Origin of the sequence: Oceanobacillus sp. Castelsardo, from assembly GCF_001659985.1 — a bacterium.
Classification (GTDB): domain Bacteria; phylum Bacillota; class Bacilli; order Bacillales; family Amphibacillaceae; genus Oceanobacillus.
Genome location: NZ_LYCS01000008.1, coordinates 1 through 57671 on the forward strand (window position 1 = coordinate 1; position 57671 = coordinate 57671).

At 36.2% G+C, this 57671-nt stretch carries 55 protein-coding genes, 11 tRNA genes, 1 rRNA gene and 1 other annotated feature (1 of these 68 running past the window's edge); of the genes, 13 read left to right on the forward strand and 54 right to left on the reverse strand.

The annotated features are described in order from the left end of the window. From A9178_RS13330 to A9178_RS13390, 13 genes are all read right to left on the reverse strand, one after another. Positions 1-1503 (reverse strand): 16S ribosomal RNA (locus tag A9178_RS13330); the annotation flags it as partial. Between the two features lie 318 nt (positions 1504-1821). Continuing rightward, positions 1822-1895 (reverse strand) — tRNA-Ile (locus A9178_RS13335). Between the two features lie 13 nt (positions 1896-1908). Then, positions 1909-1982 (reverse strand) — tRNA-Gly (locus A9178_RS13340). Positions 1983-2168: 186 nt separating this feature from the next. Then, positions 2169-2245: transfer RNA gene (locus A9178_RS13345), tRNA-Pro, on the reverse strand. Between the two features lie 14 nt (positions 2246-2259). Continuing rightward, positions 2260-2336 (reverse strand) — tRNA-Arg (locus tag A9178_RS13350). 33 nt (positions 2337-2369) lie between these two features. Continuing rightward, a tRNA-Leu gene (locus A9178_RS13355) sits at positions 2370-2453 on the reverse strand. 12 nt (positions 2454-2465) lie between these two features. Next, positions 2466-2538 (reverse strand) — tRNA-Lys (locus tag A9178_RS13360). Positions 2539-2812: 274 nt separating this feature from the next. Further along, a tRNA-Gln gene (locus A9178_RS13365) sits at positions 2813-2887 on the reverse strand. A 6-nt stretch (positions 2888-2893) separates the two neighbouring features. Beyond that, a tRNA-Asp gene (locus tag A9178_RS13370) sits at positions 2894-2970 on the reverse strand. A gap of 12 nt (positions 2971-2982) precedes the next feature. Next, positions 2983-3054: transfer RNA gene (locus A9178_RS13375), tRNA-Glu, on the reverse strand. 11 nt (positions 3055-3065) lie between these two features. Beyond that, positions 3066-3156: transfer RNA gene (locus A9178_RS13380), tRNA-Ser, on the reverse strand. A 5-nt stretch (positions 3157-3161) separates the two neighbouring features. Beyond that, a tRNA-Asn gene (locus A9178_RS13385) sits at positions 3162-3236 on the reverse strand. Between the two features lie 376 nt (positions 3237-3612). After that, positions 3613-4071 carry a SprT family protein gene (locus A9178_RS13390; protein WP_068676111.1) on the reverse strand — a complete coding sequence of 153 codons (459 nt, stop codon included), beginning with the start codon at positions 4069-4071 and terminating at the stop codon, positions 3613-3615. Positions 4072-4401: 330 nt separating this feature from the next. Here A9178_RS13390 and A9178_RS13395 point away from each other — a divergent pair, with 330 nt between their 5' ends. Next, the gene (locus tag A9178_RS13395) at positions 4402-5886 is read left to right on the forward strand and encodes a catalase (protein WP_068676113.1); all 1485 of its coding nucleotides are present in this window, start codon (positions 4402-4404) and stop codon (positions 5884-5886) included. Between the two features lie 58 nt (positions 5887-5944). Here the strand turns inward: A9178_RS13395 and A9178_RS13400 are convergent, their stop codons facing one another. The 13 genes from A9178_RS13400 to acpS form a co-directional block, all read right to left on the reverse strand. Beyond that, positions 5945-8116, reverse strand: coding sequence for a Tex family protein (locus A9178_RS13400; protein ID WP_068676114.1), 2172 nt, complete (start codon positions 8114-8116; stop codon positions 5945-5947). 120 nt (positions 8117-8236) lie between these two features. Beyond that, entirely contained in the window at positions 8237-8839 is a 603-nt protein-coding gene (locus A9178_RS13405; protein WP_068676116.1) for a PP2C family serine/threonine-protein phosphatase, read from the reverse strand. After that, positions 8836-9627: an RNA polymerase sigma factor SigB gene (gene sigB, locus A9178_RS13410; protein ID WP_068676118.1), complete on the reverse strand. Its 792-nt coding sequence runs from the start codon at positions 9625-9627 to the stop codon at positions 8836-8838. Before sigB ends, A9178_RS13405 begins: the two co-directional genes overlap by 4 nt. Continuing rightward, a complete protein-coding gene (gene rsbW / locus A9178_RS13415; protein WP_068676120.1) occupies positions 9599-10078 on the reverse strand; it encodes an anti-sigma B factor RsbW in 480 nt (159 codons plus the stop codon). Before rsbW ends, sigB begins: the two co-directional genes overlap by 29 nt. 1 nt (position 10079) lies before the next feature. Continuing rightward, the gene (locus tag A9178_RS13420) at positions 10080-10409 is read right to left on the reverse strand and encodes an anti-sigma factor antagonist (RefSeq protein WP_068676122.1); all 330 of its coding nucleotides are present in this window, start codon (positions 10407-10409) and stop codon (positions 10080-10082) included. Positions 10410-10490: 81 nt separating this feature from the next. Beyond that, positions 10491-11504 (reverse strand): PP2C family protein-serine/threonine phosphatase, encoded by a 1014-nt coding sequence (locus tag A9178_RS13425; RefSeq protein WP_068676124.1) that lies wholly within the window; start codon positions 11502-11504, stop codon positions 10491-10493. A gap of 86 nt (positions 11505-11590) precedes the next feature. Continuing rightward, entirely contained in the window at positions 11591-11995 is a 405-nt protein-coding gene (locus A9178_RS13430; protein WP_068676126.1) for an anti-sigma regulatory factor, read from the reverse strand. 3 nt (positions 11996-11998) lie between these two features. Then, positions 11999-12355 (reverse strand): STAS domain-containing protein, encoded by a 357-nt coding sequence (locus A9178_RS13435; RefSeq protein ID WP_068676128.1) that lies wholly within the window; start codon positions 12353-12355, stop codon positions 11999-12001. Positions 12356-12359: 4 nt separating this feature from the next. Next, positions 12360-13229 (reverse strand): RsbT co-antagonist protein RsbRA, encoded by an 870-nt coding sequence (locus A9178_RS13440; protein ID WP_068676130.1) that lies wholly within the window; start codon positions 13227-13229, stop codon positions 12360-12362. 215 nt (positions 13230-13444) lie between these two features. Then, a complete protein-coding gene (locus A9178_RS13445) occupies positions 13445-13807 on the reverse strand; it encodes a type II toxin-antitoxin system PemK/MazF family toxin (protein WP_068676132.1) in 363 nt (120 codons plus the stop codon). Between the two features lie 5 nt (positions 13808-13812). Beyond that, positions 13813-14097 carry a CopG family ribbon-helix-helix protein gene (locus A9178_RS13450; protein WP_047183668.1) on the reverse strand — a complete coding sequence of 95 codons (285 nt, stop codon included), beginning with the start codon at positions 14095-14097 and terminating at the stop codon, positions 13813-13815. 323 nt (positions 14098-14420) lie between these two features. Then, entirely contained in the window at positions 14421-15452 is a 1032-nt protein-coding gene (locus A9178_RS13455; RefSeq protein WP_068676133.1) for a LolA family protein, read from the reverse strand. A gap of 818 nt (positions 15453-16270) precedes the next feature. Continuing rightward, complete coding sequence (gene acpS, locus A9178_RS13460) at positions 16271-16627, reverse strand: holo-ACP synthase (protein WP_068676135.1); 357 nt, start codon at positions 16625-16627, stop codon at positions 16271-16273. Positions 16628-16757: 130 nt separating this feature from the next. Here acpS and A9178_RS13465 point away from each other — a divergent pair, with 130 nt between their 5' ends. After that, complete coding sequence (locus tag A9178_RS13465) at positions 16758-17531, forward strand: rhomboid family intramembrane serine protease (protein WP_068676137.1); 774 nt, start codon at positions 16758-16760, stop codon at positions 17529-17531. Positions 17532-17585: 54 nt separating this feature from the next. On the opposite strand, the gene cshA is transcribed toward A9178_RS13465, so the two are convergent. Next, a complete protein-coding gene (cshA, locus tag A9178_RS13470; protein WP_068676139.1) occupies positions 17586-19061 on the reverse strand; it encodes a degradosome RNA helicase CshA in 1476 nt (491 codons plus the stop codon). A gap of 595 nt (positions 19062-19656) precedes the next feature. Between cshA and A9178_RS13475 the strand changes: the two genes are divergently transcribed. Then, positions 19657-20574, forward strand: a complete 918-nt coding sequence (locus tag A9178_RS13475; RefSeq protein WP_068676141.1) for a DMT family transporter — start codon at positions 19657-19659, stop codon at positions 20572-20574. Positions 20575-20600: 26 nt separating this feature from the next. Continuing rightward, a complete protein-coding gene (locus tag A9178_RS13480; protein WP_068676143.1) occupies positions 20601-21452 on the forward strand; it encodes a DegV family protein in 852 nt (283 codons plus the stop codon). 233 nt (positions 21453-21685) lie between these two features. Here A9178_RS13480 and A9178_RS13485 read toward each other — a convergent pair whose 3' ends face one another. Continuing rightward, the gene (locus tag A9178_RS13485; RefSeq protein WP_068676145.1) at positions 21686-22372 is read right to left on the reverse strand and encodes an alpha/beta hydrolase; all 687 of its coding nucleotides are present in this window, start codon (positions 22370-22372) and stop codon (positions 21686-21688) included. A gap of 146 nt (positions 22373-22518) precedes the next feature. After that, positions 22519-22875, reverse strand: a complete 357-nt coding sequence (locus tag A9178_RS19190; protein ID WP_197482197.1) for a YppG family protein — start codon at positions 22873-22875, stop codon at positions 22519-22521. Between A9178_RS19190 and A9178_RS19195 the strand changes: the two genes are divergently transcribed. After that, on the forward strand, positions 22863-23090 hold the full coding sequence (locus A9178_RS19195; RefSeq protein WP_197482198.1) for a hypothetical protein: 228 nt from the start codon (positions 22863-22865) through the stop codon (positions 23088-23090). The two genes, A9178_RS19190 and A9178_RS19195, sit on opposite strands and share 13 nt — an antisense overlap. Before the next feature lie 175 nt (positions 23091-23265). Here A9178_RS19195 and A9178_RS13500 read toward each other — a convergent pair whose 3' ends face one another. From A9178_RS13500 to A9178_RS13520, 5 genes are all read right to left on the reverse strand, one after another. Then, positions 23266-23874: a PepSY domain-containing protein gene (locus A9178_RS13500; RefSeq protein WP_068676151.1), complete on the reverse strand. Its 609-nt coding sequence runs from the start codon at positions 23872-23874 to the stop codon at positions 23266-23268. A 100-nt stretch (positions 23875-23974) separates the two neighbouring features. Further along, positions 23975-25327 (reverse strand): sensor histidine kinase, encoded by a 1353-nt coding sequence (locus tag A9178_RS13505; RefSeq protein WP_068676365.1) that lies wholly within the window; start codon positions 25325-25327, stop codon positions 23975-23977. Between the two features lie 5 nt (positions 25328-25332). After that, positions 25333-26016: a response regulator transcription factor gene (locus A9178_RS13510; RefSeq protein WP_068676153.1), complete on the reverse strand. Its 684-nt coding sequence runs from the start codon at positions 26014-26016 to the stop codon at positions 25333-25335. A 64-nt stretch (positions 26017-26080) separates the two neighbouring features. Next, a complete protein-coding gene (locus A9178_RS13515; protein ID WP_068676155.1) occupies positions 26081-26401 on the reverse strand; it encodes a thioredoxin family protein in 321 nt (106 codons plus the stop codon). A gap of 22 nt (positions 26402-26423) precedes the next feature. Next, the gene (locus A9178_RS13520) at positions 26424-27236 is read right to left on the reverse strand and encodes a DUF368 domain-containing protein (protein WP_068676157.1); all 813 of its coding nucleotides are present in this window, start codon (positions 27234-27236) and stop codon (positions 26424-26426) included. Positions 27237-27403: 167 nt separating this feature from the next. On the opposite strand from A9178_RS13520, the gene A9178_RS13525 reads away from it, so the two are divergent. Both A9178_RS13525 and A9178_RS13530 read left to right on the forward strand, forming a co-directional pair. Further along, the gene (locus A9178_RS13525) at positions 27404-27733 is read left to right on the forward strand and encodes a PadR family transcriptional regulator (RefSeq protein ID WP_068676159.1); all 330 of its coding nucleotides are present in this window, start codon (positions 27404-27406) and stop codon (positions 27731-27733) included. A gap of 1 nt (position 27734) precedes the next feature. Then, positions 27735-28424 (forward strand): DUF1129 family protein, encoded by a 690-nt coding sequence (locus tag A9178_RS13530; protein ID WP_068676161.1) that lies wholly within the window; start codon positions 27735-27737, stop codon positions 28422-28424. Between the two features lie 25 nt (positions 28425-28449). Here the strand turns inward: A9178_RS13530 and A9178_RS13535 are convergent, their stop codons facing one another. Further along, positions 28450-29595: a CapA family protein gene (locus A9178_RS13535; protein WP_068676163.1), complete on the reverse strand. Its 1146-nt coding sequence runs from the start codon at positions 29593-29595 to the stop codon at positions 28450-28452. A gap of 165 nt (positions 29596-29760) precedes the next feature. Here A9178_RS13535 and A9178_RS19200 point away from each other — a divergent pair, with 165 nt between their 5' ends. Continuing rightward, a complete protein-coding gene (locus A9178_RS19200; RefSeq protein WP_197482199.1) occupies positions 29761-29922 on the forward strand; it encodes a hypothetical protein in 162 nt (53 codons plus the stop codon). A 107-nt stretch (positions 29923-30029) separates the two neighbouring features. Further along, the gene (locus A9178_RS13540; protein ID WP_082918200.1) at positions 30030-30923 is read left to right on the forward strand and encodes a dimethylarginine dimethylaminohydrolase family protein; all 894 of its coding nucleotides are present in this window, start codon (positions 30030-30032) and stop codon (positions 30921-30923) included. Positions 30924-30958: 35 nt separating this feature from the next. Here A9178_RS13540 and typA read toward each other — a convergent pair whose 3' ends face one another. From typA to A9178_RS13555, 3 genes are all read right to left on the reverse strand, one after another. Next, on the reverse strand, positions 30959-32782 hold the full coding sequence (gene typA / locus A9178_RS13545; RefSeq protein ID WP_068676165.1) for a translational GTPase TypA: 1824 nt from the start codon (positions 32780-32782) through the stop codon (positions 30959-30961). A gap of 279 nt (positions 32783-33061) precedes the next feature. Then, a complete protein-coding gene (locus A9178_RS13550) occupies positions 33062-34393 on the reverse strand; it encodes a sensor histidine kinase (protein ID WP_068676167.1) in 1332 nt (443 codons plus the stop codon). A gap of 2 nt (positions 34394-34395) precedes the next feature. Beyond that, positions 34396-35082 (reverse strand): response regulator transcription factor, encoded by a 687-nt coding sequence (locus tag A9178_RS13555; RefSeq protein ID WP_068676369.1) that lies wholly within the window; start codon positions 35080-35082, stop codon positions 34396-34398. A gap of 196 nt (positions 35083-35278) precedes the next feature. Between A9178_RS13555 and A9178_RS13560 the strand changes: the two genes are divergently transcribed. Continuing rightward, the gene (locus tag A9178_RS13560; protein ID WP_068676169.1) at positions 35279-36652 is read left to right on the forward strand and encodes a S1C family serine protease; all 1374 of its coding nucleotides are present in this window, start codon (positions 35279-35281) and stop codon (positions 36650-36652) included. A 560-nt stretch (positions 36653-37212) separates the two neighbouring features. Here the strand turns inward: A9178_RS13560 and A9178_RS13565 are convergent. After that, positions 37213-37893 (reverse strand): TraR/DksA C4-type zinc finger protein, encoded by a 681-nt coding sequence (locus A9178_RS13565; protein WP_068676171.1) that lies wholly within the window; start codon positions 37891-37893, stop codon positions 37213-37215. Between the two features lie 236 nt (positions 37894-38129). Between A9178_RS13565 and A9178_RS13570 the strand changes: the two genes are divergently transcribed. Further along, complete coding sequence (locus A9178_RS13570; RefSeq protein ID WP_068676173.1) at positions 38130-39011, forward strand: NAD(P)-dependent oxidoreductase; 882 nt, start codon at positions 38130-38132, stop codon at positions 39009-39011. Between the two features lie 29 nt (positions 39012-39040). On the opposite strand, the gene A9178_RS13575 is transcribed toward A9178_RS13570, so the two are convergent. From A9178_RS13575 to A9178_RS13585, 3 genes are all read right to left on the reverse strand, one after another. After that, a complete protein-coding gene (locus tag A9178_RS13575) occupies positions 39041-39343 on the reverse strand; it encodes a hypothetical protein (RefSeq protein ID WP_068676175.1) in 303 nt (100 codons plus the stop codon). Positions 39344-39420: 77 nt separating this feature from the next. Continuing rightward, the gene (locus A9178_RS13580) at positions 39421-39618 is read right to left on the reverse strand and encodes a cold shock domain-containing protein (RefSeq protein WP_047183640.1); all 198 of its coding nucleotides are present in this window, start codon (positions 39616-39618) and stop codon (positions 39421-39423) included. Between the two features lie 234 nt (positions 39619-39852). Further along, a complete protein-coding gene (locus A9178_RS13585; RefSeq protein ID WP_068676177.1) occupies positions 39853-42690 on the reverse strand; it encodes a 2-oxoglutarate dehydrogenase E1 component in 2838 nt (945 codons plus the stop codon). Positions 42691-43024: 334 nt separating this feature from the next. On the opposite strand from A9178_RS13585, the gene trhO reads away from it, so the two are divergent. Then, entirely contained in the window at positions 43025-44002 is a 978-nt protein-coding gene (gene trhO, locus A9178_RS13590; RefSeq protein ID WP_068676179.1) for an oxygen-dependent tRNA uridine(34) hydroxylase TrhO, read from the forward strand. 94 nt (positions 44003-44096) lie between these two features. Next, positions 44097-44573, forward strand: coding sequence for a glutathione peroxidase (locus tag A9178_RS13595; RefSeq protein ID WP_068676181.1), 477 nt, complete (start codon positions 44097-44099; stop codon positions 44571-44573). 140 nt (positions 44574-44713) lie between these two features. On the opposite strand, the gene A9178_RS13600 is transcribed toward A9178_RS13595, so the two are convergent. From A9178_RS13600 to A9178_RS13660, 12 genes are all read right to left on the reverse strand, one after another. Beyond that, complete coding sequence (locus A9178_RS13600) at positions 44714-45436, reverse strand: amino acid ABC transporter ATP-binding protein (protein WP_068676183.1); 723 nt, start codon at positions 45434-45436, stop codon at positions 44714-44716. Further along, a complete protein-coding gene (locus tag A9178_RS13605; RefSeq protein ID WP_068676185.1) occupies positions 45429-46088 on the reverse strand; it encodes an amino acid ABC transporter permease in 660 nt (219 codons plus the stop codon). Before A9178_RS13605 ends, A9178_RS13600 begins: the two co-directional genes overlap by 8 nt. A gap of 29 nt (positions 46089-46117) precedes the next feature. Beyond that, positions 46118-46903, reverse strand: a complete 786-nt coding sequence (locus tag A9178_RS13610) for a transporter substrate-binding domain-containing protein (RefSeq protein WP_068676187.1) — start codon at positions 46901-46903, stop codon at positions 46118-46120. A gap of 120 nt (positions 46904-47023) precedes the next feature. Then, positions 47024-48184 carry a M20 family metallopeptidase gene (locus A9178_RS13615; protein WP_068676189.1) on the reverse strand — a complete coding sequence of 387 codons (1161 nt, stop codon included), beginning with the start codon at positions 48182-48184 and terminating at the stop codon, positions 47024-47026. Between the two features lie 292 nt (positions 48185-48476). Then, the gene (gene proS / locus A9178_RS13620; protein ID WP_068676191.1) at positions 48477-49916 is read right to left on the reverse strand and encodes a proline--tRNA ligase; all 1440 of its coding nucleotides are present in this window, start codon (positions 49914-49916) and stop codon (positions 48477-48479) included. Between the two features lie 171 nt (positions 49917-50087). After that, positions 50088-50312 (reverse strand) — a binding site (T-box leader). A 187-nt stretch (positions 50313-50499) separates the two neighbouring features. Next, a complete protein-coding gene (gene thiD, locus A9178_RS13630) occupies positions 50500-51333 on the reverse strand; it encodes a bifunctional hydroxymethylpyrimidine kinase/phosphomethylpyrimidine kinase (protein ID WP_068676195.1) in 834 nt (277 codons plus the stop codon). Positions 51334-51462: 129 nt separating this feature from the next. Further along, positions 51463-51948: a DUF456 domain-containing protein gene (locus A9178_RS13635; RefSeq protein WP_068676197.1), complete on the reverse strand. Its 486-nt coding sequence runs from the start codon at positions 51946-51948 to the stop codon at positions 51463-51465. A gap of 119 nt (positions 51949-52067) precedes the next feature. Beyond that, positions 52068-52691: a glycerol-3-phosphate acyltransferase gene (locus A9178_RS13640; RefSeq protein ID WP_068676199.1), complete on the reverse strand. Its 624-nt coding sequence runs from the start codon at positions 52689-52691 to the stop codon at positions 52068-52070. A gap of 58 nt (positions 52692-52749) precedes the next feature. Continuing rightward, entirely contained in the window at positions 52750-54195 is a 1446-nt protein-coding gene (locus A9178_RS13645; RefSeq protein WP_068676201.1) for an ABC transporter ATP-binding protein, read from the reverse strand. Positions 54196-54279: 84 nt separating this feature from the next. Beyond that, on the reverse strand, positions 54280-55098 hold the full coding sequence (locus A9178_RS19000; protein WP_231889853.1) for an ABC transporter permease: 819 nt from the start codon (positions 55096-55098) through the stop codon (positions 54280-54282). After that, positions 55099-56088: an ABC transporter permease gene (locus A9178_RS19005; protein ID WP_068676204.1), complete on the reverse strand. Its 990-nt coding sequence runs from the start codon at positions 56086-56088 to the stop codon at positions 55099-55101. It abuts the gene before it with no gap. Between the two features lie 12 nt (positions 56089-56100). Continuing rightward, positions 56101-57671 carry the 3' portion of an ABC transporter substrate-binding protein gene (locus A9178_RS13660; RefSeq protein ID WP_068676206.1) on the reverse strand. Its footprint extends 22 nt past the window's final position, so 1571 of the gene's 1593 nt are visible here — the last part of the coding sequence; its start codon lies beyond the right edge, outside the window — the gene reads right to left on this strand; its stop codon occupies positions 56101-56103.

Genomic DNA, 57671 nt, shown 5'->3' on the forward strand with positions numbered 1-57671 from the left:
GGTCCCACCTTCGGCGGCTGGCTCCAAAAGGTTACCTCACCGACTTCGGGTGTTACCAACTCTCGTGGTGTGACGGGCGGTGTGTACAAGACCCGGGAACGTATTCACCGCGGCATGCTGATCCGCGATTACTAGCGATTCCGGCTTCATGTAGGCGAGTTGCAGCCTACAATCCGAACTGAGAATGGTTTTATGGGATTTGCTTGACCTCACGGTTTCGCTGCCCTTTGTACCATCCATTGTAGCACGTGTGTAGCCCAGGTCATAAGGGGCATGATGATTTGACGTCATCCCCACCTTCCTCCGGTTTGTCACCGGCAGTCACCTTAGAGTGCCCAACTAAATGCTGGCAACTAAGATCAAGGGTTGCGCTCGTTGCGGGACTTAACCCAACATCTCACGACACGAGCTGACGACAACCATGCACCACCTGTCACTTTCGTCCCCGAAGGGAAATCCCTATCTCTAGGGAGGTCGAAAGGATGTCAAGACCTGGTAAGGTTCTTCGCGTTGCTTCGAATTAAACCACATGCTCCACCGCTTGTGCGGGTCCCCGTCAATTCTTTTGAGTTTCAGCCTTGCGGCCGTACTCCCCAGGCGGAGTGCTTAATGCGTTAACTTCAGCACTAAGGGGCGGAAACCCCCTAACACCTAGCACTCATCGTTTACGGCGTGGACTACCAGGGTATCTAATCCTGTTCGCTACCCACGCTTTCGCTCCTCAGCGTCAGTTACAGACCAGAGAGTCGCCTTCGCCACTGGTGTTCCTCCATATCTCTACGCATTTCACCGCTACACATGGAATTCCACTCTCCTCTTCTGCACTCAAGTCCTCCAGTTTCCAATGACCCTCCACGGTTAAGCCGTGGGCTTTCACATCAGACTTAAAAGACCGCCTGCGAGCGCTTTACGCCCAATAAATCCGGACAACGCTTGCCACCTACGTATTACCGCGGCTGCTGGCACGTAGTTAGCCGTGGCTTTCTGGTTAGGTACCGTCAAGGCATGATCAGTTACTATCATACTTGTTCTTCCCTAACAACAGAGTTTTACGATCCGAAAACCTTCTTCACTCACGCGGCGTTGCTCCGTCAGACTTTCGTCCATTGCGGAAGATTCCCTACTGCTGCCTCCCGTAGGAGTCTGGGCCGTGTCTCAGTCCCAGTGTGGCCGATCACCCTCTCAGGTCGGCTACGCATCGTCGCCTTGGTAGGCCTTTACCCCACCAACTAGCTAATGCGCCGCGGGCCCATCTGTAAGTGACAGCTTACGCCGCCTTTTAAACTTCTTATTATGCAATAAAAAATATTATCCGGTATTAGCTCACGTTTCCGCGAGTTATCCCAGTCTTACAGGTAGGTTGCCCACGTGTTACTCACCCGTCCGCCGCTCTTTCCACCACTTTCATCCCCGAAGGGTTGAAAGTAGTTTCCAGCGCTCGACTTGCATGTATTAGGCACGCCGCCAGCGTTCGTCCTGAGCCAAGATCAAACTCTCCAAAAAAGTTTGTTTAGAATTAACAAGTTAATTCTATGTCTTAGCTATAAGAAGTGTTACCTTCTATTTTAAAAGGAAAACTCGTTTTCCTTTTTTTCTTGACATACTGGTTGTTTTGTTCAGTTTTCAAAGAGCAAATTTCGCAGTCGTTTGTCAAAAGCGACTTTATTAATATACCATATCGCTAACATGTCGTCAACAACTTTTTTAAAATTTTAATCAACGTTTTTTGCGATAGAAATAAATTATACAATAACCACTTTTGAAAGTCAACATTTTTTTGGGTTATACCAAGAAAGATAAACCAACCTGAAATCTGTTGGATGGGCCTGAGTGGACTCGAACCACCGACCTCACGCTTATCAGGCGTGCGCTCTAACCAGCTGAGCTACAGGCCCCTCATATAAACAATGGAGCGGGTGATGGGAATCGAACCCACGACATCAGCTTGGAAGGCTGAGGTTATACCATTTAACTACACCCGCATTTAAAATGAAATTGTACTTTATTTTCAGTCTCGACCAACATGCCTCTCCATCTACAAGTTGATTCAAAGAAGTGAATACTTCGAGGCAACTCGCAGAATATTCGGTAGAAGTATCGCTCGTGGCTGAGGTTATACCATTTAACTACACCCGCATATATATAATAGATTCATAGTGAAACAATAATGGTCGGGAAGACAGGATTCGAACCTGCGACCCCATGGTCCCAAACCATGTGCTCTACCAAGCTGAGCTACTTCCCGTCAGTAATTATTAATGGCGCGCCCGAGAGGAGTCGAACCCCTAACCTTTTGATCCGTAGTCAAACGCTCTATCCAATTGAGCTACGGGCGCAAAAGCATAAATAGAATATATTAAAGTTCACAATGCGGTCGAGAGGACTTGAACCTCCACGGGATTAACTCCCACTAGGCCCTCAACCTAGCGCGTCTGCCATTCCGCCACGACCGCAAATAATGGAAGTGAGCCATGAAGGATTCGAACCTTCGACCCTCTGATTAAAAGTCAGATGCTCTACCGACTGAGCTAATGGCTCGTAATATCACACTTTTATCTTTAGTCTCATAACAGATAAAATAAATCCCTATATCTTCTTGCTTTTTCGAGAACATATAGTGCTTCGGGTTACTCGAAGCCTATTCGGCAGAAGTGATGTTCGTAACCAACCGACTGAGCTAGTGGCTCATATTATCGGGCAATCCCGAGTTCTTCTAACAAAAAAATACTATTGCATCAATAGTATTTTAACCCCCATTATTAAACTCAACATAAAATGTGAGATGGATTAATATAAGGAATTAACATAAAAATGGCTGGGCCACTAGGATTCGAACCTAGGGTACACGGGATCAAAACCCGATGCCTTACCGCTTGGCTATGGCCCAATTAAATGGCGGTCCGGACGGGACTCGAACCCGCGACCTCCTGCGTGACAGGCAGGCATTCTAACCAACTGAACTACCGGACCTATTTAAAATGATGACCCGTACGGGATTCGAACCCGTGTTACCGCCGTGAAAGGGCGGTGTCTTAACCGCTTGACCAACGGGCCACTGTTTGAAATGGCGGAGAAGGAGGGATTTGAACCCTCGCGCCGCTATCGCGACCTACACCCTTAGCAGGGGCGCCTCTTCAGCCTCTTGAGTACTTCTCCAATAATGGCTCCACAGGTAGGATTCGAACCTACGACCGATCGGTTAACAGCCGATTGCTCTACCACTGAGCTACTGTGGAATAAAATCAACATCACTCTATTTTACTGCTACGATATATTTAACCTCGTCATTTATTATTAGCAGCAACGTTTTATATAATAAACGATTTGAAAAAGATTGTCAACATTCTTTTAAGAGATTTTTATCATTTGAAACGAACAAAATCAAAATCTGAAACAACTTTTCTAATTTATCATGGATAAAAAGTTTCGTCAACATCTTTTTTTGCATTAAAGAAAACTAAAATGGCTTCGCTTTGTATAGATACCATCTATTATAGTAGCTTATTGCTTTCAAGTGGGGTTGTTTTCATATAAGAACACTTCTTCCCCATCTGCACAACTAAGACATGGGCAAATTCCTTTGGGCGAAATGCTAACTTTCCTAGATGTTTTTTATTCCTCACTTAATATAAGTCTTCCCCTACATTTACCACACCTATATTTAGTTATATCTACTTTACGCTTCCGCTTATATTGATAATGACAGTCTTTACATATATATAAGTACTTATACGCATTTACTTGCGATGGTAATGGACTACAATGTCTAGGAGATCCAGTCTTCTTTAATAACCTCTTAAAATCCTCATCTCCATGTTTATACCCTTTTCCTTCTATATGTAAATGATAATGGCATAATTCATGTTTAATGATACCGATAAATTCACTTGCTTCCATCTCTTCAACATATTTTGGATTTAACTCAATTACCCTTTCAGTAGGTAGATACCTACCACCAGTTGTGCGTAGACGATGATTAAATGTAACCTTGTCAGTATATGGTTTACCGAAAAATTTCAACGATATATCATTAACTAAATCAAATAGTGACTTCTCATTTACTGGATCCATTTGAAAACACCTCCTTGTACTTCTATTTCTAATCATATCATACCTGTAGCAACATAATCATTATAATAGTTAATATATTAAATAACGTTTAAACCTTATTTAATATCTCTTTGTTTAAAATCATTATAATTAAATATTGATTTTTATTTGATTTGCTTTATAATGTTGTTTAGAAGTGATTTTAATCTATTCTCGATTATCGCGTTAGAGTGATAATCCATCTTCTCATTTCATAAGTTTTAAATAATTATTCTAAATAGATTTAAAGTAGGTTAAATCTATTAAAATAGTAATATTTATGAAAATAATTATTCGGAAGGGGTTAATATAATGAGTGAAGAAAAGAAAAGACTAACTACCGCATTTGGTGCTCCGGTACCTAATGATGATGATGTCAAAACTGCTGGTAAACGTGGTCCGCTATTAATGGAGGACTTTTGGTTTATTGAAAAGCTTGCACACTTTGATAGAGAAGTAATTCCTGAACGACGTATGCATGCAAAAGGTTCTGGTGCGTATGGTACTTTCACAGTAACTAATGACATTACTAAATACACAAAAGCTGATATCTTCTCAGAAGTTGGCAAAAAAACAGATATGTTCATTCGTTATTCTACAGTTGCTGGTGAACGTGGCGCTCCTGATGCTGATCGTGATATTCGTGGTACAGCAATGAAGTTCTACACAGAAGAAGGTAACTGGGACTTAGTAGGAAACAACACTCCAGTATTCTTTATGAGAGATCCTAAGAGATTCCCAGATTTAAACCATGTTGTTAAACGTAATCCTAAAACAAATATGCATAGCCCACAAGCAAACTGGGATTTCTGGACCGCACTACCTGAAGCACTTCACCAAGTAACGGTTGTCATGAGTGACCGCGGAATTCCAGCAAGTTACCGAAATATGAATATGTTTAGTAGCCATGCGTATAGCTTAATTAATGCGGATAATGAACGAGTATGGGTTAAATTCCACTTTAAAACACAACAAGGAATTAAAAACTTAACAGACCAAGAGGCAGAAGTTTTAAGAGGTAAGGAAGCTGACAGTCATCAAAAAGATCTATTTACTGCAATTGAAAATGGTGACTATCCAAAATGGACAATGTACATTCAAGTAATGACAGAAGAACAAGCAAATAACTTACCTTACAATCCATTTGACTTAACTAAAGTTTGGTATAAAGAGGACTACCCATTAATTGAAGTTGGTGAAGTAGAACTTAACCGTAACCCTGAAAACTACTTTGAAGAAGTGGAACAAGCTGCTTTCGCTCCAACAAACATTGTACCTGGTATCGGATTCTCACCAGATAGAATGTTACAAGGTCGCTTATTCTCATACGGAGACGCTCAACGTTATCGTTTAGGTGTGAACCATTGGCAAATTCCAGTTAACTATCCGAAGAATGCGAAGAACTTCCACCCTTACCATAGAGACGGTCAAGGAAGAGTAATTCCTGCTTCTGGTGGAGAAATCTCATATTCTCCTAACAGTTATGGGGAATGGAAAGATAGTAAAGAACATCAAGATCCAGCATATGATGGTGGAGGTATTAGTTATTACGATTTCCGCGAAGACGATGACCTTTACTATGAACAACCTGGTAAGCTATTCAACTTAATGTCAGAAGACCAAAAACAACAATTATTTGGAAATACCGCTCGTGCAATGGAAGGAACTACTAAAGAAATTCAATTGAGACATATTACAAACTGTTACAAGGCAGATCCTAAATACGGGGAAGGCGTAGCAAAAGCATTAGGAATTTCTCTAAGTGAAGTAGAAGCTGCGGTAGGAACAGAAAAATAAATTAATAAAAAAACCAAGGGCAACCTTGGTTTTTTTATTTATCTAGATCTCTCCTTTTTCACTTTTCATTTTGAATCATTGATAACGCAACTCTTCCTTTATCAACATCAATATCTTCAACCCATACGGTAACAACATCCCCTACTGATGCGATATCCATTGGGTGTTTTACAAATTTATTCGCCATTTTTGATATGTGTACGAGTCCATCTTGTTTTACACCAACATCCACAAACACACCAAAATCTACAACATTTCGCACTGTACCTTGTAATTCCATACCAGGTTTCAAATCTTCTAATGTCATCACATTTTGTTTCAATAATGGTTGCGGATAATCATCACGTGGGTCTCTTTCCGGACGACTTAATGCATTTAAAATATCTACTAAAGTAGGCTCTCCGATTTCTAATTGTTCCGCTACTTTCTTTTTATCTAAACCTTTTATTTTTTCTTGTAACTTCTCGGTTCCAATATCACCTATGGAACAATCCATCATTTCTAACAGTCTTTTTGTACTAGGGTAGCTTTCAGGATGGATAGGTGTTCTATCTAAGGGATTTTCTCCATCAATAATTCGTAAAAAACCAATAGCCTGTTCATACGTCTTCGCACCAAGTCTCGGAATTTTCTTTAGTTCTTGACGCTTTGTAAATTTTCCTTCTTCATTTCTACGTTTCACAATATTATTTGCTACGGTTTTACTTAGTCCTGAAACATATTGTAATAAAGACGAAGATGCTGTATTCACATTAACACCAACTTGGTTTACGGCTGTTTCCACTACAAAGGTTAATGACTCATTTAGTAACTTTTGGCTTACATCATGTTGATATTGTCCTACACCAATTGATTTAGGATCGATTTTCACGAGTTCTGCTAATGGATCTTGTACGCGACGTGCTATGGAAGCAGCACTTCGCTGTTCCACTTGCAAGTCAGGAAATTCCTCACGGGCAAGTTCCGAAGCAGAATACACACTTGCCCCAGCTTCGTTAACAATGATATAAGGTATGCTTAGCTGATTGTTAGAGATGACATCGGAAATAAATTGTTCTGTTTCTCTTGATGCTGTACCATTTCCAATTGCTACTAATTCAATATTAAATTTCCGCACAAGTTCCATCACTATTTTCTCAGAACCAACCACATCATTCTTTGGAGCTGTCGGGTACATTACCCCGACATCGAGTACCTTTCCAGTTTCATCTACTACAACTAACTTACAACCTGTACGGTATGCCGGGTCGACACCAAGAATCGTTTTCCCTTTTAATGGTGGTTGTAATAATAAATTCTTTAAATTTACGGCAAAGACATCAATCGCTTGTTCTTCTGCCTTTTCAGTTAAGCTTCCTCTAATCTCTCTTTCAATGGATGGTTGAATTAAACGTTTATAACTATCTTCTATTGCAGCTAATAAGATTTCCTTTATTTCCTCATTAGACTGCTTTTTAATAATTTTATTCTGCAGAAATTCATGAATACGTTCCACAGGCGGTTGAATGGATACCTTTAATATATCCTCTTTTTCTCCACGGTTTAGCGCTAATATTCGGTGGGAAACAAGTGAACGTACTGCTTCATGATATTCATAATACATACCATATACACGCTTTTCATCTTTTTCTTCATCTTTTACTTGTGATTCTATCGTTCCTTTCCTAAATGTTTCTTCTCGAATATAATCACGATATTCCGCATCATCTGAGATCCATTCCGCAATAATATCATTTACTCCTATCAACACATCTTCTACTGTATGTAATTCATGTTCTTCAGAGAAGTACTTTTCTGCTTCTTCTTTTAGGCGAGTAATTTCCCCAGCCCAGATTAATTCAGCAAGAGGCTCCAGTCCTTTTTCTTTAGCAATCGTTGCTTTTGTTCTTCTCTTTTGTTTATATGGACGATACAAATCCTCCACTCTTTGCAGTCTGGATGCTGCTTTTATTTCCTTTTCCAATTCCTCTGTTAATTTACCCTGTTCCTCTATAATCCGAAGAACTTCTTGTTTTCTTTCTGATAAATGAACAGCATATTGATATCTATCTTGAACATTTTTAATTTGAACTTCATCAAGTCCACCAGTTACTTCTTTTCGGTACCTGGCAATAAAGGGGACAGTATTCCCTTCACCTAATAATTCAATAACCTTCCCCACAATATTAACCTTTATTTCTGTTTCCTTAGCTACTAATCCTATAATATTTTGTTCAACATCTACTGCCATTTTTAAACCTCCTTAAGCAAATAAAAAACGGAAAAGCTTCCTATATTTTACCACATTGTGTTTTAACTTAACTATGCCAGTAAGCCAAAAAGGCCGACACCTACTCTAATGTCAGCCATCTTACACATCACCATAATGCATCGCTATTAATGTTGTATCATCAGAACGCGCCTCTTCGCTTATAAATTTATAAGCCTTCGTTATCCCCTCCACATCTTTCTTATTCTCAAAAGATAACTTAGATAATTCTTTATCCAGCACCCCATCAGAAAACATAATATAATTAGAATTTGGTTCAAGTTTTCCGCTTATCACTTTAAACGGTCTTTTAAAACCACCCAAATAACCTGCATTCGGAATACTACGCTTTTTCTTCCCTTGAATAACTTGTAATATTCCAATATTACCAATAGAAGAAAATGAATACGTCTTTTTACTAAAGTCCATTTTTAATATTCCTAATACAGCTCCTCGTTTCCCTAACAGTTGTTCATTCGCCTTGGAGACAATCTGTTCTACTTCAATATCCGAGTTCCTTTTTATAATATCTATGACAATTTCAGATGATTCGTTTGCATACTCCCCACTACCAAGACCATCTGCAAGCGCACAAATGAACCCTTTCTCTGTTTCCTTGTAGAAGTAACTATCCCCACAACAATAATTACCCTTTTTTGGTTTTTGGAAGATAGATACTTCTACTTTGCTATTTGCAAAACTCAATCGAAAACCTCCGAACTTTTAGATTGAATAGCTTCACGTAACCTTCTTAACGCTCGCCTTTGCAATCTAGAAACATGCATTTGAGATATTCCTAGTTTTTCTCCTGTTTCTTTTTGGCTCAAATTCTCGAAGTATGTAAATCTTAGAATTTGTTGTTCTCGTTCTGATAAAACCGGAAGAATCTTTTCTAGAATAATCTTATAGTCGATAGTATTATAGCCACCTTCTTCAGAGCCAATTAAGTCAATTAATGCAACTGTTCCGCCCTCTGAATCCGCTTCAACTTTCTTATCCACAGAGAGCGCATTATAACTTTTACTCATTTCCATTGTTTCCAAAACTTCTTCTTCTGAAGCATCCAAGTAAACTGCTATCTCTTTAATTGTTGGAGATTTTTGATTCGTAGCCGTTAAAACATCGACCGCTTTTTTAATTTTAGGTCCTAATTCTTTAATACGACGAGGAACGTGAACACTCCATGTTTTATCACGAATAAAACGTTTGATTTCGCCAATCATTGTTGGTATTGCAAAAGATTCAAATGATTTACCAAATGATGCATCATACCTTCTGACTGCAGCTAATAAACCAATCATCCCTACCTGCACTAGGTCTTCGTGTATCATAGAGTTTCTCGAATATTTCATTGCGATGGATTCTACAAGGTTTTGGTATCTAAGAATAATTTTCTCTTGTGTGGCTTTATCTTCAGGATTTTGTTGGAGAAATTCAATCCATTGGTAAACCTCATCTCTTCCTTTATGGTCGGCTTGAGACTTGGTTATCATCTAAGTCCACCCCTACTCCATTTAGATACTTAGTCATTAACACAATAACTCCACCATGACTATTATTGATTTGAACTTTATCCATCAAAGCTTCAATTAAAAACAGTCCAAATCCACCTTCTCTAAGATTTTCCACCGACTCTGACTTTTGATAAGGACCTATTTTATTTTTTACTTCGTTTAATCGGAAACTTTCTCCCTTATCAGCCACCATAATTTCTAGATGATCTTCATACACACCAAAACCAATGGTTATTTCACCTTTTCCCTCTTTTTCATAACCATGATTAATTGCATTAGTAATCGCCTCTGAAACAGCAATTTTTATATCCTCAATTTCCTCATAAGAAAAGCCTACACGATTCGCTATTCCTGATAATGTCAAACGAATCACACCAACATATTCTGCTTTTGCCGGTATCTTCATTTCTATAAAATCAAAATTGCACATATCATCTCTCCACCTTGTTGATGCGTTCTAAATCCATAATCTCATGTAATCCAGTTATATTAAAAACACGGTAAACACGATCACTAAGATTAATAATTTTTAATTGACTATTATTTACCTTCGATGATTTTAAACCACTAATAAAAACTCCTAAACCAGTACTATCCATATATGAAATGAATTCCATATCAACTTCGACATCATTTCCGCTAATTTTTGTTAGAGGTAATAATTTTTCTTTTAGTTGTGGGGCAGTATAAGCATCAATTTCACCCGAAAGACGAACTATACTTTTATTTCTTTCCTCAACAATGTCAATGTTAAGTTCCATTATTCCCCCTCCTAGTCCTTTAGTTCTATATCAATATCGCTTTACTATTACTTAGTAAACTTTACCCATTTTCGAAAAGCATTAAACTTCTTTTTTAAATATTATTAATGTGAAATCATCTCTTAGTTTAAAATCCTGTAGCTGTTCAAAGTATTTAAACACTTGCTCAACCATTTCTTGTGCGGAGAGAGCCTTATATTTCTTAATGAGATCCAGCACTTCTTGAGTCTCGATAAATCGGCCTTGCTCTCGTGTTTCCGTAACCCCGTCTGTTAAAAATATCACCATGTCACCCAATTTCATTTCTAACACATATTCTTGATACTGAACATTCCCTAGCACACCTAAAGCTAGCCCCTCCGTTTTTAATTCTGTAAATTTATTTTCTTTAGCATGGTAATAAAAACCAGGTTCATGACCTGCTGAGGAAAATCGAAGTTTATTGTCTTTAGGGGAGTATTGGGCATAAATCATGGTAATGAACATATTTGGATCAACGTTTCTTTCCACTACACGATTAAGATTTTCTAAAATAACATTGGGTTTCATCGATACCTCTGGATAACTGTCCATTGCATATTTAATCATGGACATGGACAATGCTGCAGGAATCCCTTTTCCTATTACATCAGCTATCGCAAGACCAATTGTATCATCATTCCCTTTAACAAAATGATAGTAATCTCCATTAAGTTGATGTGCTGGTACACTTATTGCACCAATATCCAACCCTCGCGCCTGAGGAATTTCTGTTTTCAAAAGTGTATTCTGCATTTTTGCAGCAACAGAAATCTCAGACTGAATGGCAAGTTGTCTTTCTTTTAACGACTGTATTTCTTGCTGTTTAATCCCATAGGAAATCATTGCTTCTAATAGGAAGTTCATGGAATGCTTAACTTCTTGTGAAAGTTCCGGGTATAACTCTTCTAATGCTTGAATGTGTATATTGACAATCTCTTCTGGTAAAATATTATTCTTCAAGAAAGATTTACTCATCATTTCTACTCCATATAGAGAACGCTCATCTTGAGTTTCAATAAATGATTTTAATAAGTCTTTATAACCTTCAGTGCTTGAATTCATTACTTCCCCCATACACTTCCTCCTACCTAATCCATTTGTGGCTCTATAAAAAATGATAAGTGCATACATCAAAGTTCTGTATACACTTACCAATCTCATTAACGAACCAACTTTTTAGTAGTAATTTTCGTTCCTTTTCCGAGTTCAGATTGAATAACAAATTGATCCATTAATCGTTTTACTCCAGGGAGTCCAGCGCCTAAACCTCCTGATGTCGAATATCCATCCTGCATGACTTCACCAATGTCTGCAATTCCCGGGCCTGAATCTACCGCTACTATACTTAGTCCTTTACTTTCCATCGTATCTATTTTTTCAAATATTATCTGACCATTTTTGGCGTATAAATATATATTTCGGGCTAGTTCTGATACAGCTGTTGCAACACGAGCCTGGTCCACGATTCCAAATCCTAATTCCTTCGCCATATCTCTTGCAACATGTCTTGCTCCAACGATATCCCATTCTTTTTGTATTCTTACATAGGACGATTGAGGCTTCATATGTTATTCCCCCAATTCCTGATGTAATTTAATAAGGCCTTGCTCCAAATTTAACGCAGTTGGGATATTTTGTAAGTGAATACCTAATTCAATTAACGTCATAGCAACTGCTGGTTGTATGCCAGTTAAAACTACTTTCGCCCCCATTAGATCTGACATCGCTACAACATCCCCAAGAACTTTGGCAATGAATGAATCAATGATTTCAACAGATGTTAAATCGATGACAACACCCGTCGCACCAGTTGTATAGATTTTGTCTAGTAGATCTTCTTGAAATTCTATCGCAGTCTTATCATCTATTTCCGTTTGGATAGAGATTAATAGATAATCATGTAATTTTAAAATAGGAATGCGCACCTAATCACTCCCCTTTTAACGATTCAATTAAGCTTCCAATGTTATCTTCACTTGTAGTGACATTAGTTACTTTTCTATTTGTTATTTCTAATGCTGCCATAAATCCTTTTTTCAACGAACTTTTCGTAGGGAAATTAGCTAAATCAATACCCAAATTAACTATGGTTTGCGCAATTTCTGGTCGGATACCAACTAAAATACACTTCGCTCCAATTAGCCGTACCGCTTCAGCAGCTTGAATCAAATGGTGAGCAACCATCGTATCAACTACTGGTACCCCCGTAATGTCTATTAATACCACTTCTGAATTATATGTAATAACACCTTGAAGTAAGCTTTCCATAATTAGCTTGGCTCTATCGGTATCAATCGTTCCTATTAATGGCATAATGGTAATACCTTCAATTACAGGAATAAGCGGCGCAGACAATTCTTGCAAAGCAACACGTTGTAAAGAAACGATATTCTCCCAATTTCCAGTATATTCATTCACTAATACACGAATTATCGGTTCTACCCATTGATCCACACTAGATAAAACATCGGATATAAAATCCGTATCCATGCTATCTGATTGACTTAAAATAAAATTAATCGTTACTCTTCTAAAAACTTGCAAACCGTCTGTAATATAGCTTAAAGGCCAACCAAGGTTAATAATCTTTTCTGAGAATGTTTCTACTGCCTTAATTGCCCCATCATTTTTAATACTTGTAAAGATAACCTCAACAAATTCACGGTTCGTATTATCGTACAAATCATTTGATATAGTAGCAGTACGATTTGCTTCTTTTAATCTCGCTACTTCCTCGAGCCACATTTCTACAATTGTTTCACTATTTTCAACAACTATACCTTTAAATTTAGAATCCATACAATGATCCTCCGTCTTGATTATAAAAGTTATAAATATTGTTTCATAATATAATATTTTCTGCAAATAAATACTTCACATAATCCTTACATTATAGCATCTAATAACAGTAAAGTATGTACTAAAAAAGTCCCAAACACATCGTAATATCGGAGTTGTTTTTATAATTTCCGAAACAACAAAAATGCCCTTTCTCTTATACGAGAAGGGCGTCTTTAATGACCGTTATAAATCTCTTTCAACCCGAGACTTATTTCTAAGGCTTGGTTAATCTTTTTCATCATTTCATCATCTAATTTGGTTATCCTGTCAGTTAGTCGTTGCTTGTCTAATGTACGAATTTGTTCTAATAAAATTACTGAATTACGATCAAACCCATATTTTTTTGCATCGATTTCAACATGGGTTGGTAGCTTTGCTTTTTGAATCTGTGCAGTAATTGCTGCAACAATGACAGTAGGGCTAAATCGATTACCGATGTCGTTCTGTAAAATTAATACTGGGCGAACTCCACCCTGTTCTGATCCAACAACTGGTGATAGATCAGCGAAATATACCTCGCCTCTTTGAACGATCAAATTAATTACACCCCGATCACAGTACGCTTAAAGGTGATTTCAGCCTCCTCTTCGGCTTGAAAAGCTTCCGAAGCAATGGTTAGATTAATGCGGCCCATTTCTTCATACCCACGTCGCATTGTTTCACGAAATTGCTGAATATGTTCATTCTTTTTATGTTGGAGATAATTTCTAGTTGCCTGACATATGAAATCACTTAAGTCACTATTTTCATATTTCATTAATCCATCCACCTCATTTAGTAGGTTTGTTGGTAATTTAACCAGTACTTCTTGTAAACTCTCTGACAAACCAATGCACCTCCGCCAACTGTTGAACGTTCTTTTAAAATGTCTACTCTATAATAGCATTGAATACCTTAGTTTGCAAAGGGGTCCTGGCGTAATTTTGATAAAAACTACATTTAATCTTAATAACATTTCAGAGCTGAATCACCTTTCATCTGAATTACGTATAAGATTTATATTTCACTCTATTATTGCACTCCTGTAAACTATATGCATTTATAAAAAAAACATGCATCTTTTTTAATTAAATCCTTCATTACCAAACCATACCAAATACAAAAAGCAGACCCCCTTTCACCTTAGTGAGCCTGCTACAACATATCATATTATTTCACTGCTTTTCCTTGAACTGACTGAGCAACTTGAATAAGTTCCTCTTTCGTTAACTCTTCACTTGCCAGCTTATAATTAACCCCATTGTAATCCCATTCAATCTTATTCTCATCTAGTGCAGCAATTGTATTACCTAAATTAACAATATCCCCTTCCACTTCTTGTGGAGAGCTTAAAGTTGGCATTACATCCAAACGTTCTTGAATCAATGTAAAGTGTTTTTCTCCCGCAAAAGTAGAAATGATACGTTTTCCATTCTCTAATTCAACTTCTCTTTGCTCTTCCACTTCAGCCCCAGCAGTAAATTCAGGCATTACTACTTCTAAAACATTTTCTGTTGTTTCTTCTTGTACTTCAGCGGATGTTTCTGTACTAGTATCATTGGAAGCCATGTTTTTCTCCATGGAGAAGTCATCTTTGTTAAACGTAGAATTCAACTCAAATTTTGAAAACTTCACTTCTACTAAAGCATTTTCATCTTTGTCCAAAACTTTTACTAAAGTAGGTGTGTAATTTTCCTTATTAAAATGTATTTCTTGAAATGGCAAGTTGTTATTGCTTTGATAATTTGTTTTCGTTTTGAAAATATAACTATCTTCCGTTGATTCAAACGTTGCTTCCTCATCCCCAGCAATATCCTCTACTAGAGATTGGTATAAATATGGTTGACTTCCGTTATTTGGCCACTCCGTCTGGAATTTAAAACTTTTCTCTAATGCTGGAGTTAATACAAATACACCTTCTTCGTTTTTCAAAATAATTTGGCTACCTTTTTCGTCTGTTTCACTGGTTAGGGCGACACGATAAAAGTCTTCCTTTTGGTGCCAAATATCAATATTGAATTTTTGTTCCTCTTGCCCAGTGTTCATCGACATTTCGGCTACCGCTTTATACCCTGACATTTCTTCAACATTCTTCTGGAGTTCTCCAACAACGTCTTCTTGTGACTTCTCGCCACATGCTGCCAAAACAAGCACGATTAAACCGAATACCATCAGCTTTAAAGAAAAATTTAGTCTTTTCATATACATATCTCCCTTGTCTCAAAACATCAGGGAACTTCATATCACGCAGTTTAGAAAAGGGTACGATATATCCTTTTGAATACTAGAAATAACATCAATCTCCATTGACTCATAGTAAGTATTTTCTTCTTTTATTTATAACCTTACCATGAACATAACGCGTATTACACAATGATAGGAATAGATCACCACAAGTACATTTCCTATTAAGAATTAAGCTTAACACTGCCAGTCCTAGCGCAGTTCTTAATTTCCTGTGTTGCTTATCATTTACTACTTACACAAGACGTTTAATTGGGGCTTGTCTCTTTTTCACATCAATAGAATTGCTTTAACGATAATAAAGGACAATCAACTTACATGACCGTTCGCACTAACTTTACTGTTTCCTCTTTTCTCTCCTTCCTAGTACAAAGAGCTTTTGCAATGGAAATAGAAGTAGCCTTTTAGAAAACTTGGCATTCGCCAAGCCTTTGGGCGAATGACTAGTTGCACTTATGCAAATATCTTCGGTGGGGCGAGTAATCGGAGCCCCAGACGGGAAAGATTTTATACCTTCCTACGTGCCAAAAGAAACATTTGCTTAAATACCTTAACTTTTCACGAAAGACTTCCCCACCACAAATAAAAGATTATCCTTATCCCTAATACATGTTTTCCTTTTCCCCTAACGACTCCGCCCACATTTTTCCATCCAATTCCATTTTTCTCATTGTGTAATGAATAATACCGTACGTTTCTTCTGCAGTGACAATATTCAATTTGTTCCCTCCTGTTGCATTAAAATATATGAGACAACCTATACAAATATGCAAATCTTATTCTTGTTCCATAACAACTTGAGCAACAGCATAAGATTTACTATGTGTAATCGATAAGAAGATTTTCTCTTTTTCCAACCCTTGAACTTCGATAATAGGGGCACCTAACTCATTTGGTAAAACTTCTATATGTTGAAAGCTTAATTTACCAATCCCTGTCCCTAATGCCTTCGCTACAGCTTCCTTTGCAGCAAACCTCCCAGCCACAAATTCAATGCGACGTTTTTTATTTTTTAATGTAAGATATAAATCTTTTTCTTTTTTAGTTAAAATCCTATCTACAAACCGTTCATTCTTTATACTTTTTTGAATTCGCTCCAATTCGATAATATCGATACCGATTCCCTTTATCATATTAATACTCCTAACTTTTACATTCATAAGAATAGTCATTGTTCATGATTTTAAGTATTATAATAGTTAATAGTACACATATTTTACTTATTTATAAAATTATTTAAAATTAGGAGGAGTAACCCTTAAAATGTTTATTCGTCATGAACGAAGTATTAAGGAATTTATTGTGAATTATCCTATTGTTTCTACTTTAGTTATTATCCATCTAGTTTTATGGGTTATTATAGATTTCCTTTCACTTCCAATTGGTGTGTTAATGGAAGCTTGGGGTGTTGGTAGTAATTTATTAGTTGCCGAGGGTCAATATTGGCGCTTCATTACCCCAGTATTTTTACACGGAGATTTTATGCATGCATTATTTAACTCCTTTTCTCTCGTTTTATTTGGTCCAGCATTAGAGCAAATGGTTGGTAAGTCCAAATTTTTGTTTGGCTATTTTGGGGCAGGAATCATAGGTAATATCGGAACTTTCATTTTTGGGCCAGAAAATTATTGGCATCTTGGTGCATCTGGAGCGATTTTCGGTTTGTTTGGTATTTACATTTTTATGGCAATGAATCGAAAGTACTTAATAGATCAAGGTAGCGCACAAATGATCCGTGTGATTTTAATTTTCGGTCTTATTATGACCATCTTCCGTTCGGGGATAAACGTCTATGCGCATGTGTTTGGTTTTATTGGCGGATTCCTTCTTGCGCCGATTGTTTTAAAAAATGCGAGAATTTATTCTCCATGGGGAAATAGTAGACGGCGAACATATCATTATGATGATAGCGAAGTTCAATTTGATCCAAATAGATGGAGAAAGAAAAGATGGATTCCAGAAAAGGTAAGAAAAAATTGGTTACTACTAGTCATTGGAATTCTAGCCGCAATTGGCCTATTGAGTAGATTTTTTTAGGATTGTTTCTAATAAAAAGAGGATAATCCCTATTAATGGACTATCCTCTTTTTATTATTTACTACGATTACGGCTCTTTTGGTAATTTCCTTTGCGGTTTCTGCCACCTTGGTTTCTACCGCCTTGATTTCTACCACCCTGATTACGCCCACCATAGTAACGTTTATTACCTGATCTATTTCGTCTGTCACTGTTTTTTGCCTTTTTGACACTTATTGGAGCAACAGAAGAGATAGTTACAGGTGTATCTTTACGTTCTTTTGTCATTAATTTAAGAGCAGCTGCTATAACCGTTACAGAATCATGGTTTTCTAATAATTCATTCGCTGCTTCATGATAATCTTTTAAATCATGTCTTTCGATTGTTCTTGATAATTTATCAATTGTTAATTGTTGCTTACCTCTTTGAGCATCTTTATAAGATGGAGGCATTAGACGTTTCATTTTACTTTTCGTTACTTTCTCAATTAAGTTTAGATGAGCCATCTCGCGTGGGGTGATAAAGGAAATAGCTTCCCCTGTTCTTCCCGCACGACCTGTGCGACCAATACGGTGTACATAGCTTTCCGGGTCTTGCGGGATATCAAAGTTATATACATGAGTTACCCCGGAAATATCTAAACCTCTTGCAGCAACATCTGTCGCTACCAAAACATCAAGACGCCCATTCTTAAATTTATTCAATACAGACATACGTTTACCCTGAGTTAGATCGCCATGGATCCCTTCTGCACGATAACCCCTAGCCTGCAATCCTTCTGTGATTTCATCCACACGTTTTTTCGTTCTAGCAAAAACGATAGCTAAATCTGGTGAGTGAATATCTAAGTGGTTGTTTAATGTTTCAAATTTTTGTTTTTCAGGAATTTCAATAAAGTACTGATCAATATTCTCTACCGTCATTTCCTTCGCTTTCACTTTTACCTCTTTAGGATTATTCATTAAGTTAGTCGCAATATCACGGATTTCTTTCGGCATTGTTGCAGAGAAAAGTAATGTTTGATGACCTTCTGGAACAGCTTTTAAAATTTCACGAATATCGTCAATAAAGCCCATATTTAACATTTCATCAGCTTCATCTAATACTGCAATTTTAACCATACTAATATTGATTGTTCTTCTTCTCATATGGTCAAGCAATCTTCCTGGAGTAGCCACAACAATTTGCGGGCCATCTTTTAATGCACGAATTTGGCGATCCATATGTTGTCCACCGAAAATTGCTAATGCACGGATTCCTGTAAATTTCCCAATTCTATTTAATTCTTCTGCTACTTGTATCGCAAGTTCTCTTGTTGGAGCTACAACAAGTCCTTGAACTTTTCTTAATTTCGGATCCACTTTTTCAAGCATTGGAATACCAAACGCTGCCGTTTTTCCCGTTCCCGTCTGCGCTTGTCCAATCACATCGTTACCTTCTACTCCGAGTGGTATAGTTTGTGCTTGTATTGGTGTCGCTTCTTCAAATCCCATATTATTTATTGCTTTCATAATAGGGGCTGAGACACCCAACTCTTTAAATGTAGTCACCTAATAGTCTACTCCTTTTTTTGTGAAAATTTCTGCAAAAGAGGCCATCTAAAACATTTTCTCATACTTTTTTTAAATAGTGTTTCCATCTTATTTAAAGGTAAACTTATATTATCAAATGAATAAAAATTACAATTTTATTGACATTAAATTAGTAAAGTATAAAAAGGCGTCATCCAAATTGGTAAGAGGCCTCAAACTACGCATCCTTTATCATACCACAAATGCATTCATAATATCTACTACCTAACCAGTTTCGTGATTTTTCCAACACCGCATGGTAGAATAGGACAAAGGCGCAAGCGCCCGTTTAGTGACGTATAGACTGGACTGAGCCGTAGGAGATAAAGGAAACATGCCCCTTCATAGGGGTATGTCGACGTTGGCCGCAAAGGCCGGTTTTAGTCGGCCTTCCTTAACTTTGAGTCGATGTTGACTTATCGTTCGGAGGTGAAGGAAGTCTACTAGTCACTGGGCGCTGGAGCTGGACATGGCTATTTTGGAACCTAAGCTATACACAGAATACAAATTTATAATTTCCTAACCATAATAACATTCTTATTAAATAACCCACACATTTGAAAGGGAGTTGATCATGCGCATCCCTCCATTTAATCCATATATCGCCATAATCATTGGTGTTATTGCTGTATCGTCGACACCAATTTTTGTCAAATTAGCAAACGGGGTACCATCGGCAATTATTGCTAATTACCGATTACTATTGGCAGTTTTAATTATGTCGCCTATAATATTATCTAAGTATCGTAAAGAATTTCGATATATAAATCGCAGAAATTGGATTTTAGCAATTATATCTGGAGTGTTTTTAGCAACGCATTTTTTATTATGGTTTGAATCACTTAATTATACATCTATTACAAGCTCCATTATATTAATTACAATCCATCCAATTTTCGTTTTTATAGGAACGTATTTTTTATTTCAAGAACGTTTCTCATCCGGTTCCATTATTAGTTTAATTATTATCCTATTTGGTAGCGCTATTATTGGTTGGGGGGACTTTGGAGAAGGTAATTCATTTATTTATGGAGATTTACTAGCTATTTTAGCATCCATTTCCCTAGCCATTTATGTCCTAACTGGGCAAAAAACACGTAAAAATCTTTCCTTAATCACCTATACCTATATTGTGTATGGCGTAGGAATGATAACACTATTTTTATATAACATCATCATGCAAAATTCGTTTGGAAATTATTCAATGGAAAACTGGTATATCTTTTTAGCTTTAGCCATCATTCCTACATTCTTTGGACACTCTTTATTTAACTGGGCAATGAAATGGTTAAGTAATTCGACTGTCTCCATGGCTATTGTTTTCGAACCAATTGCCGCAACATTTTTAGCATATATCGTATTAAGAGAAACCATGATTTGGTCCCAGCTATTGGGTGGTACTATTATTGTTTTTGGTTTGTTCTTATTCATATTAAGCACCTCAAGAAAAAACAGTGTGACGATTGCTAAGAAAAGGAATAAACAATTTTAATTTATAAAGAGTAGGTGAATGAATGAATGAATATACAATTAATGACAGATAGTGGGGCAGATATTCCGAATCGTTTAAAAGAATCCTTGAATGTGAAAATCGTCCCACTTTATTTACATTTTAGTGATGGTCAATATAATACTGATCAAGTTGATTCACAAAAATTTTATCAAAAAATTAAAGATTTAAAAGAACTACCTCGCTCAGCAGCACCTAGTCCAAGTGACTTTTATCAGTACTACAAAGAGGTTAACCCGAGCACACCAATATTGATGTTAAGCATATCTGATGGTTTAAGTAGTACGTATGAAAATGCTGTCGCAGGAAAAAACCTGATTCTAGAAGAAGAACCTGAACGGCTTATAGAGGTGATAAACACAAAAACAGCTTCTTGTGGCATCGCTTTACTACTACATGAATCTGGAAAGAAAATAAAAGAAGGTCTTTCCTTCCCTGAACTAGTAAAACATATGCATGAAAGAGTTCAGCAAACAGCAACATTATTTGTATTAAAGACATTAGAAAACCTTGTTATAGGTGGACGCCTGGATAAAGTAAAAGGTACAATCGCTAAAACCCTTAATATCCGCCTACTAATGCGGGCTAGTAAAGAAGGAACGATTGAAGTTAATGAAAAAATAAGAGGCGATAAAAAATCCATTCGTCGATTTATAGAACAAATTGGAGAACAAGCAAAAAATATGGAAGATAAGATTATTTCTATATCACATGGGAATGATGAAGAACGTGCCAAATCCATCCTCCAGCAAATACAAGAGAAATATAAATTTAAAGATACCTTGTTAATGGAAACTGGTCCATTAATCTCCACATATGGTGGAGAAGGCGCCATCGTCATTTCTTTCTTTAAAGATTAAGAACAAAAGCGGAAGCGCCCTTACAGGCTAAGAACGCAACGTCTTGTCGCAACGCCTGGGACTCCGATTACTCGTCCCATCGAAAAGCGTTTGTACTCACACATCCTGTGCTTCGTAGCGACGTACGGATGTGAAGGAAGTCACGCTGGACGTGGCCTTCCCTAAGATAAGATTTAAAAAGCCAATCAACTTATTCCGCAAAAAAGAAATCGGTTTATTATCCGATTTCTTTTTTATTTCATTAAAAATTCATATACCATTTGGTTTAACGTATCTTTATCCTCACCTAAACAAATTAAATGCTTGGAACGTTCAAATAATACAAGCTTTTTCTCCTCCGAACTTAATTCTTTATCAAGATTATAGAGTGTTTTAAATGGAACCATTCCATCTTGCCTACCCTGTGCGATTAGCACCGGAGCCTTTACATCATGTAAATATGGTTTGGTGAACCTTACTAATTTCATAAATTCAATATTTGCTTTTATCGGTACCGTTCCAAATTTATTTTTATAATGCGCATAAAGCTTATTCTCATCTAAAGTACCCTTTACACTATCCTCAACAACTTCACCAATATCATGCGCAATTTGTTTAAATGATAAGTATTTTCTTGCTGGTGCAAGTAGTACAAGTTTCTCTATTGAATATTTTGCTGCCAAATAAGCTGCAATCATTCCCCCCATAGAAAAACCAATTAAGTATATTTTTTTATACCTTTCAGTCATTTTTTGTAAAACTTCTTCCGCCTCATCAATCCATTCTTTATATGTTGTGTCCTTCAAATCCAACTCGCTACCATGACCAGGAAGTGTAGGAACTTCTATATGCCAATCGGTATTGTCTGTTAAAAAGTCAACTAATGGATTTACTTCATACGGTCCACCAGTAAACCCATGGATAACTAAGCAACCTATCATATGGATTCTCCTCATCCAAATTAGCTTTTATTCTAATGTACTTAGAATAACACGAGACTAGCGTAATTATTCATTATATAACTTCCCCCTTTCTAATGTTTCATGAACGTCGGTGAAAAAAAGAGGCTGACTTTTATTCAATTGTATCAGCCTCCCGCTCTAAAGTTTTTCATAAAGGAACTAAATTGCTGAAATATCGGGGCTACTTGATGATACGTATGTGCTAACTGACCAACCGTACCAAGAACTTTATCAAAATCTAATTGACCATTTTCTTTTTGAAATTGTGACATTATATTCGGGGGCATCCCAGGTTGCTGTTGAAATTGATTCGGCTCAAACGCGGCATTATTCGGCCAATTCATTGGTTGTTCCGGCTTTTGAAAATATTCATAAGGTGTTTGATTAGAATGATCATTCATCGGTTGTTGTTTCATTGAGAATGATTGTGGATGATTCACTTCTTGTTGTTGATTCGGTGGAAACGACGGTGAAGGATTCACCTCTTGTTGCTGACTCGGTAGAAACGACGGTGAAGGATTCATCTCTTGCTGTTGATTCGGCGAAAATGATTGTGAATAATTCATTCCCTGTTGCTGATTTAATGGAAACAACTGTGAAGGATTCAGTTCCTGTTGTTGAAATGGTTGCGAAAACGGATAATTCATTGGGTTGGATGAACGATAATACGGTCCGTCAAAGTGGGGATGAAAGTTAGTTCCATAATACATAATGACACCTCTTTTTCTTTCTGACCTATAAATAAATTATGCATATAAGCTCAAAAGTGTGTAATACAGGTGTTTACACACTTTTAGATTTAAATAAAAAGGGTTTTCACATAGTTTGTTGCTAATTCCAAACGCAGCCCGAATACACTTATTTAGATTCAACTAATCCTCATCCGTCTCAATTTTTATCATAATGATTTTCCCCGTATAAGCGTCAATCTCTATATCCGCTTCCTTATTTCCTTCTTCCATTTGAACTTCATAAATTAAACGATCATCGTCTTCATCTAGCTCCATTTCTGTTATTTTACCGGAAAAGTTATTTAGAGCTATATTTTTCGCTTCTTCTAAACTAATAACAGTTTGTTTAGAAGTATTCTTTTCCCTTTGCTTATTGTCATCATGATGCTCGTTATTTGTATCCTCATTACTTTTCTCCGTTATTTCTAATTTTTCAACTTTACTGTCAGTATTATTCTTTTTAGAAAGAACGGTCTCTTCTAGCTTTAGAACATCTCCTGTGTTCCCATCAATTTTAATATCGTATTCTTTTCCATCTAATTCAATTTCCGCTTCATAAATGGCTTTTTTTCCTTTTTTTTCTAATTCTAACTCCTTAATATTCCCTGGATACTGTTCCGTTATTCGTTTACGTACATCATCGTGAGTTAGGTTTGGATCTGCATTCACTACACCTGACTGACTAAATGCAAATCCAATCACCGTTGCTACGGCCATCGCCCCAATGGCAGCTAATACTTTCTTTTTCATAATTGCCTCCTTAAGATTTGTTACGTTTAGTTTATACGTACATCATGAAAAGACAATGTGATCATTATTAGAATTCGATGAGAAATATAAGCAGCGAATTCTATAAAGATTTTAAAGTTAACATAAAGGTTGAGCCTTCCCCTAATTTACTTTCAACAGATATATCACCGTTATGTGCTTCTACAATAGATTTAGCAATGGATAGGCCAAGACCTGTTCCTCCGGTATCTCTACTTCTCGCTTTATCTACCCGGTAAAAGCGGTCAAATATTCTAGATTGATCTTCCTCTTTCATTCCATTTCCGAAATCAGTAACTTCAAGGATTACTTTATCATCTATTTTTTTCATGTTTACTTCAATGTTATCTTCACTATATTTAAACGCATTATCAATCAATATATATACTACTTGTTCTAACTGATCTCTGTTCCCTTTAACAAATAAGTTAGTCGTTTCTTTAATAAAATTAATTTTTCTATCATAAGCATGATGAAATGTGTTGATGGTTTCGTCAAGCAAACCACTAAAATTAACTTTTTCTAATCGTTTGGTTTCTTGATTCTTAGCCATGGCTAGCATTTGCTCCACCAACTTCTTCATACGATCCGCTTCAGAATCTATTGCTTCAATCGATTCCTTAAACAAATCCGGATTCAAACTTCCCCTTCTTTCTAATAGTTGAGCATAGCTTTTAATAATTTGTATTGGGGTTTTTAATTCATGAGAAGCATCGGATACGAACATTTCTTGTTTCTCATAACTAATTTTCAAATGCTCAATCATCTCATTAAATGTCATTTCCATCTCGTACATTTCATCATGGGATTTAGTACGAACATCGATTTTCTCCCATTCATTTTGCTTTATATTCTTTTTCATCGTTTGAATAAGGTTTTGAATCGGTCTTAGTAAGAATCCACTTAAAACGGAGCTACCTAATATAACTGGTAAGAGTACAACAATAGATAAAATAGCAAGTACAAATAGTAAAGTTCGTAACGTCTCATGTAAAGACAATAATTGATTCGAAACTTGAACCGTTACAATTTCACCTTTATATTCACCGACAGCCCATATCATTGGTTTTTCAATAACGACAATATCCGCGACACCTTTTTGAGAATAGATGTTTTTCGATTCGGCATTGGTGAATTTCCAAGGTAAGGTCAAATAATCATTTGACCTTGTTTGTTCGATTATTGGCACATCACTATCTAAAATAACCCGAATCAATCCATTTGCCGGTAAATATGCTTTCATTAACTCTCCCGGGTCAACATTCGGATTGGCATATAAAGCCTCCATCATATCATTTGTTACTATTTCTAATTCCTCTAATTCTGTATCGGTACTCATTTTATAAAAGGAAAAATAAATGGCTGTATTCACTAATAAAATTAATACAAACATAAACAAACTAGAAAAAACCTGAATTTTTGTTCTCAGTTTCATGATTTTCATTCCTTAATGGTATATCCAACTCCTCTAACAGTTTGAATATACGATATGTCATAGCCTTTATCGATTTTTTGCCTTAAATAACGAATATAAACATCGACAACATTCGTTTCCCCATAATAGTCATAACCCCATACTTGTTCAATTAATTGATCTCGTGTTAGAACAATATTTTTATTTTTTAGTAAGTACACAAGTAAATCAAATTCTCTAGGTGTTAGTTCAATATTTTTCTCACTTCGTTTAACTTCTCTACTTTGTAGGTTAACCACCAAATCACCTATCGTTAACTTATTACCTGTTTCCTTTTTCACTTTCGGTTTTCTTAAATGCACTCGAATTCTTGCTAATAATTCTTCTATTTGGAAAGGCTTAGTTATGTAATCATTCGCCCCAAGGTCAAGTCCACTTACTTTATCATGCACTTCATCTCTAGCGGTTAATAAAATAATGGGTGTTTCATCATCTGTTCTTCGGATCCGGCGTAACACTTCAAGTCCACTTAATTCTGGAATCATAATATCTAATAACACTAAGTCCCATTCATTTGCTTCCATAAGAAGAAGGGCATCTTTGCCATTGTTTGCAACCTCTGTTTCATAGTTTTCATATTCCAATTCCAACTGTAAAGCTCTACTTATTTTCTGTTCATCTTCAACAATTAAAATTTTAGCCTGGCTCATCTTGCTCACCTTCTTTTCATCTGCTAAAAAGACGATCATTCTACTTGAACGATCGTCTTTTCGCTTAACCTAGTTGTTGGTGTAAAAATTCTGTTACAGATTCCGGTGTTTTAGTATAGGCACTATGTTGATGCGCTAATTTTTCACCATTTTGGAAGATTAAAATGCTTGGTATGCCCATTACTTCATATTCCTGAGCAACACCTTCAATTTCATCCGTATTTACTTCATACCATTTATAATTATTGAATTCCTCTAGAATTCCTCCAATAAACATATCCATACGTTTACAATCCGGACACCAGTTAGCAAAGAATTTCACAATTACTGGTTCTGAACTTTGAATGACTTCATTAAATTTTTCTTTTGTTTGAATATATTCCATTTGATTACACTCCTTGATCAGTTTACTTATATTCTACTCTACCAAGTATATAAGCAACAAACAAACCGACTGCAAAAGTTAAAATACTTAACAATACTAGTGTTAAGTCTGAAGGGAAGCCGGGAAAAACAACAAAAATAGACCCGATTACTAATCCAATAATTATAGAAAAGGTTGCTGTATAATGATTTTCTAAAAAGTAATGGATAACTTTACTCATAACTAAAATTCCAAGCACAATTCCTACACCTGTTACTATAATGATATCGAATTTCAAATTACTTATTGCAGAAATGATTGTTGTATACATGCCTAGAAGCAAAAGCATAAAAGATCCGCTAATACCCGGAATAATCATCGCACCACTTGCAATAAAACCAGACACAAATAGGAAAATATAGGTCGTTCCCGTTACATTTTCAATCACCTCTCCCTCTACTGGGCTAAAAAATGCCATGGAACTAACGATAATAATACCAATCACTAATAATATATAATGCTTTACTTTGAAGGCCTTTTTCGCATCCGCTTTATGAAACAAGTACGGCAATACACCAAGAATCAAACCGAGAAAGAAAAATTTGGTTGGGCCGGGATAATGTTCAAATAACCATTCAATTACATTTGCTAAAAGGAAAATGGAGGTAAGTACCCCTATCCCTAAAGGAATTAAAAATCCTAAATGTTTCTTCCACTCTTTCCCAACAAAACCGTTTATTGCAGCAATTAATCGGTCATAAATACCAAGTAATACAGCGATTGTCCCTCCACTCACTCCAGGAATGACATCACTTGCTCCCATTATTAAACCACGGTAAATATTTTTCCATTCCATATATAAAGCTCCTTTTCATTATTAAAAACATCACTAACTTAAAATATCATAACAAAAATCCTTTAAAATGAATACGAAATATTTTATAATAAAATTATAGCTACTTTGTAATACAAGATAGCTTATTATTTCGACTAACTATATTGTTATACAAGGTAGGTGATTTTATGTCTAAGCGCAGTCAATTACTGAAAGGCGTCTTAGAAGGATGCATTCTATCCATTATTAAAATAACCCCAACTTATGGCTACGAATTATCAGTGAAGTTACAAGACTATGGTCTATCGAATGTAAGTGAGGGTTCTATTTACCCTATCTTACTCCGACTTCAAAAAGAAAAACTAATTGTTGGTGAAATGAAAGACTCTGATGCTGGACCAAAGAGAAAATATTATCGACTTACAGAAGATGGAGAAATATCACTACAGAATTTTATTAAACAATGGGAATCCATCAAAGAACCTGTACAATCCATCATTAACAAAGGGAGGGAATAACATGAATGCGAAAGATATTATTAAGTTAAATAATGAAAAAAGGGAACAATTAAGTGAGAGTAATAAAACGTATTATGAGGATATGTTAATGTACATTCGTCTAAATACAAATAAGTCTGAGCAACAAACAGAAGAAGTACTTCTTGAATTACTGGAACATTTGTTAGAGGCTGATAATAATGGACAAACGGCTAAAGACGTATTTGGAGAGGATTTGAAAGCTTATTGTAATGAATTAATATCAGAAATACCGGGAGAAAAGACTTCCAAAAATGTATCGTTCATTGCTTTTCTTATTCTTGATTTAATAGCTATTGTTTCCATATTTCAAGGTGTTGTAGGATATGGACTTTACCTTTTTGGCCTTGGTAGCAAATATTTTTCCTTCCCAATCGGATCCGGACTAGTAATTGTAATTATAGACTTGATCATACTAGCTATATGGATCATAGTTATACTAAAATGGTTAAAAAACTCTTCGTTTAAAGAGAAGAAACCGAAAAAATGGGTTGAGTTCCTGCAAATCTGGCTTATTTGTATGGCTTTTATTGGATTATCTGTAGGTGTCTTTATTGTAATGCCTGACTTTGGTAATACCGTAAATATTCATTTACTAGCTGTTGCCATCATTGGTGTCGTTCTTTATATCGTTAAAATTATCATTAACAACAAATACAGAATAACAAAGTAATGCTCATCAACCAGATGAGCATTTTCTACTTTTCAGGAAATTGAAGTTCCGGTAACCATTGTGACATATGAGACTTTATTGCTTTATATTGCCCATTTGAATCTTTAAGTTGATTGTCTGTTAATTGATACATTGGAACAACTTGATAGTCCGTCCAATCCGGGGTAAACGTAACATAAGTCGGAATAAATTTAGGAGCATGAACTTCTATGTTCACGTGATCTCCTTTTGTTTTTTTCAAAATAGTAAATTGTAGAATCCCACCAATTCGTTTATATAATCCTTGTTGATTCGATAAGAAATTTCCTAGTGAATAGGCAACTAACACTTTATTGCCATCTTTCCCAGTAACCCATTCCATTGGTTGCAGCACATGCGGATGATGGCCGATAACAGCATGAACACCTTGATCGGCAGCAAATTGAACAAGGTCTTTCTGTGTATCATTTGGATATCTTTCATATTCATTACCAAAATGTAAACTTAGAATAACAACATCAGCCTTATTCTTAGCTAGTTCTATTTCATTACCTATTTGCTCTTTGTTAATGATGTTTACTAAAAAGTCTTTTCCCTCAGGAATTGGTATCCCATTCGTACCATACGTGTATGATAAAAACGCAACAGAAACCCCTTCTTCTGTTTTATAAACTCGAAGATTTTCTCGATCCCTTTCATCCTTATAAGATCCCGTATACATCATATCAATCGTTTCCCAATGTTCAATAGCACGTTGAATCGCCTTTTCCCCACGATCTAGTGTATGGTTATTTGCTATTGTCACTACATCTACCCCTATTTCCTTTAACGCGTCACCGACTTCTTGTGGACTGTTAAAAGAAGGGTAGCTAGATAATCCTATTTCTTCCCCGCCAATCATTGTCTCTTGATTCGCAACCGTTATAGTAGAATCTTCTAAATACGGCCTCACTTTATCAAACATTGGCACAAAGTCGTATCCATTTTTTCCTTTTGCATCTTGATAAACAGGACTATGAATGAGTATATCCCCGATTGAAGAAATCGTTATTTCCTCGGTATATTCTTTTGGTTGCAATGTTACTTCCCTTAGTGAAGCATTTTTACTTATGAGGGTGGTGTCATTTAATGGTGCACACGCAAATAAAATACTACAAAACATAAGAAGAACGGGTGCAAATTTTCGTTTCATTACGAACCCCCCTTTTTTCCTTATCGCATTTTTTGACAAAAAACGTCAAAATCCCCTATCATTATAATGCTTAACACATTGTTTTGATATACAATATGTTTATATAACATTTTTTTTCGTAAAGAATATAAAATATATAGTGAAGGTTTTAAGGAGGGAAAAATAGTGAAACGCTATCTTACTTTCATTCTTATTTTGCTTAGCATCGTGTTTATTATAATTGGAATTAGTGTAGACCTATATTGGAGTGGGATGGTAGGTTGGGGATTAGCTTTTATTTCCCTTGTTTTCGCTGTATATTTCACAAAATATATACCTAATGATTAGAAAACTAAGGCAGGATAAGAATGTATCTTTCTTATCTGCTAAAAAAGGAAAGTAAATTAGAGTCCGAGTAATCCGTCGTTTCAATATAATGATTGGGAGGAAACGAAATGGAAAATTCAACAATGGACCAAAGTTTCCGTATTAGTTGCTTTAATGAGTACGATAGATTAAAGCAAGTTATTGTAGTTCCACCTAATTTTATGAAAATAACTGATGTGATTAATATTACGCAACGGCATTATGTTCAGGATAATATAAATAGCGATATCGCCGTGCAGCAACACCATCACTTTGTTGAGACTTTAAAGAAGGAAGGAATCCACGTCATTCCTTTCGAAGCGAAAAAAGAATTAAATGAACAAGTTTTCACTCGAGATATCGGCTTTACGATTGGAAATGACTTTTTTATTGCTGCATTAAACAAAGACTTGAGGAAACCTGAAGGAAAAGTATTAAAAAAATGGCTTAAGGAAAAAAACATTCCATTTTACCAAATCCACATAAATTCTATAGAAGGTGGGGATATATTAGTAGATAACAACAAGGTATGGGTCGGAGTAAGCAATCGAACCACACTTCCAGCTATCCACTACTTACAGACAAAACTCTCGAACTTCCACGTAATTCCTGTCCCTATCCGTAAAGATATTCTTCATTTGGATTGTGCATTTAATATCATTAGTCATGATACAGCAATTATTTTCAAACCTGGGATTAGCGATACATCCCTTAAAGATTTACAAAACCATTATCATCTAATTGAAGTTACAGAAGAGGAACAATTTAGTTTAGGACCAAATGTTCTTTCCATAGGTAATAAAAAACTAATTAGTATTTCTTCAAACAAACGTTTGAACAAGAAATTAAGTAGTTGTGGATTTGATGTTATGGAAGTAGAATTTTCTGAAATCATTAAATCAGGTGGCTCATTCCGATGTTGCACCTTACCAATCGTCCGTGAAGCCAACAAGGATTTAGTTAAACCATATTTGAACACATAATAAAAAGTCAGCTAGAATTCTAGCTGACTTTTTACTTATTTACTTCGTTTTGCTGCTTTTTCACGCTCATTTTTATTTAGAATCATTTTTCGTAAACGAATGGATTCAGGAGTAACTTCACAATATTCATCTTCATTTAAATATTGAAGAGCCTCTTCTAAAGACATTTGTCGAGTTTTACGAATGGTAGCTGTTTGGTCTTTTGTTGCTGAACGAACGTTAGTTAAGTGTTTTTCTTTCGTAATATTAACTGTTAAATCATTTTCACGATTATGTTCTCCAACAATCATCCCTGCATAAACCTCTGTACCAGGGCTAACAAAAATGACCCCACGATCTTCTAGTTGCATAATCCCATAAGTGGATGCTTTTCCGTTTTCTAAAGCAACTAGTACACCTTCACGGCGACCACCAACTTGTCCTTTAATTACAGGTTCATACGCTTCAAATGTATGGTTTAAAATCCCGTAACCATGTGTTTGAGACATGAATTCTGTTGAGTATCCTAATAGTCCACGAGATGGAACTTTAAACTCTAAACGAACTTGTCCATTACCATGGTTCACCATATCAAGCATTTCACCTTTTCGTGCACCTAGTGATTCCATTACAGCACCAGTATATTCTTCAGGTACATCTACTTGTACACGTTCTACTGGTTCACAAGGAACACCATCAATTTCCTTAATGATAACTTTAGGTTTAGAAAGTTGTAATTCATAACCTTCACGTCTCATATTTTCAATTAATATAGATAAGTGAAGTTCTCCACGTCCAGAAACAGTCCATGCATCTGGTGATTCTGTTGGGTCTACTCGTAAACTTACGTCCGTTTCCAATTGTTTTAATAAACGTTCTTCAATTTTTCTAGATGTAATAAATTTACCTTCACGGCCCGCAAAAGGACTATTGTTTACTAAGAATGTCATTTGTAATGTTGGTTCATCAATTCGAAGCCATGGTAATGCTTCTGGATGATCTTGGGAACAAACTGTTTCCCCAACATTAATATCTTCCAAACCAGAAATAGCTACAATATCTCCTGCTTTTGCTTCTTCAATTTCAATACGTTTCAATCCAAGGAAGCCAAATAATTTGGAAACGCGGAAATTCTTCTGTGTGCCATCCTGTTTCATGACAACTACTTGTTGCCCAACTTTAATGGTTCCACGGACAATTCGGCCTACCCCAATTCGACCTACATAGTCGTTATAATCAAGAAGTGTAATTTGAAATTGTAACGCTTCTTCACTTGTATCAACTGGTGCAGGAATATGTTCTAAAATAGTTGTAAATAACGGATCCATCGTTTCCTTTTGGTCATCTGGTTCTAACCCAGAAGTTCCATTTAATGCGGACGCATAAACAACTGGAAACTCTAATTGATCATCATCTGCTCCAAGTTCGATGAATAAATCAAGAACTTCATCAATAACTTCTGTAGGTCTTGCATTCGGACGATCTATTTTATTTAAAACAACAATTGGTGTTAATTTTTGCTCTAATGCTTTCTTTAGCACAAATCTTGTTTGCGGCATGGTACCTTCATAGGAATCTACTACTAAGGCTACACCATCCACCATTTTCATAATTCGTTCTACTTCTCCACCAAAATCGGCATGTCCTGGTGTGTCTAAAATATTAATAGTTGTATCATGATATTTTACTGCTGTATTTTTAGCTAGGATCGTAATTCCACGTTCACGTTCTATATCACCAGAATCCATCATCCGTTCATCGATATGTTCGTTTTCTCGGAATGTTCCGGAGTATTTCAATAATTGGTCGACAAGTGTCGTTTTCCCATGGTCTACGTGGGCAATAATAGCTATATTTCGAATATCTTCTCTTAACTGCATAAAAGTACACTCCCTTATTAGAAAACTTGACACACGCCAAGCTTTTGGGCGGATGCCTTAGCTACACGATGCAGATCTTTACGGAGGGTTTTATACTTTCCCATCTGCAAAAGTGAAACTTCACTGAAGTGGTTCCACTTCAGTGTTAGTACTTATCTAAAATTATCTGGTTGCTCCATAGTTAGGAACTTCCAGTCATTCATACGAAAAAAGTTTCATGAAAACTAGACAATTATACCACATAATATTCTTTAATGGTTTATCTTTTTAAAAAAATATCTATTTCGGAAAGGTTATTGTGAATTTGGCACCACCTATATCTGATTTACCAGCAACAATCTTCCCATTTGAATGTTCAATAATCGTATGCGCTATCGCTAATCCAAGGCCCGTTTCACCATCTTTTCCTTTTACAAACCGATGAAAAATATGTGAAGCAAACTCCTCAGGAATTCCTGGCCCATCATCTTCTATTGCAATAATAGTACCCCAATCTTTTCTCGTGGCGCTAATCGTCACCTGAGATTCTGTATGGCGAATACCGTTAAAAACGATATTTAATAAGGCTCTCAACAATTTTTCCTCATCCGCATATATTTGTATATTATTTTCTACTTGATGACTTAAAGTTATTCCTTTTTCATTTACTAATGGTAAGGCTCGATCTATAACCTGACCAACTATATCTTCTACTTTTATGTTAGTTGGTTCATAGGAAGTTAATTCCGTATCGAGCTTCGCAAGTAGAATCATTTCATTTATAATTCCTTTTAACCGGTGAACCTCAGAAACCATAACCTCAAGCCCTTTGTCTGTTCCCGCTTCATCAAAGATACCATCTTTAATCCCTTCAGCATATCCTTGAATGGTCATTAACGGCGTTTTCAATTCATGACTGGCATTTTGAAAAAAGATTTGTTGGGAATTAATATACCGCTCCAATTCATTCGCCATTTCATAAACACTTTCGGCTACTTCCTTAATTTCTCCTGTCGCTTTTATATGTTTGATATCGTCAAACTGCCGCTTCTCTATTTTCTTTAATTGCCTTTTTAATTGGGTTAATGGCGTTACTAATTTTTTCGTGAAATAATGTGCTAAAATCGATGCAACGAATAATCCAACAAGAAAGACAAGAAATAACCTTACAAAAAAGCTTTTCTGAACTACTTGCAAATCACTTACAGGGGTTAGGAGAATCATCTCTAGTCCTGTATTTCTCGATAAGATCAAAATTCTAGAAGTAACAAATTTCTCATTTCCTAAATCCCAAATAGCTTCACTGTAATCCGAAATATTATTTTTATTATGAAAGCCTTCAATCACTTTATTTGGCATCGTTGAAAAAAGTACTCTATTAAGACTTCTATCGTATAAAATCATTTGTAATTCTTGCTCATCTAAAACACTATAAAATTGTTCAATACTGTCCCGAGTATGGTATTGTTCATTCAAAATTTCAACTAACAATTCTCCTGTTTGTTCCAATTGGCGTTGTTCGTCCTGTATTAAGACATTCAATATTAAGGAGTAAATAACATACCAAACAACTGCCATAATCACTAACAGTAAAGAGGTAAAAGCAATACTAAGCTGCGTTTGTAATCTCATGTCTATTCCTCTTCTTTTCGCATTCTATATCCATATCCCCATACGGTTTCAATAGGGATATCTTTGAACTTTTTACGAATGCGTTTAATTAAATCATCAACCGCGCGGTCACTTCCAAAGTAGTCATTCCCCCATATTTTCATTAATAAATCTTCTCTTGAAAAGGCACGATTTATATTTTCAGCCAAATAATACAGCATATCAAACTCTTTTGTTGTTACTTCATATTCTGTCCCATGCCAAAATACTCTTCTATCACTTTTAAAAATAACAAGTTCATCTATATTCAATCGGTCCCCTTCCATCAATACCGGTTGATGGGAGACACTCGTTCTTTTAAACAAACGTTTTACTCGCGCAACAAGCTCTCTAGGGCTAAAAGGCTTTGTTAAATAATCATCCCCACCTAATTCTAACCCTAAAATTTTATCAATTTCATCATCCTTTGCGGAAATGATAATGATAGGAACTTCACTTTCACCTCTTATTTTTTTGCACAATTCATATCCATCCATACCTGGTAACATAATATCTAAAATCCACATATCTGGTGGATTTTGTTCCCAAATTACCATCGCTTCCTCTGCTGAATTTAAGATTTCCACTTGATATCCTTCTTTTCTTAAATAAGCCGAAACAATATTTTGGATGTTGGTATCATCTTCAACTAATCCTATTGAATAATTCATTTTTTCACCTTTTCCTAAAAAGCCGATTATTTTCATCTACTTATATTCTTACATAATTATAAGAATGTTGACAATGAACATACATGTTTGTTTTACACATTTGTGCCACATTTATACCTTATCCCCTCCACTGGAAGTGTCTATACTTAGGATATATAATATATATTAAATAAAAAAGTTAAGGGAAGTGATTTTCATGAATGATAATGATCATCGTTATTCTCAAGGTCCCGACTTTAATCATCAGGAAAATAAAGATAGTTCCGTGGACATGCCAGAAAATAAGGACGTAGTAGAAGAACACAACTATGTTAGTCCGCCATCTCAATCATCTTATGATGAATCGAATATAGTAAATGAACGCCGTTATCATACTGTTGGAAATAAGGTACCACCATATCCACAAAACACGAAAAAACAAGGGAAACCATGGCTAACCGCTATTTTCGGAGGGATTGTTGGCGGTATCTTATCCGCTGTTCTAGTCACTATTTTATTTACTAATGGTGTCATAGAAACAGAAAACATCTCTAATTCAGAAAAGGCAGAAGCTGTTCAAGTGGATGGAACACCTATGATTGAAAAACTTGCTGCAGAAGATGCAAATGTATCAACCAATATACAAGAAGTATCTGAGGCAGTAGTCGGAGTGGTAAACCTACAACAACAAAGCATCTGGACTGGCAGTGAAGAAGCTGGAACTGGTTCAGGAATCATTTATAAAAAGGAAGACGGAAAAGCTTATGTTGTAACGAATCAACACGTTGTGGATGGCGCAGAACAAGTAGAGGTAGTTTTAAATGAAGAAGAACGAGTTCAAGCAAAAGTCCTTGGTGAAGATGCTTTAACAGATTTAGCTGTACTGGAAATCGAAGGACAAAATATAAATACAATCGCGGATATTACATCTTCAGAAGATTTAATTGTTGGCGAAACTGTATTAGCAATTGGAAACCCTCTAGGATTAGAATTTGCTAACTCGGTTACTAAAGGAATTGTTAGCGGATTGAATCGATCAGTTACAGTGGATACAAATTCAGACGGCCAACCGGATTGGGTAACTGAGGTTATACAAACAGATGCTGCTATCAACCCAGGCAATAGCGGAGGGGCATTAGTAAATGCAGATGGTCAGGTTATTGGTATTAACTCAATGAAAATAGCCCAAAGTTCAGTAGAGGGAATTGGCTTTGCTATTCCAGCAAGTACCGCCCTACCAATCATGGAACAATTGGAAAAAGAAGGGGAAATCACAAGACCACAAATCGGTATTTCTACCGTCTCTCTACTCCAAGTTCCACCACAATATCGTTACGAAATTAACCTTCCAGATGAGATAGAGGGAGGAATGGTTATCGCAAACATTCAACCTAATTCACCGGCAGACCGTGCAGGCTTAAAACAATTTGATGTCATAACTAAAATTGATGGAAATGAAGTAACCTCTGTATTGGAATTAAGGAAATATTTATATTCCAAAACAACAGTCGGAGACAATATTGAACTAGAATATGTTCGTAACGGTGAATTTCTTAAGACTAACTTAAAATTAGAAGAAATGGTCAAATGAGGAAGCACCTTAACTGGGAAAAATTGAATAAGTAATGTAGACAGCATACTAAATCGAACGTTGATTGGTATGCTTTTTATTTGGTATTATAATCAACTATCGAAAAAAGATAGGAAAAGTCAGGCGATGAAGGATATTAAAGCGGTGAGCGGCCGAACAATTATTTCATCGCATTCAGGCACTCATCTCCCTTATGAGTTGTGGTTTAATTGATTTGCCTCCTTGCTCCGGCACTCATTGCCCTTATGAGTTGCGGTTTGATTGATTTTCCTCCCTGCTCCGGCACTCATTGCCCTTATGAGTTGCGATTTAATTGATTTTCCCTCCTTACTTCGGCACTCATTGCCCTTATGAGTTGCGGTTTGATTGATTTTCCCTTCTTACTCCGGCACTCATTGCCCTTATGAGTTGCGGAATGGCAACCATTTCCCTCCATTCAGACACTCATCTCCCCGTTTTTACAGGTAAGCAACGCACAAACTGCGTCTAATCTTTTATATCAAAAAAAAGCTTGGATAGCTATCCAAGCTTTTTATTCTGTACTTACTAAGACAAAAGGATTAAAATTCCTGAGCTTCTTCATCGTCTTCATACTTTTTATGATTCGGTGTAACCCCAGTAAAGTTCCCATCAATATCAGCTGCTACAAAGTTTTCATAATCCTCTACAAAACCAACGTTTTCATCACTGTTCGGGTACATATCATCATAATTGTCAATGTCCGTATAAAAGTCAGAATAGGTTTCACTTGTACCATAACGACTGACATCCTGCCATGAGTCTTCCGCGTCGTACCCTACTTGTTCTTCATCCGTTATTTCATTAGGATTTATATTGGGTGAAAAAACTTCTTCCTCCATTGTTCTAGGATGGTCAAAAATTTGGCTTTTCGCATGCTTCACACAGCGATCGGTAGTCGGCATCGCTAACAATCGTTCATAAGGGATGTCTTCTCCACATGCAGTACAAATACCATATGTTCCTTCCTCTATTGCATGTAGTGCCTCATTAATATCTTGTAATTCCTTTTCGGTATGTTCATTTAAAGCTAAATCTTTCCCTCTTTCGAAAAGTTCGGTTCCGTGCTCGCCAGGATGATTATCATAACTAGATAGTTCCCCAATTGATTCCTTGATCATTTCAAGGTTTTTTCCATAATGGTCTTGTATATGATAAATTAACTCATTTTGTCTTTGAACTAAAATATTTTTACACTTAGATATTTGATCATATGAGATCATTATAATCAGCCTCCATGAAATTGGTATGTGTGGCTAAAATGATTCCTATCTATACTATGTGTAACTCAGATAGATTGATTCTAAATCGACACTCCCAATTGATGTAAATATCCCCAATCACATCCTTGAGAAAAAATGTCAACCATATTTAGTTTCTTAACTTTAAGAATGTTTGTTATAAGTTACCAAACGCGATAAAATTAAATAGAGAGAAAATAAAGGGGAGAGTGGAAATAATGGTAAATAAAAATACGATTATAGGCTTTGTCGGTACTGGAGTTATGGGGAAAAGTATGGCTTCCAATTTGCAAAAAGCTGGATATTCCATCCATGTTTATACAAGGACAAAGGCTAAAGCGGATGACCTAGTGAAAAACGGAGCTGAATGGAAAGCTACTGTTCAAGAATTAGCAAATGATTCAGACGTCATTATAACGATGGTCGGTTATCCTTCCGATGTGGAAGAAATATACTTCGGTTCTGACGGAATTTTAGAAAATGCTAAACAAGGGTCTTTTGTCATTGACATGACCACTTCAAAGCCTTCATTAGCAGTAAAAATATACGAAAAGGCAAAAGAAAAAAACATCCATGCTCTTGATGCTCCAGTTTCCGGAGGAGATATTGGCGCAAAAAATGGAACTCTTGCTATTATGATTGGCGGAGAACAGAAAGCTTATGAATCACTTTTACCAATTTTTCAAGTAATGGGAGAAAATATCATACTGCAAGGAGAAGCTGGGGCAGGTCAATACACGAAGCTCGTTAATCAAATTGCCATCGCTTCTAATATGATAGGTGTATCTGAAGCAATCGCTTTCGCTCGAAAGGCCGGTTTGAAACCAGAAAAAGTCCTTGATAGTATTTCAACTGGTGCTGCAGCTAGTTACTCTCTTTCAAAACTTGCACCAAGAATGTTAAATGATGATTTTGCACCTGGATTTTATATAAAACATTTTATTAAAGATATGACAATTGCTTTAGAATCTGCCAAAGAACTTGGATTATCCACCCCTGGTTTAGAATTGTCCTTAAATTTATATAAGGAATTGGCTGAAAAAGGGGAAGAAGATAGTGGAACACAAGCATTAATTAAATTATTTGAACAATACGCATAAAGTATTCTAAAAAATAGAGAAACCGAGTCCTATTCCCTCTCGCGTTTCTCTATTTCTTTTTGCACGATAAAAGCCAAATCATCATTTCCAAAAAGTTGAAGCGCTTGAATTACCATTTGATCTTCAATTTTTTCCGATTCATTTTTAGGTACAGTGTTTTCCAAAACCTCTAACAATATTTTGTTTTGTATCTGATTTGGATATGCTTCTTCATACAATTGTTCTGGTTTCAAATCATGATTGATACACCATTGTGCAAAAACTAAAATCATCATTTTCTCGTTTTCTTGATAGTTTTCTATAATTTGTCTATCTTTATCTTCCTTATTCAACAATCCTTCACCTCATTTAGTCAGCAGTCCATCAAAAAAGGTTTATCTCCTAAATGAGATAAACCTTTTAAAATCAATTATATACGAGTAACGTTAGCTGCTTGTGGTCCGCGGTTACCTTCAACGATTTCAAATTCAACATCTTGACCTTCTTCAAGAGTTTTGAAACCTTCAGCTTGGATTGCTGAGAAATGTACGAATACATCGTCTCCATCTTCGCGTTCGATGAAACCGAAACCTTTTTCTGCGTTAAACCATTTTACTTTACCAGTCATGTGAATGACCTCCTTATAACTTTTTGCTGCAAAGTAATTGAATCAAAAATACTTTTACAGCTCCTTAGTAGGAGGTCGTAAAGTATTGCTCCAATTTCCTTTTGCTTCTTTAACTTTAACCTTTTCTAATACAAAATGCAAGCGTTAAGGGTATTTTCCCCCAAAAACTTTCATTTTTATTTTAAAATTCCATATTTTCTAATTTAAATCTTATACAATTTACTACTTACACTATTATCCGATTTTTCTAACGTTCATTTTCTGCTTAACAGTTTTAGTAATAGCCTGGTGAATAATTCTAAATTGCTCTTCTTTATGAACTAATGGATCTCCTTCAGAAGGACTTGCCATATCAGGTCTACCATTATACCTTACTGTAACACCCTTAGGTGCAATTTCTTGTAAATGTGGCGCGATGTAAGTCCACGCCCCCATATTTTTCGGTTCTTCCTGAGTCCAAATGATCTCCTCTAAATTTTTATATTTACTTAAAACTTCACTAATTTTTCTTTCTGGGAACGGATAGAGTTCTTCCACCCTAATCATATCAAGCCAATCATAGGCATCTTTATCTTCGGTCATATAATCCGATAATTCTACAGCCAATCTACCAGTTGATAACACAATTCTTTTTACATGTTCGGGATTTCCCCCTAGGCCTGACTCTTTTATTATTGGTTCAAAACCGCCTTCTGTTAAATCCTCTAGAAAAACCCCTGCTGATGCATTTCTCAATAAACTCTTAGGCGACATGATAACTAACGGTCTGACATCGTTGGTGTTTAATAGTGCTGCCTGTCTTCTAAGGAGGTGGAAGTAGTTACCAGAGTTAGACAAATTAGCAACAGTCCAATTGTTTTCAGCGGCTAATTGTAAAAACCTTTCTAATCTTGCACTAGAATGTTCAGGACCTTGCCCCTCATAACCATGAGGTAGTAGCATAACTAATCCTGATTTTTGTCCCCATTTTTCTCTTCCAGAAGAAATAAATTGGTCAAATATCACTTGCGCTCCGTTTGCAAAATCACCAAACTGCGCTTCCCATAAAACAAGAGTCTCTTTTGCAAATACATTATATCCATATTCGTAACCTAATATAGCTGCCTCCGAAAGAGTACTATTATGAATGGCAAAAGAAGCATTCGCTGAACTCAACTGATGGAGAGGACTGTATTTCTTCCCTGTTTTTTCATCACTTAATACAATATTACGGTGTGAAAAAGTTCCTCGTTCAGAATCTTGCCCGGTTAAGCGGATTGGAGTACCATCTTTTAATATCGATGCAAATGCTAGGGTTTCTGCATGACCCCAATCCACCTTCCTATTATTTTCAAAAGCAACTTTACGGCGACTTAATATTTTCTTTAACTTTCCAAAGACATTAAATCCTTCAGGCCATTCTAGTAAAGCATTATTCATATCTAAGAGCGTTTCCTTATCAACCGACGTATCTATTTCAGCTAGCTCACTCTTATATAATTCATGTCTTTCTTGAGTAGTACGGATTGGTTCTTTTTCTTGATTTATATTGTTATATGCTTGCTGTAACTTCTTCTGTACTATACTCTCCATTTCGTCGATCTTATCATTCGTTAACGTACGCTCATTTATAAGTTTTTCTTTATATATAGCTGTGATTGTTTGGTGTTTGTCAACTAACTTATAGATAAGTGGACTTGTAGAACGAGGTTCGTCCATTTCATTATGTCCAAGTCTTCTATAACCGATTAAGTTAATAAGCACATCCTGATGAAATGTTTGGCGATATTCAAAAGCCAATTGAACTGCTTTTAAGCAAGCCTCTGGATCATCTGCGTTAACATGAACAATAGGAACATTAAAACCCTTCACAATGTCGCTTGGGTGTTTCGTTGAACGATCATCCTCAGGTTCCGTCGTAAAACCAATACAGTTATTCGCGATAATATGGATGGTTCCACCAGTACTATACGCTTTTGTATTCGCATAATTAAGTATCTCAGTGACTACGCCTTGTCCAGTAAAGGCAGCATCCCCATGAACTAATACAGCAACGGCTTTAGAAAAGTCTTGTTGTGGATAGCCTTTTTCATTTCGTATTTCTTGCGCTGCTCTTGTAGACCCTTCTATTACTGTACCAGCAATTTCTAAGTGACTTGGATTGTTTGCTAAAGAAACGTTAATCTCCTTATTTCCAATCTGTTTTTTCTTCGTTGCACCAAGATGATATTTCACATCCCCAGTAGCTCCCTCGAGCATTTCTAAAGTTGAATCTTCATTTTCCCATTTTGAGTGTTGAAACTGAGAGAAAATTGCTTCATAGGGCTTTTCAAGAACATGTGTTAAAACATTCAATCTTCCGCGGTGCGCCATGGAAATTAATACATTTTCAATATTATCTTTGGCGGAAAGGTTAATAATCTCGTTCATTACCGGAACCAATGATTCCAATCCTTCTACTGAAAACCTTTTTTGACCAACAAATGTTTTCCCTAGGAATTCCTCAAATCCCTCAGCTAATAACAGACTATGGAATAACTCTTCTTTCCGAGCAGTTGTGATACCCTTGGAAGCATCATTAGTTTCTATTTTATTTCGTAACCAATCTTTTTCTTTTATGTCCATATGATCTACTTCAAAACCAATGGTTGATGTGTAAATTTGTTTTAAATAGTTCATTGCCTCAAGGCCATTTTTTACATTTTTATCTTTACAAATAAATTCAGCAGGTATTTCTTTTAAATCCTCTTCTGTTAAATGGTAAGTTGTTAAGTCAAGTAATTCATTGGATGGTTGTTTTTCTAAAGGAAAAATATCCGCTTCCAAATGACCGTACACTCTAATATTTTCCGCTAATGTGATCGCAGAGACTAATTTCCTCATTCTATTTAAAAGAACATTCATAGAAATATGATCAGATGTTTCTTCTACATTTTTATTTATCGTTTCAGGATTTCCCCAAACGTCAAACAGTTCTTTAAAACTTTTATCCACTAAATTAGGATCCTTAGAATATAAATCATATTGTTCTATTAGGTAACCGAGATTAGGACCCTTCACATCTGCCCACGGATTCGCCCCATTGTTGTTCATTTTCCTACACTCCTAAGTCATGTATATTATTATAATAATTACCGTATTACGATTCCCATTTTTTGCAACGGTTAATCAGCCCATTTGTTAATTTTAAAAAACTAATCCTCATTTTACTGTAAGCACTTACACAGTCTATATCTCTATCATATTACAAAACGATTCATAATTAAAGAGACAAAGTTCAGATTTTTATCGTTATGTGAACTATTCCCGTATCATATGGAAATCATAATTAAAACATGCTATAATACTTTGTTGCAAGATAATAATTGAATCGGCTACCATAAACATTTGTATCTTGCAAATATAAATGGAATAGGTGGTAAATGAAATGGAAAACAAGGATTACAGAATATTATTATACTATCATTACGTAGACATTGAAGATCCTGAGGTCTTTGCTCAAGAGCATCTTCAATTTTGTAAGGAAATTGGATTAAAAGGAAGAATCCTCGTAGCTACAGAAGGTATTAATGGTACAGTTTCTGGAACAATTGAAGCTACTAACCAATATATGGAAACAATGCGTAACAATGAATTATTCAAAGATATCATATTTAAAGTAGATGAACATGATGGGCATGCTTTTAAAAAAATGCATGTACGCCCACGTAAAGAACTAGTAACCCTTCGTTTACCCGAAGAAGAGAATCCCAATCCACAAGAATTAACAGGTGAGTATTTATCTCCAAAAGAATGGTACGAGGCAATACAACGTGAAGACACTGTTGTTGTAGATACGCGAAATGATTATGAATATGATTTAGGTCATTTTAGAGGAGCGATTCGTCCTGATGTAAAAACATTCCGTGAAACGCCGGAATGGATACGCAAAAACAGACATTTACTAGAAGGCAAAAAAGTCCTAATGTATTGTACTGGTGGAATTCGTTGCGAAAAATTCACTGGTTGGATGATTAAAGAGGGATTTGAAGACGTAGCTCAATTGCATGGCGGAATTGTAACTTATGGTAAAGACCCAGAAGTACAAGGCGAACTATGGGATGGTAAATGCTATGTGTTTGATGAGCGAATTTCAGTAGACATCAATCATAAAGAACATGTTATTGTTGCAGAAGACTACTTCGATGGACAACCATGCGAGCGTTATGTGAATTGCGCTAACCCTGAATGTAATAAACAAATAATCTGCTCGGAAGAAAACGAGCATAAATATATGAGAGGTTGTACACATGAATGCCGTGTTCACCCGCGCAACCTATATATTCAAGAACACAATCTAACCACTGAAGAAGTTCAAGCTCGACTTGAAGTTCTTGGTGAAACATTAGAAAGACAAGAAGCATAATATCACTAGTAGGGTCTGATTCATTTGAATCGGACCTTCTTTTTTGTACACAAAAATGAAAAGATGCTATTCTACTCTTAGGAGGAGATTTTATATGAGTATATATAAATTTTCAGCTAAAACAATAGATGGTGAAGTAAAGTCACTTCAAGATTATCAAAACAAAGTTGTCCTCATCGTAAATACCGCAAGCGAATGTGGTTTCACACCACAATTAAAAAGTTTACAAAGGCTTTATGAAAAATACGAAAGTAGCGGATTTGAAGTTTTGGGATTTCCTTGTAACCAATTCGGAAATCAAGATCCTGGAACAAATAATGAAATATCTTCATTTTGTCAGAAAAACTTTGGTGTAAGCTTTCCAATGTTTAGCAAAGTAAACGTTAATGGAGAAAATGCACATCCATTGTTTCAATACCTTGCACAAGAAGGTAAAGGGCTTTTCTCCGATAAAATTAAATGGAATTTCACAAAATTCCTTATAAATCAGGATGGAAATGTCATTAAGCGGTATGCCCCACAGACAAAACCACAAAATATAGAAAACGACATAAAAAAGTTACTAGAATAACATCCACATGCAGCAAATTTATAACCTGAACGAAAATAAAAAGAGCTGCTTAAAAGATCAAGATTATGACCTTAGGCAGCTCTTCATTCATAAAGTTAACCGATCCATGAGTCCAAAGCGATGAAGACATCCCTCACATCTTATAGAACTTTATCCAAGAAGTCTCTTGCTCGTTCTGTTTTTGGTTGATTAAAGAAAGCCTTTGGTTCTCCCTCTTCTAACAGGATGCCATCATCTAAAAACATTACCTTATCAGCAACCTCTTTTGCAAAGTTCATTTCATGCGTAACAATTACCATAGTCATCCCTGTACCTGCTAAATCCTTCATGACATCTAATACTTCTTTAACCATTTCGGGATCAAGTGCAGAAGTTGGCTCGTCAAACAACATAATTTCCGGTTCCATAGCAAGTGCACGCGCGATTGCTACACGTTGTTTTTGTCCACCAGAAAGTCGATTTGGATAAGCACTTTCTTTATCTGTTAACCCGACTTTAGCAAGTAACTCTTTTGCAATCTTTTGGGCCTCCACCTTAGACAGACCCTTCACCTTTTGTGGAGCATATGTAACGTTATCCAATACTGTCATATGCGGGAATAAGTGGAAATGTTGAAATACCATACCAATGTTCTTTCTTATGGCTAATTTATCTACTTTTTTATCCGTAATCTTTTTATCATTTATATAAATTTCTCCCGAGGTTGGTTCCTCTAATAAATTCAAACATCTTAAAAAAGTGGATTTACCTGACCCTGAAGGTCCAATAACAGCCACTACTTCTCCTTGATTGATAGAAGCAGTAATGTTTTTCAATACCGTATTATTTCCAAATACCTTTTTTATTTCTTTTGTCTTAATCACTATGTCTTAACCTCCGTTCTACAGCCTGACCAATCTTTGTTAATATAAATACCATAACCCAATAAATGGCCCCAGCCAATAATAACGGTTCAAAGTTTCTGTATATATCTGCACCCACAATTTGGGCACGACGCATTAAATCTAAATAACCTATAGTAGATACTATAGCAGATTCTTTTGTTAACGTGATGAATTCATTTAATAATGCCGGCAAAATATTTTTAATTGCTTGTGGCAAAATAATGTTTAACATCATCGGTCTGTACGGTATTCCCAATGCTTCGGCCGCTTCCATTTGACCTTTATCAACAGCCATAATTCCTGCACGAATAATCTCTGATACATATGCTGCTGAATTTAATCCGAATGTTAAAACAGCGGATAAAAATATCGGAATATCATAACCTGTTAATTGTGGAATAGCATAGTAGATAATCATCAATTGCAGAATAAGCGGGGTCCCACGAAATATGGATGTATATGCATTCGCTACCCATTTCAACAATGAAACTCCAGAGATTTTGCAAAGAGCTAGAAGCGTTCCTAATACTAAACCAATGATAATGGAAAATATAACAAATTCTAATGTTGCCCATATTCCCTTTAAAATAAAGGGAATATAAGGCACGATTTGGCTAAAGTCCAAATTCATGCCCTGTCACCTCATTTCCTCTCCGATGTTTATTCTTGCTCCGTTAGTTCCCATTCCTCTTGTAATTCAGCAACCGTACCGTTATCAATCAATTTTTCCAATGCTACGTTAATTTCCTCTGTAAGTTCACTTCCTTTAGGAAATGCAATTCCCATTCCTGGTGAACTTGTTGTAGGATCATCAAAACCCTCTAGTCCCTGCTCTGCGATAAAGCCTTCTGCAACAGTTTTATCCATATATCCTACATCAATACGATTGGAATTTAGTTCTTGTATTAATAATGCTGCCTTATCTACTTTTTTCACTTCAAAACCATATTTACTACTTAGTTCATCCGCACCCTCTTCTTGAATGGTGCCTAATTGAACTCCAACGGTAAGGCCCTCAAGGTCTTCTAAACTATCAATCTTAGCATCTTTCTTTGTGACAAACATTTCACCCGAACGATGATATTCGATGGAGAAATCAACATTTTCTCTACGTTCTTCTGTGGCACTCATACCAGCCATTACCATATCCACACGGCCGGATTGCAATGCTCCAATTAATCCATCAAAACTCATATCTCGAATTTCTAATTCATACCCTAATTCATCTGCAATAGCCTGTGCTATGTCTATATCAAATCCAATAAAGTTATCTTCTGTATCACGTGTTTCAAATGGTGGGAAATCAGCAGAGGTAGCCATTTTTAATACCTTTCCATCTCCACTTTCCTCTTTTGCTTTATCTCCGCTTGGTTCCCCTGCCCCACATGCAACTAACATTCCTACAGCAAATGCCATTATTATAAATTTCAAAAATGTTGTTTTCATATAACTTTCCCCTCTTCATATGTAGTGTTAACTTCAACGCTCGTCCTAAGTCGTGACGAGTTTTAGTTAAAATCCCCTTCTATCAGAATATCATTTATTCCGTCTTTTTTGAACATTCTTTTATAATTGGTGACTAAATTCTTCTTTTATCGCACGTAAAAGTTCTTCATTATAGATAACATCATACCCAGTTTGCGCTAGTGCTAATGCACCACTTACTAATGTTTTATACCCATCATCTGTCACGGTCTGTTGGGCAAATTCCTTTGTGTGATGAACTATTCCCGGTTTATTCATTCCTATATATGGATGAATGGCTGGTACAACTTGACTTACATTTCCCATATCTATGGATCCTGAACCAGGTTTATCTTTATTTAATGGTAATGTGCTAGTTTGTTTCAAGTTTTTATTAAACACTTCTGAAAGAGTTTGATTTGTTACCATATTATCGTAGCTTAATTCATAATTGGAGATTTCTAAGGTAGCTCCCGTCATTAATGCTGCACCTTCTGCAATGTGTTTTACCTTTTCTACAACTTCATTTAAATAGTTTCGATTGTTAGCCCTGATATAAAATTGTGCGACTGCATAGTCCGGTACAACATTCGCAGCTTTACCACCTTCAGATATTACTCCATGAATACGTACATCTGATTTCACATGCTCTCTTAAAGCATTAATTCCATTGAATAATTGAATTACACTATCCAAAGCATTGATACCTTCTTCTGGTGATGCAGCGGCATGTGCTGGTTTTCCGCTGAATGCATATTGGATAGCATCCATTGCTAAAGATTCTCTACTTTCATATGATTGATCGCTTGGGTGAAGAATCATTGCTACATCAACATCATCAAATATTCCTTGTTCACTCATCGGAACTTTTGCACCATTTGTTTCCTCGGCAGGAGTTCCTAATACAACGACATTTCCGCCAATTTGGTTTAATACTTTACTCAAGGCGATTCCGGCGCCTACACTCATTGTTCCGATTAAGTTATGACCGCAGGCATGTCCAACTTCAGGTAATGCATCATATTCAGCTAAGTATGCAATAGTTGGTCCTGGCTTCCCACTTTTAAAAGTAGCTTTAAATGCAGTTGGCCGGTTAACGGTACCAGTTTCTACTTCAAATTGATGTTCTTTTAGGTAATTTGCAAGTAGTTTCATAGATTCATATTCTTGGTCACCCAATTCAGGATTTTCGTATAGTCCTTTATTCATTTCCCAAAGTTGGTGTTTTATTTGCTCTAAATGGTTAGACAATTGACCTTTCATGTTACTTATCTCTCCAATACTTTGTATAATATATGTATATTTATAAGTATTACTGTATAATTATAACCTGTTACGTATAGTTATACCATGATTTACTATCATGTGCAAGAGTTTTTGATAATTTTTTAGAAAACTTGGTATTCGCCAAGCCTTTGGGCGAATGACTTAGTTGCACTTATGCATATCTTTACGGTGGGGCGAGTAACCGGAGCCCCAGACGGGAAAGATTTTATACTTTCCTACCTACTAAAAAATAAATAAAGGCGCCGGATCACCGACGCCTTTATTTCGATTAATAAGCTTTTGCCCAATAAACCATTTCTTTGGCTTCTTTGCCACAGCACACACATGTATCTGCTACTTTTTCTTGCTCAAAAGGAATACAACGTGAGGTTGCTGTTGTGTCTTCTTTTATCTTTTCTTCACAAGCAAGGTCTCCACACCACATTGCTTTTATAAATCCACCTTTTTGATCAAGCGTTTGTTTGAATCCATCCATATTCGTGGCAATAGTTGTCATCTCATTACGATGTTCAAGTGCTTTATTATATAGGTTTGTTTGGATTTCATCTAATAATTTAGGCAAGCGTTCTTCTAATTCCGCTATTGCCACAAATTCCTTTTCCCCAGTGTCTCGACGCACAAGTACAACTTGCTCTTTTTCAATATCTTTCGGTCCCATTTCAATACGAACTGGAATACCTTTCATTTCGTATTCATTGAACTTCCATCCTGGCATTTTGTCACTTGCATCAATTCCGACACGAACTAAATCTTTTAGTTGATCACGTAGTGCATAGGCTTTATCTAATACACCTTCTTTATGTTGGGCGATAGGAACAATCATCGCTTGGGTAGGTGCAATTTTTGGAGGTAGAACTAACCCACGGTTATCACCATGTACCATAATTAGCGCACCCATAATACGTGTAGAAAGTCCCCATGATGTTTGGTGAACGTATTGACTTTCTCCCTTTTCATCTAGGTACGTAATATCAAATGCTTCAGCAAAACCAGATCCGAAATGGTGAGATGTTCCAGATTGAAGAGCTTTTCCATCATGCATTAAACTTTCGATAGTTAGTGTATATTTAGCACCAGCAAATTTTTCCTTGTCAGTTTTTCTACCTTTTAGTACAGGGATAGCTAAGTAATCTTCTACTAAATCTGCATAAACCCCTAACATACGGTCTGTTTCTTGTGAAGCATCCTCGTCCGTTGCATGAGCAGTATGCCCTTCTTGCCAATGGAACTCTGAAGAACGTAAGAATGGTCTCGTTGTTTTTTCCCAACGTACTACATTTGCCCATTGGTTATACAGCATTGGTAGATCACGATACGAATGAATATTTTTTGAATAATAGTCACAGAAAAGAACTTCAGATGTTGGACGGAATGCTAGACGTTCTTGAAGTTCTTCCTCCCCACCATGTGTAATCCAAGCAACCTCAGGCGCAAAACCTTCCACATGATCTTTTTCCTTTTGAAGTAAGCTTTCCGGAATAAATACTGGAAAAGCGACATTGGAATGGCCAGTTTCTTTAATCCTTTTATCTAATTGGTCTTTAATATTTTCCCAAATTGCATATCCATAAGGCTTGATGATCATCGTTCCACGTACCAAACCATAATCAACTAATTCTGCTTGTTTAACAACATCTGTATACCATTGTGCAAAATCATCTTCCATTGCTGTGATTTTTTCTACAAACTGTTTATTTTTCTTACCCAAAGTAAACACCTCTTCAATGTATTCTTATTTAACTCCAGCGCCTCCCCCCTTGAGTCATAAGTCAATCCTTCCATGGCAAAGAACGCCACTATTAGGCTTGTCTTATGCTTGTCGGGGCTGAGCAAGGCGCTTGCGCTTTTCTTCTTTCTACACAAAAAAACCCCCATCCGATGAAGGGACCGAGGTTTGGCGTTACCACCCTTGTTTGCAAAAAGAATTACTTCTTGCACACTTTTTCTTCGTAACGGTTATGAACCGCGCTGTCTTACAGCAAAAATGCCCTTCCGACAGCGAACTAAAAGGTAGGTTCTAATTCATGTCTTTGGAAATTCACACCAACCATTCCCTCTCTTAAAAGACGAACAAATTATACTATTCCTTTTTAGACGTTTCAATTATACTTAATATAATTTAATATATATGGACAAATTTAGAAAGTCAAGATGTACGAGTAAACCACCTTTTTTAGAATAGTTATTAATGATTTTTTACAATGTGATTCTTCTTTTATACATTACTTTACAGTGTCGCAACAAAATCATACGTATAATCAACATTAAGCAAAGCTCGCTTTTTCATTTCCTTACTCCACTCCGTCTATTTTAATTTTATATGCTTCTCCATATTTACGCGCTGCAGCATGATAAGTAGGACCTACTGCTTTCGTATATGTAAATCCATGCTCAATCGCCGTTGTTACAAAGCTTTTTGCACGTCTTACCGCTTCTTTTAGTGGTAATCCTTTTGCTAGAAAGGCAGTAATCGCAGCCGAATAAGAACATCCTGCACCACTTGTATTATTGGTATCTATTCTTGGCGCTTCATATGTTGTAATCATTTCCCCATCATACAAGACATCTATCGCAGGGCCGGCCAATCTTCCGCCTTTTACCAAAACACTTTCCGCACCTAACTCGTATAAGTCAACGGCCGCTTGTTTTAAATCTTCAACACTTTCTATTGGTCGATCATTTAATAAAACAGAAGCTTCTGGCATATTTGGTGTGATTATTTTTGCCAAAGGGATTAATTTATCCTTTAGTGATTCAATTGCTTCATCTTTTAACAACTTTGAATCCAACTTCCCAACCATAACGGGATCGACAACCACTTTTTCTATGTCGTATTCTTTAATTAAATCGGCTACTGTTTCAATTACTTCCTTAGAGAACAACATTCCTGTTTTAAGGCTATCGACCCCTACTTGTTCCATCGCAGTAGCAAACTGCGCCTCAATTGCTTCCATCGTCATGGCATGTACATTTTTATTCGTCTTTGGATGTCTACCAACGATAGCTGTTACAACATTCATCCCGTATACATCTAATTCTTGAAACGTCTTTAAATCAGCCTGAATTCCAGCACTTCCTCCCGAAGCAGAACCGGCAATAGACATAACTCTTACTGGATACCCCATAACAAAACCTCTTTTTCTCTTGAAATCTTAGCCTTCGCTATTAGGCTATACAAATGTTTTTTTACACTTGTGCAAACCTTTACAGCAAAGCTAGTAATTGGAACCCTAGGATAAGAAATTCCCTATCCGCTAAAATAGGACCACAGTAAAAAACCAAATAATCATGATAAGCTGAATCATTACTTTTGCAATAGATCCGCCTAAAAAGCCTAGTAATGAACCGACTGATGCCTTGATTGCTTCCTGAGGAGGTCGCTTTAGTAATAATTCAATTACGAATACGGTGAAAAAGGGAACAATAATAATACCAAAAGGCGGGATAATAAACGAGCCAATTATAACAGCTACTGCTGCGCCACGTTCCCCCCACTTACTTCCTCCGTACTTCTTTACAAAATAACTATTTGCTAATATATCTGCTAAAAACAAAAACAGAGTAAAGATAATCATTATCGTCCAGAAAACAATCGTAAGTTCATCTGGATTAATAATAAACTGATAAAGCAAAAAACCTACCCAAATTACAATGACTGACGGAATTATCGGATAAATAATTCCAACAAAACTCAAAATGAACAACAGGACAATAACAATCCAGATAATCCAATCTAACATATCTGCCCCCCCATAAAGTATAGCTTAATTATTAAACCTTACTGGCGGCTATTGCCCCGCATTTAACTCTTGTAAATTGTTAAAATAGGGGGCTAACAGCCAGTTAACCTGCGATAAATTTAAGATGTTCTATTCCGATATATACTGGAAAGTTTAATCTCTTCCTTATTCATTATACGTTTTAGATTTTCCCAATGTTTCATCGTACCTATTAAAATAAGTACTAAAACAATTCTTGCCGGATTTATACCATAAACCATGTACGTCTCTATGAAATAAGCTACATACATGCTTAAAACTCCGAGTACAGCATAGTCAGTTGTAAATGTCACTAGCAGCAAAATGATAACTCCGATAATGGCAATTCTATAATCAATTGCTAAAAATGCACCTATAATGGAGGCTGTACCTTTTCCACCTTTAAAATTCATTGTGATTGGATAGTTATGACCTAAAACAACAAAAAAGGCAGTATTATACAGTAGTATAATTTGATATTCATCCATTATTCCATTAAACTCCAAAAAGGATACCATTAATAAAATCGCAAAAGTTGCTTTAAAAATATCAACAAGAGCAACAAATATGCCATATTTCCAACCTAACAACATAGTCGTGTTAGAGGCGCCTGCATTCTTACTCCCTAATTTTTTAATATCTATATGTTTTCGTTTAGCAACAAGTTGTGAACCATTTAGGCAACCGAATAAGTATCCAATCAAAGTTGAGATTAGAAAATACATATGATTCCCCCTGTATGATTACTTATTTATATTATATTAGAAAAATGCCATAATGAGTTCAAAAGTTTGAATCATTTTTAAAATCTGCTGCTTGAAAATCCTGGAAGTTTATAATACGGTCACTTATATGCTGTAATAAATAATAATCATGACTTATCGCTAGGACGCCAATATTCCGCTCTTTCGCCATACGATGTAACATTTTCCACAAATGTGCTTGCGTGATTGCATCAAGCATCGTCGTAATTTCATCAGCAATAATGAATTTAGTCTCGTTATGAAATGCTCTTGCTATACAAAATCGTTGTAACTCTCCTCCTGATAATTCACTTGGCCAGCGAGATAACCATTCCTCTTTTATCCCAAGCTCATCTAATACTTCACGGTCCATATTACTTTCAATAAATATCTTTTGCATTTTCCATCTTGGATTGATTGCTTTTTCCGGATGTTGCCAAATAAACTGAATAGGGTATATTCCCCTATTTTTAATCTGTTTACCACCAAGCAATACCCTTCCATTTTCTGGTTTTAAATAACCGGCAATTATTTTAGCCATTGTTGTTTTTCCCGATCCGCTATATCCATGCAAACCAACTATTTCACCAGGGTCAATGGTTAAATGAAGATCCTTAAATAAATAGTCCTCATCCCCATATTTAAAGCTAATCCCTTTAATCTCAAGTTTCGATGATTCTTTTGTTATGGGAATAAAATCTTTCTCCTTAACAAAGAAATCATTTCCCGGTAATGCATTCCATAATTCCTTTGTATAGGCATGTTGTAGCTTTTCCCCTTTTCCTGAGAAATCTTCAACATTTGCTACTTCAATTGTTTCACCGTCACGAAAAACAACTACTTTATTAGCCAATTTTAATGCCGTATCAATATCATGGGTAATAAACATGATTCCTTTCCCTGTTTGGGATAACTGTTTCAGAAGCGTGATAACTTCATCCAGGGCTTGTGGATCTAGTCCTGGTGTCGGCTCGTCTGCAATAATCAATTTTGCTGGACTAACGATAGCTGTTGCCGCTAAAATTCTCCTTGCCATTCCACCAGACAATTCAAATGGATATTTATCAGTAATCTCATTAGAAAGACCCACTTGGGTAAAAATCTTTCGTTGAATAAGCTTTTTATCTTGGTTCTTTATAACCTCTTGAACTTGTTTTCCAACTTTCATTAAGGGATTCAAGGATTGAATGGATTGGGGAATATACGAAACTTCTTTACCTCTAAATTCCCCTTTCAACTCGCCTCCTTTATATAAAATTTTCCCTTCCGTTAATGCATGCTTTGGCAAGATACCAAGAATCGCACTAGCTAATAAACTTTTTCCTGAACCACTTGCACCAACGACCGCAACTATTTCCCCTTCATTTATAGTAATGTTAAGATTTTTAATCACTTTTACTTCTGTTTCCACTAATCCTTTTTTAAATGTTCGAAACGCTAATGAAAAGTCTTTCACTTCTAATAATGGAGGTTGCAGGTTTACCATCCATTTCCCCTCCTTGCACTAAGATTTCATTTCATTCTCATACTTGGTACGTTAATTTTTTCCCGAGCTAACATATATGCTTTCCTAACGTGCATCAAAGGGATCGATGAATCGCTTAACATTTTTCCCTAACATATCGAATAAGCTTACCGTTATTAATAAAGCCAATCCAGGGAAAAAAGCGAGCCACCACATACCAACAGAAAGATAACGCATAGACTCTGATAAAATAATTCCTATTGCAGGTTGTTCCGGTGATAATCCAAATCCTAGAAAAGTGATTGCAGCTTCATGAAGAATTGCATGTGGAAAGATTAATAGGAATCCTACAAACAATTGCGGGAGGATATGCGGTAAAAAGTGATTTCTAGCAATCCATAATTTAGATTTCCCTAATTTCATGGAAATGTTAATATAGTCAGCTGTTTTTATTTGTAAGATTTCTGCACGTAAGATCCTTGTTAGGCTAGGCCAGTGTGTTAGTGCTAACCCTATCACCACACCATAAAAACCACCACCCATAGCGAAGGAAATTAATATTAAAACGATAATATGGGGAACACTCAAAAATAGGTCAATTAACCATGTTACAAACCGGTCCCACATTCTGTTCCACGAAGCTAATAAACTTAAAAATAGAGCAATGATGGAACTAGATAATGCAGCTAATATCCCAACTCCAATACTTAATGTTAATCCCTTTAGCGTTCTTACTAACATATCCCTTCCCAACCAGTCGGTACCAAATAAATGATGCCATGATGGTGCATCATTTTTCCCTTCCATGTTGATTAGTAGCTTTTCATCTGTTATCGATATTCCAGAAACGATAATAACTAAAAGAAAAAAGACAGAAAGAGCTATTTTCATTATTGTTTTTCTTCGTATATTAAAACGAATCAACTAAAGGTCCCCCTTTCTAATACGGGGATCAATAACTTTATAAAGAATATCAGCAAATAAATTTCCAATGTATACAAATACCGCACTAAATAGAACGATTCCTAGTAATAAAGGGACATCTCCACCAAGTCCAGCTTGTACAACTGCTTGTCCAAGACCTGGATAAGAAAATACTTGTTCAGCGATAACTGCCCCACCAAAAATCTCACCAAAAGACGAAAAATGAATAGAAATAGCAGGTAAGGCGATATTCCGTAACCCATGTTGAAAAGCAAGTTGATAGCCTTTTTTTCCCTTAGCCTTCGCATAAAGTATATATTCACTTTGTAATACTTCTATTAGCTTTTCTCTAGTATGAAGTGCAATATTGGATATTCCAATAATACTTAATGTTAAAACTGGTAAAAATAAATGCATTAATCTATCTAAAATAAATACATCCTCCGTCAGTACACCAGCCGGGGTCCCTAGACCAATTGGGAACCAACCAAGCCATACTGAAAAAACAGTTAATAATAATAGCCCTAACCAGAAAGTTGGTGTAGAGGCCAATGTATAGCAATAAGTTTTAATCAATCTGTCTAACCATGTGCCTTGTTTAACTGCCGCAACTATACCTAGCAAAAAGCCGATAACGCCTGCTAAAAGCCAAGCCACCCCCATTAAACCTAACGAGGCAAGAAAACGTTCAAAAATGATATCTATCACTGGGGATCGATAGATTAGAGAAGTGCCGAGTTCACCTTGGATCACCGCACTTCCCCAATTAATAAATTGAGACAATCTAGATTCATTCAGACCCCAATATTCAGCAATTTCTTCTCTTTGTTCCGGACTTACCCTCGTAATATCTGCTCCTACATAAGATTGAATAGGATCAATTGGGGAAATGGCAACTAGTGTAAAAGAAATAATACTAACCGCAAAAAGTAAACTTAATAGTTTTATTGCCTTACTCAAAATAAACTTAAATACACGATTTAAATTCAAATTCAGCCTCTCCTACTCCTTCCAATGCCAATCTTCAATAAAATCTGTTATCGGCCACCCATGTCCATGTGGTTGGATCTTTTGTTCCCCAATTTCTAGATTTTCATCTATTAAATACAAGTGTTCCAGATTAACAAGCCACGCCCATGGAGCATCTCCTATTGTTGAAAACCCTTCTTCTCCATCCCACTGTGCCTTCTTCCAATACTCATTTGCTTCTTCTGTTGATGTCGCATGTAACGCTTGTTCCATATATTGATCCACAACCTCATTCGAATAATAGTTCGTATTATAGAAACCTATTCCTCTTGTTTTACTACTGTAGATATTATAAATTTCAAGTGGGTCATGACTTCCCCAGCCCATCATTACAGGCTCAGAATACATTAATTGTTCTAATTCATTCCAGCTTTTCCCTTCTGTAGTAACTGAAATTCCTAAAGGTTTCATCATTTCAGCAAATGCCATCGATAAAGACTGACGAATCTGATCGTCCGCTGGATATAGTAATGTAAAAGCGGCTTCTCTACCATCTTTCATTCTGACCCCTTCATCTGTTTCCTTCCAGCCACCTTCATCTAGAATTTCTTTTGCCCGTTCTATATCATTGTCCTCTATTATCGTATCTGGATTCCACCATGGAAGTTGATCAGCAACGGAATAAGCAGGGGTTCCATAGCCATCTATTGCCCCATCTACTAAAGCTTCTCTATCCACCCCTACGTTTATTGCCTTTCGAATGGAAATATCCGCCGTTACATCATTCCCAATAGGGTACCCGTCCTCAGTCTTCTCTCCACTAGGAACAAACGGGAAGATAACTCCTCTATTATCAACAGATTCTAGTTGCATTAATTTCATACCTGACACTTCTTCGTTTGCAAAGCTAGAAGGAATAGATACGACATCTACTTCTCCAGCCCTCGCAGCTGCAAATCCCGCGTCTTCAGATAGAAAAAGAAATGTTAATTTTTTAAAGTATGGTTCTTTTCCATAATAGTGTGGATTCCATTCCACTATAATTTGTTGACCTTTATCCCACTGAACAAGTTGGTATGGTCCTGAACCAATAGGTTGTTCACGATAATTTTCATCATAGGCATGCTCCGGAACAATTCCAGTTGTTACAAGTAAATAGATAAAGGTTGAATCGGGCTTCTCTAAATTAAAACGAACTGTGTAATCATCAATCGCCTCTACATTTTTCATATTACTTAGATCCACAACCGAGCCGCTTCCTTTGGTTTGTTGAAATGTAAAAACGACATCATCTGCATCCAATTTTTCTCCATCAGAAAACTGAACATCTTGACGAATTTTCACAGTCCAGGTTAACCCATCATCGCTCACTTCATAATTCTCAGCTAGATCATACTGAATTTCAAAGTCCTTATCATATTTAAGTAGGGTACTTTGAAATAAAGGTGAACCATATCTTCCCCATCCTGTAGTAGGGTCAAATCCTTCCTCCGGCTCACTTCCAACCGCAAGAATTAGCTCGTCACTTTGTGGGTTAGATTCCCCACCTTTTTCCGTTTCCGTATTAGAACAAGCAACTAGGCTTATGATTGCGAAAAATAAAA

Coding starts and splice junctions, on each gene's coding strand:
- A9178_RS13390 (WP_068676111.1), bottom strand. CDS start 4,071: ATGGATCCAGTAAATGAGAAGTCACTATTTGATTTAGTTAATGATATA.
- A9178_RS13395 (WP_068676113.1), top strand. CDS start 4,402: ATGAGTGAAGAAAAGAAAAGACTAACTACCGCATTTGGTGCTCCGGTA.
- A9178_RS13400 (WP_068676114.1), bottom strand. CDS start 8,116: ATGGCAGTAGATGTTGAACAAAATATTATAGGATTAGTAGCTAAGGAA.
- sigB (WP_068676118.1), bottom strand. CDS start 9,627: ATGATAACCAAGTCTCAAGCCGACCATAAAGGAAGAGATGAGGTTTAC.
- rsbW (WP_068676120.1), bottom strand. CDS start 10,078: ATGTGCAATTTTGATTTTATAGAAATGAAGATACCGGCAAAAGCAGAA.
- A9178_RS13420 (WP_068676122.1), bottom strand. CDS start 10,409: ATGGAACTTAACATTGACATTGTTGAGGAAAGAAATAAAAGTATAGTT.
- A9178_RS13425 (WP_068676124.1), bottom strand. CDS start 11,504: ATGGGGGAAGTAATGAATTCAAGCACTGAAGGTTATAAAGACTTATTA.
- A9178_RS13430 (WP_068676126.1), bottom strand. CDS start 11,995: ATGAAGCCTCAATCGTCCTATGTAAGAATACAAAAAGAATGGGATATC.
- A9178_RS13440 (WP_068676130.1), bottom strand. CDS start 13,229: ATGGATTCTAAATTTAAAGGTATAGTTGTTGAAAATAGTGAAACAATT.
- A9178_RS13455 (WP_068676133.1), bottom strand. CDS start 15,452: ATGAAAAGACTAAATTTTTCTTTAAAGCTGATGGTATTCGGTTTAATC.
- acpS (WP_068676135.1), bottom strand. CDS start 16,627: ATGATAAAGGGAATCGGTATCGATATTATCGAATTGGAGCGAATTCAA.
- A9178_RS13465 (WP_068676137.1), top strand. CDS start 16,758: ATGTTTATTCGTCATGAACGAAGTATTAAGGAATTTATTGTGAATTAT.
- A9178_RS13475 (WP_068676141.1), top strand. CDS start 19,657: ATGCGCATCCCTCCATTTAATCCATATATCGCCATAATCATTGGTGTT.
- A9178_RS13480 (WP_068676143.1), top strand. CDS start 20,601: ATGAATATACAATTAATGACAGATAGTGGGGCAGATATTCCGAATCGT.
- A9178_RS13485 (WP_068676145.1), bottom strand. CDS start 22,372: ATGATAGGTTGCTTAGTTATCCATGGGTTTACTGGTGGACCGTATGAA.
- A9178_RS13500 (WP_068676151.1), bottom strand. CDS start 23,874: ATGAAAAAGAAAGTATTAGCTGCCATTGGGGCGATGGCCGTAGCAACG.
- A9178_RS13505 (WP_068676365.1), bottom strand. CDS start 25,327: ATGAAACTGAGAACAAAAATTCAGGTTTTTTCTAGTTTGTTTATGTTT.
- A9178_RS13510 (WP_068676153.1), bottom strand. CDS start 26,016: ATGAGCCAGGCTAAAATTTTAATTGTTGAAGATGAACAGAAAATAAGT.
- A9178_RS13515 (WP_068676155.1), bottom strand. CDS start 26,401: ATGGAATATATTCAAACAAAAGAAAAATTTAATGAAGTCATTCAAAGT.
- A9178_RS13520 (WP_068676157.1), bottom strand. CDS start 27,236: ATGGAATGGAAAAATATTTACCGTGGTTTAATAATGGGAGCAAGTGAT.
- A9178_RS13525 (WP_068676159.1), top strand. CDS start 27,404: ATGTCTAAGCGCAGTCAATTACTGAAAGGCGTCTTAGAAGGATGCATT.
- A9178_RS13530 (WP_068676161.1), top strand. CDS start 27,735: ATGAATGCGAAAGATATTATTAAGTTAAATAATGAAAAAAGGGAACAA.
- A9178_RS13535 (WP_068676163.1), bottom strand. CDS start 29,595: ATGAAACGAAAATTTGCACCCGTTCTTCTTATGTTTTGTAGTATTTTA.
- A9178_RS13540 (WP_082918200.1), top strand. CDS start 30,030: ATGGAAAATTCAACAATGGACCAAAGTTTCCGTATTAGTTGCTTTAAT.
- typA (WP_068676165.1), bottom strand. CDS start 32,782: ATGCAGTTAAGAGAAGATATTCGAAATATAGCTATTATTGCCCACGTA.
- A9178_RS13550 (WP_068676167.1), bottom strand. CDS start 34,393: ATGAGATTACAAACGCAGCTTAGTATTGCTTTTACCTCTTTACTGTTA.
- A9178_RS13555 (WP_068676369.1), bottom strand. CDS start 35,082: ATGAATTATTCAATAGGATTAGTTGAAGATGATACCAACATCCAAAAT.
- A9178_RS13560 (WP_068676169.1), top strand. CDS start 35,279: ATGAATGATAATGATCATCGTTATTCTCAAGGTCCCGACTTTAATCAT.
- A9178_RS13565 (WP_068676171.1), bottom strand. CDS start 37,893: ATGATCTCATATGATCAAATATCTAAGTGTAAAAATATTTTAGTTCAA.
- A9178_RS13570 (WP_068676173.1), top strand. CDS start 38,130: ATGGTAAATAAAAATACGATTATAGGCTTTGTCGGTACTGGAGTTATG.
- A9178_RS13580 (WP_047183640.1), bottom strand. CDS start 39,618: ATGACTGGTAAAGTAAAATGGTTTAACGCAGAAAAAGGTTTCGGTTTC.
- A9178_RS13585 (WP_068676177.1), bottom strand. CDS start 42,690: ATGAACAACAATGGGGCGAATCCGTGGGCAGATGTGAAGGGTCCTAAT.
- trhO (WP_068676179.1), top strand. CDS start 43,025: ATGGAAAACAAGGATTACAGAATATTATTATACTATCATTACGTAGAC.
- A9178_RS13595 (WP_068676181.1), top strand. CDS start 44,097: ATGAGTATATATAAATTTTCAGCTAAAACAATAGATGGTGAAGTAAAG.
- A9178_RS13605 (WP_068676185.1), bottom strand. CDS start 46,088: ATGAATTTGGACTTTAGCCAAATCGTGCCTTATATTCCCTTTATTTTA.
- A9178_RS13610 (WP_068676187.1), bottom strand. CDS start 46,903: ATGAAAACAACATTTTTGAAATTTATAATAATGGCATTTGCTGTAGGA.
- A9178_RS13615 (WP_068676189.1), bottom strand. CDS start 48,184: ATGAAAGGTCAATTGTCTAACCATTTAGAGCAAATAAAACACCAACTT.
- thiD (WP_068676195.1), bottom strand. CDS start 51,333: ATGGGGTATCCAGTAAGAGTTATGTCTATTGCCGGTTCTGCTTCGGGA.
- A9178_RS13635 (WP_068676197.1), bottom strand. CDS start 51,948: ATGTTAGATTGGATTATCTGGATTGTTATTGTCCTGTTGTTCATTTTG.
- A9178_RS13640 (WP_068676199.1), bottom strand. CDS start 52,691: ATGTATTTTCTAATCTCAACTTTGATTGGATACTTATTCGGTTGCCTA.
- A9178_RS13645 (WP_068676201.1), bottom strand. CDS start 54,195: ATGGTAAACCTGCAACCTCCATTATTAGAAGTGAAAGACTTTTCATTA.